This window comes from Sedimentimonas flavescens (assembly GCF_019264375.1).
Classification (GTDB): domain Bacteria; phylum Pseudomonadota; class Alphaproteobacteria; order Rhodobacterales; family Rhodobacteraceae; genus Rhodobacter; species Rhodobacter flavescens.
The window spans coordinates 53,372-108,479 of record NZ_JAHVAI010000010.1 but is presented as its reverse complement, the minus strand read 5'-3'; the positions used below and the strand labels follow the sequence as shown (position 1 = coordinate 108,479).

53 protein-coding genes and 1 riboswitch (2 of these 54 cut by a window edge) are annotated in these 55,108 nt (G+C 66.3%); of the genes, 31 read left to right on the top strand and 22 right to left on the bottom strand.

What is annotated here, in order from left to right; translation table 11 throughout:
* The 3 genes in view from KTQ37_RS16955 to KTQ37_RS11210 are tightly spaced (each overlapping or abutting the next) and all read right to left on the bottom strand, a layout consistent with a single transcriptional unit that may run on beyond the window.
* On the bottom strand, positions 1–1,086 hold the 5' portion of the coding sequence (locus tag KTQ37_RS16955; RefSeq protein WP_218630605.1) for an ABC transporter ATP-binding protein. Its footprint begins 519 nt before the window's first position; the window shows 1,086 of its 1,605 coding nt (coding positions 1–1,086); it begins with the start codon at positions 1,084–1,086; the stop codon falls past the left edge of the window.
* A complete protein-coding gene (locus tag KTQ37_RS11215) occupies positions 1,083–1,898 on the bottom strand; it encodes an ABC transporter permease (protein ID WP_218630604.1) in 816 nt (271 codons plus the stop codon). The genes KTQ37_RS16955 and KTQ37_RS11215 overlap by 4 nt, the downstream gene beginning before the upstream one ends.
* Complete coding sequence (locus tag KTQ37_RS11210; RefSeq protein WP_218630603.1) at positions 1,895–2,839, bottom strand: ABC transporter permease; 945 nt, start codon at positions 2,837–2,839, stop codon at positions 1,895–1,897. Before KTQ37_RS11210 ends, KTQ37_RS11215 begins: the two co-directional genes overlap by 4 nt.
* Before the next feature lie 220 nt (positions 2,840–3,059).
* Here KTQ37_RS11210 and KTQ37_RS11205 point away from each other — a divergent pair, with 220 nt between their 5' ends.
* Positions 3,060–4,265 (top strand): aminopeptidase P family protein, encoded by a 1,206-nt coding sequence (locus tag KTQ37_RS11205; protein WP_218630602.1) that lies wholly within the window; start codon positions 3,060–3,062, stop codon positions 4,263–4,265.
* Between the two features lie 38 nt (positions 4,266–4,303).
* Here the strand turns inward: KTQ37_RS11205 and KTQ37_RS11200 are convergent, their stop codons facing one another.
* The gene (locus tag KTQ37_RS11200; protein ID WP_218630601.1) at positions 4,304–4,639 is read right to left on the bottom strand and encodes a GYD domain-containing protein; all 336 of its coding nucleotides are present in this window, start codon (positions 4,637–4,639) and stop codon (positions 4,304–4,306) included.
* Positions 4,640–4,839: 200 nt separating this feature from the next.
* Between KTQ37_RS11200 and KTQ37_RS11195 the strand changes: the two genes are divergently transcribed.
* Both KTQ37_RS11195 and KTQ37_RS11190 read left to right on the top strand, forming a co-directional pair.
* Positions 4,840–7,011 carry an esterase-like activity of phytase family protein gene (locus KTQ37_RS11195; RefSeq protein ID WP_218630600.1) on the top strand — a complete coding sequence of 724 codons (2,172 nt, stop codon included), beginning with the start codon at positions 4,840–4,842 and terminating at the stop codon, positions 7,009–7,011.
* Positions 7,012–7,186: 175 nt separating this feature from the next.
* The gene (locus KTQ37_RS11190; protein ID WP_328799721.1) at positions 7,187–8,104 is read left to right on the top strand and encodes a L,D-transpeptidase; all 918 of its coding nucleotides are present in this window, start codon (positions 7,187–7,189) and stop codon (positions 8,102–8,104) included.
* Here KTQ37_RS11190 and KTQ37_RS11185 read toward each other — a convergent pair whose 3' ends face one another.
* Together KTQ37_RS11185 and KTQ37_RS11180 are read right to left on the bottom strand one after the other, a co-directional pair.
* Entirely contained in the window at positions 8,105–8,446 is a 342-nt protein-coding gene (locus KTQ37_RS11185) for a cupin domain-containing protein (RefSeq protein WP_218630599.1), read from the bottom strand.
* A 120-nt stretch (positions 8,447–8,566) separates the two neighbouring features.
* Positions 8,567–10,039: an ABC transporter substrate-binding protein gene (locus KTQ37_RS11180; RefSeq protein ID WP_218630598.1), complete on the bottom strand. Its 1,473-nt coding sequence runs from the start codon at positions 10,037–10,039 to the stop codon at positions 8,567–8,569.
* A gap of 202 nt (positions 10,040–10,241) precedes the next feature.
* Here KTQ37_RS11180 and panB point away from each other — a divergent pair, with 202 nt between their 5' ends.
* Both panB and panC read left to right on the top strand, forming a co-directional pair.
* A complete protein-coding gene (panB, locus tag KTQ37_RS11175; protein WP_218630597.1) occupies positions 10,242–11,066 on the top strand; it encodes a 3-methyl-2-oxobutanoate hydroxymethyltransferase in 825 nt (274 codons plus the stop codon).
* A complete protein-coding gene (gene panC / locus KTQ37_RS11170; RefSeq protein WP_218630596.1) occupies positions 11,063–11,902 on the top strand; it encodes a pantoate--beta-alanine ligase in 840 nt (279 codons plus the stop codon). The genes panB and panC overlap by 4 nt, the downstream gene beginning before the upstream one ends.
* Before the next feature lie 291 nt (positions 11,903–12,193).
* Here the strand turns inward: panC and KTQ37_RS11165 are convergent, their stop codons facing one another.
* Positions 12,194–13,012: a sulfotransferase family protein gene (locus tag KTQ37_RS11165; RefSeq protein ID WP_218630595.1), complete on the bottom strand. Its 819-nt coding sequence runs from the start codon at positions 13,010–13,012 to the stop codon at positions 12,194–12,196.
* A gap of 147 nt (positions 13,013–13,159) precedes the next feature.
* Between KTQ37_RS11165 and KTQ37_RS11160 the strand changes: the two genes are divergently transcribed.
* From KTQ37_RS11160 to KTQ37_RS11140, 5 genes are all read left to right on the top strand, one after another.
* On the top strand, positions 13,160–14,734 hold the full coding sequence (locus KTQ37_RS11160) for a DUF5928 domain-containing protein (protein WP_218630594.1): 1,575 nt from the start codon (positions 13,160–13,162) through the stop codon (positions 14,732–14,734).
* Between the two features lie 12 nt (positions 14,735–14,746).
* A complete protein-coding gene (locus KTQ37_RS11155) occupies positions 14,747–15,127 on the top strand; it encodes an HIT domain-containing protein (RefSeq protein WP_218630593.1) in 381 nt (126 codons plus the stop codon).
* 75 nt (positions 15,128–15,202) lie between these two features.
* Entirely contained in the window at positions 15,203–15,388 is a 186-nt protein-coding gene (locus tag KTQ37_RS11150) for a zinc-finger domain-containing protein (protein ID WP_218630592.1), read from the top strand.
* A gap of 107 nt (positions 15,389–15,495) precedes the next feature.
* Entirely contained in the window at positions 15,496–18,354 is a 2,859-nt protein-coding gene (gene polA / locus KTQ37_RS11145; protein WP_218630591.1) for a DNA polymerase I, read from the top strand.
* 220 nt (positions 18,355–18,574) lie between these two features.
* Positions 18,575–19,513 (top strand): cation diffusion facilitator family transporter, encoded by a 939-nt coding sequence (locus tag KTQ37_RS11140; RefSeq protein ID WP_218630590.1) that lies wholly within the window; start codon positions 18,575–18,577, stop codon positions 19,511–19,513.
* Here KTQ37_RS11140 and KTQ37_RS11135 read toward each other — a convergent pair.
* Together KTQ37_RS11135 and KTQ37_RS11130 are read right to left on the bottom strand one after the other, a co-directional pair.
* Positions 19,494–20,255: a hydroxypyruvate isomerase family protein gene (locus KTQ37_RS11135; RefSeq protein WP_218630589.1), complete on the bottom strand. Its 762-nt coding sequence runs from the start codon at positions 20,253–20,255 to the stop codon at positions 19,494–19,496. The genes KTQ37_RS11140 and KTQ37_RS11135 overlap by 20 nt on opposite strands.
* Position 20,256: 1 nt before the next feature.
* A complete protein-coding gene (locus KTQ37_RS11130; protein ID WP_218630588.1) occupies positions 20,257–20,853 on the bottom strand; it encodes a DUF1285 domain-containing protein in 597 nt (198 codons plus the stop codon).
* 71 nt (positions 20,854–20,924) lie between these two features.
* Here KTQ37_RS11130 and KTQ37_RS11125 point away from each other — a divergent pair, with 71 nt between their 5' ends.
* The 9 genes from KTQ37_RS11125 to KTQ37_RS11085 all read left to right on the top strand — a co-directional run bounded on the left by KTQ37_RS11125 (position 20,925) and on the right by KTQ37_RS11085 (position 33,291).
* Positions 20,925–21,935 carry an AAA family ATPase gene (locus tag KTQ37_RS11125; protein WP_218630587.1) on the top strand — a complete coding sequence of 337 codons (1,011 nt, stop codon included), beginning with the start codon at positions 20,925–20,927 and terminating at the stop codon, positions 21,933–21,935.
* Positions 21,932–22,837, top strand: a complete 906-nt coding sequence (locus tag KTQ37_RS11120; RefSeq protein ID WP_413243722.1) for a DUF58 domain-containing protein — start codon at positions 21,932–21,934, stop codon at positions 22,835–22,837. Before KTQ37_RS11125 ends, KTQ37_RS11120 begins: the two co-directional genes overlap by 4 nt.
* On the top strand, positions 22,834–25,590 hold the full coding sequence (locus KTQ37_RS11115) for a DUF4159 domain-containing protein (protein WP_218630586.1): 2,757 nt from the start codon (positions 22,834–22,836) through the stop codon (positions 25,588–25,590). The genes KTQ37_RS11120 and KTQ37_RS11115 overlap by 4 nt, the downstream gene beginning before the upstream one ends.
* Positions 25,587–27,677, top strand: a complete 2,091-nt coding sequence (locus KTQ37_RS11110) for a hypothetical protein (protein ID WP_218630585.1) — start codon at positions 25,587–25,589, stop codon at positions 27,675–27,677. Before KTQ37_RS11115 ends, KTQ37_RS11110 begins: the two co-directional genes overlap by 4 nt.
* A gap of 352 nt (positions 27,678–28,029) precedes the next feature.
* Entirely contained in the window at positions 28,030–29,463 is a 1,434-nt protein-coding gene (locus KTQ37_RS11105) for an FAD-linked oxidase C-terminal domain-containing protein (protein WP_218630584.1), read from the top strand.
* Between the two features lie 66 nt (positions 29,464–29,529).
* The gene (locus tag KTQ37_RS11100; protein ID WP_218630583.1) at positions 29,530–30,603 is read left to right on the top strand and encodes an FAD-binding protein; all 1,074 of its coding nucleotides are present in this window, start codon (positions 29,530–29,532) and stop codon (positions 30,601–30,603) included.
* The gene (glcF, locus tag KTQ37_RS11095) at positions 30,603–31,886 is read left to right on the top strand and encodes a glycolate oxidase subunit GlcF (RefSeq protein WP_218630582.1); all 1,284 of its coding nucleotides are present in this window, start codon (positions 30,603–30,605) and stop codon (positions 31,884–31,886) included. Before KTQ37_RS11100 ends, glcF begins: the two co-directional genes overlap by 1 nt.
* A gap of 46 nt (positions 31,887–31,932) precedes the next feature.
* Positions 31,933–32,703 carry a trypsin-like serine peptidase gene (locus KTQ37_RS11090; protein ID WP_218630581.1) on the top strand — a complete coding sequence of 257 codons (771 nt, stop codon included), beginning with the start codon at positions 31,933–31,935 and terminating at the stop codon, positions 32,701–32,703.
* A 123-nt stretch (positions 32,704–32,826) separates the two neighbouring features.
* Positions 32,827–33,291 carry an Hsp20 family protein gene (locus KTQ37_RS11085; RefSeq protein ID WP_218630580.1) on the top strand — a complete coding sequence of 155 codons (465 nt, stop codon included), beginning with the start codon at positions 32,827–32,829 and terminating at the stop codon, positions 33,289–33,291.
* Between the two features lie 49 nt (positions 33,292–33,340).
* Here the strand turns inward: KTQ37_RS11085 and modC are convergent, their stop codons facing one another.
* The 4 genes from modC to KTQ37_RS11065 form a co-directional block, all read right to left on the bottom strand.
* On the bottom strand, positions 33,341–34,429 hold the full coding sequence (gene modC / locus KTQ37_RS11080; RefSeq protein WP_218630579.1) for a molybdenum ABC transporter ATP-binding protein: 1,089 nt from the start codon (positions 34,427–34,429) through the stop codon (positions 33,341–33,343).
* Positions 34,426–35,121, bottom strand: a complete 696-nt coding sequence (modB, locus tag KTQ37_RS11075) for a molybdate ABC transporter permease subunit (protein ID WP_218630578.1) — start codon at positions 35,119–35,121, stop codon at positions 34,426–34,428. Before modB ends, modC begins: the two co-directional genes overlap by 4 nt.
* Entirely contained in the window at positions 35,118–35,861 is a 744-nt protein-coding gene (gene modA / locus KTQ37_RS11070; RefSeq protein WP_218630577.1) for a molybdate ABC transporter substrate-binding protein, read from the bottom strand. Before modA ends, modB begins: the two co-directional genes overlap by 4 nt.
* Before the next feature lie 61 nt (positions 35,862–35,922).
* Complete coding sequence (locus tag KTQ37_RS11065; protein WP_218630576.1) at positions 35,923–36,282, bottom strand: winged helix-turn-helix domain-containing protein; 360 nt, start codon at positions 36,280–36,282, stop codon at positions 35,923–35,925.
* A gap of 116 nt (positions 36,283–36,398) precedes the next feature.
* On the opposite strand from KTQ37_RS11065, the gene KTQ37_RS11060 reads away from it, so the two are divergent.
* From KTQ37_RS11060 to KTQ37_RS11040, 5 genes are all read left to right on the top strand, one after another.
* Entirely contained in the window at positions 36,399–37,589 is a 1,191-nt protein-coding gene (locus tag KTQ37_RS11060; RefSeq protein ID WP_218630575.1) for an MFS transporter, read from the top strand.
* Between the two features lie 9 nt (positions 37,590–37,598).
* Positions 37,599–38,639, top strand: a complete 1,041-nt coding sequence (locus tag KTQ37_RS11055; RefSeq protein ID WP_218630574.1) for a glycosyltransferase family 4 protein — start codon at positions 37,599–37,601, stop codon at positions 38,637–38,639.
* Positions 38,636–39,256 (top strand): glycosyltransferase family 29 protein, encoded by a 621-nt coding sequence (locus KTQ37_RS11050; protein ID WP_218630573.1) that lies wholly within the window; start codon positions 38,636–38,638, stop codon positions 39,254–39,256. The genes KTQ37_RS11055 and KTQ37_RS11050 overlap by 4 nt, the downstream gene beginning before the upstream one ends.
* A 66-nt stretch (positions 39,257–39,322) precedes the next feature.
* The gene (locus tag KTQ37_RS11045; protein ID WP_218630572.1) at positions 39,323–40,345 is read left to right on the top strand and encodes an aspartate-semialdehyde dehydrogenase; all 1,023 of its coding nucleotides are present in this window, start codon (positions 39,323–39,325) and stop codon (positions 40,343–40,345) included.
* Between the two features lie 108 nt (positions 40,346–40,453).
* The gene (locus KTQ37_RS11040; protein ID WP_218630571.1) at positions 40,454–42,049 is read left to right on the top strand and encodes a DUF4139 domain-containing protein; all 1,596 of its coding nucleotides are present in this window, start codon (positions 40,454–40,456) and stop codon (positions 42,047–42,049) included.
* A 36-nt stretch (positions 42,050–42,085) separates the two neighbouring features.
* On the opposite strand, the gene KTQ37_RS11035 is transcribed toward KTQ37_RS11040, so the two are convergent.
* Positions 42,086–42,736: a carbonic anhydrase gene (locus tag KTQ37_RS11035; protein WP_218630570.1), complete on the bottom strand. Its 651-nt coding sequence runs from the start codon at positions 42,734–42,736 to the stop codon at positions 42,086–42,088.
* 284 nt (positions 42,737–43,020) lie between these two features.
* On the opposite strand from KTQ37_RS11035, the gene KTQ37_RS11030 reads away from it, so the two are divergent.
* Both KTQ37_RS11030 and KTQ37_RS11025 read left to right on the top strand, forming a co-directional pair.
* Complete coding sequence (locus tag KTQ37_RS11030) at positions 43,021–44,427, top strand: leucyl aminopeptidase family protein (RefSeq protein WP_236021187.1); 1,407 nt, start codon at positions 43,021–43,023, stop codon at positions 44,425–44,427.
* Complete coding sequence (locus KTQ37_RS11025; RefSeq protein ID WP_218630569.1) at positions 44,424–45,251, top strand: C40 family peptidase; 828 nt, start codon at positions 44,424–44,426, stop codon at positions 45,249–45,251. The genes KTQ37_RS11030 and KTQ37_RS11025 overlap by 4 nt, the downstream gene beginning before the upstream one ends.
* Here KTQ37_RS11025 and KTQ37_RS11020 read toward each other — a convergent pair.
* Positions 45,248–45,595 carry a DUF2794 domain-containing protein gene (locus KTQ37_RS11020; RefSeq protein WP_218630568.1) on the bottom strand — a complete coding sequence of 116 codons (348 nt, stop codon included), beginning with the start codon at positions 45,593–45,595 and terminating at the stop codon, positions 45,248–45,250. The two genes, KTQ37_RS11025 and KTQ37_RS11020, sit on opposite strands and share 4 nt — an antisense overlap.
* 291 nt (positions 45,596–45,886) lie before the next feature.
* Between KTQ37_RS11020 and KTQ37_RS11015 the strand changes: the two genes are divergently transcribed.
* Complete coding sequence (locus KTQ37_RS11015) at positions 45,887–46,321, top strand: c-type cytochrome (RefSeq protein ID WP_218630567.1); 435 nt, start codon at positions 45,887–45,889, stop codon at positions 46,319–46,321.
* Positions 46,322–46,327: 6 nt separating this feature from the next.
* Here the strand turns inward: KTQ37_RS11015 and KTQ37_RS11010 are convergent, their stop codons facing one another.
* Both KTQ37_RS11010 and KTQ37_RS11005 read right to left on the bottom strand, forming a co-directional pair.
* Positions 46,328–46,588: an I78 family peptidase inhibitor gene (locus KTQ37_RS11010; protein ID WP_218630566.1), complete on the bottom strand. Its 261-nt coding sequence runs from the start codon at positions 46,586–46,588 to the stop codon at positions 46,328–46,330.
* Between the two features lie 3 nt (positions 46,589–46,591).
* Positions 46,592–46,927, bottom strand: a complete 336-nt coding sequence (locus KTQ37_RS11005) for a hypothetical protein (protein ID WP_236021186.1) — start codon at positions 46,925–46,927, stop codon at positions 46,592–46,594.
* Positions 46,928–47,003: 76 nt separating this feature from the next.
* Between KTQ37_RS11005 and KTQ37_RS11000 the strand changes: the two genes are divergently transcribed.
* Positions 47,004–48,134 (top strand): S-(hydroxymethyl)glutathione dehydrogenase/class III alcohol dehydrogenase, encoded by a 1,131-nt coding sequence (locus KTQ37_RS11000; protein WP_218630564.1) that lies wholly within the window; start codon positions 47,004–47,006, stop codon positions 48,132–48,134.
* A gap of 60 nt (positions 48,135–48,194) precedes the next feature.
* On the opposite strand, the gene KTQ37_RS10995 is transcribed toward KTQ37_RS11000, so the two are convergent.
* The 3 genes from KTQ37_RS10995 to thiB are packed head-to-tail and all read right to left on the bottom strand — an operon-like array spanning position 48,195 to position 51,380.
* On the bottom strand, positions 48,195–48,890 hold the full coding sequence (locus KTQ37_RS10995; protein ID WP_218630563.1) for a thiamine ABC transporter ATP-binding protein: 696 nt from the start codon (positions 48,888–48,890) through the stop codon (positions 48,195–48,197).
* A complete protein-coding gene (locus KTQ37_RS10990; protein WP_218630562.1) occupies positions 48,874–50,418 on the bottom strand; it encodes a thiamine/thiamine pyrophosphate ABC transporter permease ThiP in 1,545 nt (514 codons plus the stop codon). Before KTQ37_RS10990 ends, KTQ37_RS10995 begins: the two co-directional genes overlap by 17 nt.
* Positions 50,394–51,380: a thiamine ABC transporter substrate binding subunit gene (gene thiB / locus KTQ37_RS10985; protein ID WP_218630561.1), complete on the bottom strand. Its 987-nt coding sequence runs from the start codon at positions 51,378–51,380 to the stop codon at positions 50,394–50,396. The genes KTQ37_RS10990 and thiB overlap by 25 nt, the downstream gene beginning before the upstream one ends.
* 36 nt (positions 51,381–51,416) lie before the next feature.
* A riboswitch (TPP riboswitch) is annotated at positions 51,417–51,527 on the bottom strand.
* An 88-nt stretch (positions 51,528–51,615) separates the two neighbouring features.
* Between thiB and aroC the strand changes: the two genes are divergently transcribed.
* The 3 genes from aroC to KTQ37_RS10970 all read left to right on the top strand — a co-directional run bounded on the left by aroC (position 51,616) and on the right by KTQ37_RS10970 (position 54,086).
* Positions 51,616–52,716: a chorismate synthase gene (gene aroC, locus KTQ37_RS10980; protein ID WP_218630560.1), complete on the top strand. Its 1,101-nt coding sequence runs from the start codon at positions 51,616–51,618 to the stop codon at positions 52,714–52,716.
* Positions 52,717–52,776: 60 nt separating this feature from the next.
* Positions 52,777–53,382, top strand: coding sequence for a glutathione S-transferase family protein (locus tag KTQ37_RS10975; protein ID WP_236021185.1), 606 nt, complete (start codon positions 52,777–52,779; stop codon positions 53,380–53,382).
* A gap of 74 nt (positions 53,383–53,456) precedes the next feature.
* Positions 53,457–54,086: a TetR/AcrR family transcriptional regulator gene (locus tag KTQ37_RS10970; protein ID WP_218630559.1), complete on the top strand. Its 630-nt coding sequence runs from the start codon at positions 53,457–53,459 to the stop codon at positions 54,084–54,086.
* Positions 54,087–54,092: 6 nt separating this feature from the next.
* Here KTQ37_RS10970 and KTQ37_RS10965 read toward each other — a convergent pair whose 3' ends face one another.
* Both KTQ37_RS10965 and KTQ37_RS10960 read right to left on the bottom strand, forming a co-directional pair.
* Entirely contained in the window at positions 54,093–54,842 is a 750-nt protein-coding gene (locus tag KTQ37_RS10965; RefSeq protein WP_218630558.1) for an NYN domain-containing protein, read from the bottom strand.
* Positions 54,843–54,974: 132 nt separating this feature from the next.
* Positions 54,975–55,108, bottom strand: the final stretch of a protein-coding gene (locus KTQ37_RS10960) for a cytochrome c1 (protein ID WP_218630640.1). 658 nt of this gene lie beyond the right edge of the window; the window shows 134 of its 792 coding nt (coding positions 659–792); the start codon falls outside the window, past its right edge; it ends in the stop codon at positions 54,975–54,977.

Here is a 55,108-nt window from a genome sequence, read left to right as displayed (position 1 = left end):
GGGGTCCTGAAACACCACCTGCACATCGGCGCGGGCGTGGCTGGGCATTTCGGGGCTGACCGGATGGCCCGATAGCGTGATCGCGCCAGAGGCCAGCGGATCAAGGCCCAAGATCGCGCGGGTCAGGGTGGATTTGCCGCAACCGGACTCGCCCACGAGCCCAAGCGATTCCCCCGCGCTAAGGGTGAAGCTGACGTTATCGACGGCGCGCAGCTCGGGGTGGGGGGCGAAGGGCTTGGGGCGCGGCAGGCGATAGCTGCGGGTCGCGGCGCTGACCGTCAGCAGCGGCGCGCCCTTTTGGGGCGCGCGGGCAGCCGCCGGATGATGCGTCGAGGCCGCCAGCAGATCGGCGGTATAGCGTGCCTTGGGGCGGCGAAAGAGCCGCTCGGTCGCGCCGGTTTCGACCACTTGGCCCGCCTGCATCACCGCCACCCGGTCGGCCATGCCTGCGACCACGGCAAGGTCATGGGTGATAAGCAAGAGCGCCATGCCCTCAGACCGCGCAAGGTCGTGCAGCAGGCTTAGCACCTCGGCCTGGGTGGTGACATCGAGCGCGGTCGTGGGCTCGTCCGCGATCAGCAGGCGCGGGCGCAGCGCGATGGCAAGCGCGATGGCCACGCGCTGACGCTGGCCGCCCGACAGCTCATGCGGATAAAGATCGAGCGGAAAGCGCGGCGCCGTCAGGCCAACACGATCCAGCCGGTCGCGGGCCACCGCCAGCGCCTCGGCGCGCGGCATTTTTTGGTGGACCATCAGCGTCTCGGCCACCTGATCACCGATGGTCATCAGCGGGTTGAGGGCGGTCATCGGCTCTTGAAAGATCATGCCGACCTCGTTGCCGCGCAGACGGCAAAGCGCGCGTTCGGGCAGGGCAGTGATCTCGCGACCCTCCAGCCGGACCGTGCCCGAGACCTGCGCGCCCGGCGGCAAAAGCCCCATGATCGCAAGTGCGGTCATCGACTTGCCCGAACCAGACTCGCCCACCAGCCCGACGATTTCGCCCGGAGCAAGCGACAGCGAGACCTCGCGCAGGATCGCCGTGGGGCCGATCTGGACCGAGAGGGTTTCGAGCGTCAAAAGGCTCATGCCACGCGCCCCCGCAGCCTTGGGTCAAGCGCGTCGCGCAACCCGTCGCCCAGAAGGTTCAGCCCGAGCACGGTGGCGACGATCGCAAGGCCCGGAAACAGCGCCACATGCGGCGCCATCACCACCATGGTCTGCGCCTCGGCCAGCATCCGGCCCCAGCTAGGCGTCGGCGGCTGCGCGCCAAGGCCCACGTAGCTCAGCCCCGCCTCGGCCAGAATCCCAAGGCTGAACTGGATCGTCCCCTGCACGATCAAGAGGTTCGCGATATTGGGCAGGATATGCTCGACCGAGATGCGGGTGCGATGCTTGCCCGCCACCCGCGCCGCGCGGATGTAATCAAGCGTCCAGAGGCTGAGCGCACCCGCGCGCGCCACACGGGCGAAGACGGGGATGTTGAAGATGCCGATGGCGATGATCGCGTTCAGCGCCGAGGGGCCGAAAACGGCGGTGATCAGGATGGCGATCACGAGCGACGGGAAGGCAAAGATCAGGTCGTTCCCGCGCATGATCGCCTCATCAAGCCAGCGCCCCCGATGCGCGGCGGCGGCAAGGCCTAAGGGCACGCCAAGCCCCATGCCGATCCCCACCGCGACCAGCGCCACCGCAAGCGAGGTGCGCGCCCCCGCCATGATCATCGACAGGATGTCACGCCCGAAATGATCGGTGCCCAACCAATGCGCTTCTGAGGGCGGCTGCAGTCGCGCCCCGATCTGTAACGCGGTCACGTCATAGGGCGTCCAGATCAGCGAGATCAGCGCCGCGACCAGCGCGAGCGCGGACAGCGCCGCTCCAAGCACAAGCGCGGGCCTCATGCTGGTCTCCTCAGCCGCGGGTCCACGGCGGCATAGGCGAGGTCGGTCAGGAAGGTCACGGCGATCACGGCAAAGACCAGCAGCATGACGACGGATTCAACCACGATCAGATCGCGCTGCGTGATGGCTTGGAAGATCAGCCGCCCGAGGCCCGGCAGGTAAAAGACATTCTCGATGATGATCGCGCCTGCCAGTAGAAATGAAAACTGCATCCCGAGGATCGTCAGCACCGGGATCAGCGCATTGCGCAGCGCGTGGCGGGTCAGTGCGGCCTGACGGCTCAGGCCCTTGGCGCGGGCGGTGCGGATATAGTCCTGCCCCAATGTCTCGATCAAGGCCGAGCGCAGGACGCGCGCGAGGATCGCGGCCTGCGGCAGCGCCAGCGCAACGGCGGGCAGGGTCAGGGCGCGCAGCGCGGCGAGCGGGTCGGACCAGCCCGGAAAGCCCCCCGCCGGGAACAGCCGCCAGCGCACCGCCAGCAGCAAGACCAGCAGCATCGCGAACCAGAAGTTCGGCACGGCGATGCCAAGCTGCGTCGCGCCCATCACTGCCGCATCCGCCGCCTTGCCCCGTCGCGCAGCGGCGATCAACCCGGCGGGTAGCGCCAGCGCCGTAGACAGCGCGAGCGCGATCAGCGCCAAGGGCAGCGAGATCTTGAGCCTGTCGCCCACCAGTTCGGCCACCGGCACCTTGTAGGTATAGCTCAGCCCGAAATCGCCGCTCAGCATGCCGCCCACCCAATGCAGGTAGCGCAGTGGCAGCGGCTCGTTCAGGCCAAGCTGGTCGCGCAGCGCCGCCACCGTTTCGGGTGCGGCGTTCAGCCCGAGCATGAAGGCCGCAGGATCGCCCGGCGTCACCTCGATCAGCGCGAAAATCGCAAGGCTCGCCACAATCAGCGAGGCAATCAACGAGGCAATGCGTTTCAGGATATAGCGGCCCATCGCGGGCAGGTTCCGCCGAGCGGACCGGATGGTCAAGGCCCCTCGCGCGCCGCCGGCCATTTCGCAGGGGATTGCGCGGCGGCGCAGCTTGCGGCAGCATCTGCGCGAGTCGCGGCGATGGCGTCGCCAGAGGGCCAAGGGCCCGGTGACTTGCGGGTAACCGCCGGACGTCCTGTACGCCGGGATCTTTCGGGGTCCCCTGGCCCCTACGGAGACGACAATGCAAAGACCCGAATTCTATACCTGCGAGAACGGCCAGAAGGCACCGCTGCCCTTCGCCCCCGAGGAATACGAGGCCCGTCTGGAAGGTCTGCGCGACCTGATGGAGATGCACAGCCTCGACGCCTGCCTCATGACCTCGATGCATAACATCGCCTATTACTCGGGCTTTCTCTATTGCAGCTTTGGCCGACCCTACGGGCTGGTGGTAACGCGTGACCGCTCGGTCGTGATCTCGGCGGGGATCGACGCGGGCCAGCCCTGGCGGCGCTGCCATGGCGAGGCGCTGACCTATACCGACTGGGCGCGCGACAACTACTGGCGCGCGGTGGCCCATATCATCGGCACCGGCAAGGCTGTTGGGGTCGAGGCCGATCACCTGACCATGGTGAACGCAGAGAAGTTCAACCACTTCCTCAAGCCCAAGCGCGGCATGGACATCGCCCCCGCGACAATGGCGCAGCGCATGGTCAAATCCGCCGCCGAGATCGAGTTGATCAAGCATGGCGCGGCGGTGGCCGATGTCGGCGGCTTTGCCATCCACGACACGATCAAGGAGGGCCTGCGCGAGATCGACGTGGCCATGGCGGGCCGCGACGCGATGGAGGCCGAGATCGCCAAACGCTTCCCCGACGCCGAGTATCGCGACACCTGGGTGTGGTTTCAGTCCGGCCTCAATACCGATGGCGCGCATAACCCGGTCACCGGGCGCAAACTGCGGCGCGGCGATATCCTCAGCCTCAACTGCTTCCCGATGATTTCGGGCTATTACACCGCACTTGAGCGCACCATGTTCGTGGGCGAGGTAGACCCGGCCAGCCTGAAGATCTGGGAGGCCAACGTCGCGGCGCATGAATATGGCATGAGCCTGCTTGTGCCGGGCGCGCGCTGCGACGAGGTTACCGCCAAGATCAACGACTTCTTCGCCGAGCGCGACCTGCTGCAATACCGCACCTTCGGCTACGGCCACAGCTTCGGCGTGCTCAGCCATTACTACGGCCGCGAGGCGGGGCTGGAGCTGCGCGAGGATATCGACACGGTGCTGGAACCCGGCATGGTGATCTCGATGGAGCCGATGCTGACCCTGCCCGAAGGCATGCCCGGCGCGGGCGGCTACCGCGAGCATGACATTCTGGTCGTGGGCGAGGACGGTTCCGAGGATATCACCAAATACCCCTACGGACCTGCCTTCAACGTGGTCGGGTAAGAACTTCGGGTCCGCGGGTGTTCCGCGGACCCGGCCGTTCAGCTTTGCGCGGGTGCCGAGTAGCGCATCATGATATCACCAGCGGCGTTCTGCGCCGCGGTAAACTCGGCCGAGGTGAAGGCTTGCACGGTCTTCAGCCCGTTGACCGAACCCGAGGCCCCCGCGACCATCAGGGCGGGCAGCATCTTCCGAACGTCATCGGTCTCGACGATCATCATAAAGTCATGATCGCCGGTCGTCAGCAGGTAGGTCACAAGCTTGCCGCCGGCAGCCTCGACCAGCGCGCGGGTGGCAGTTTCACGATCGCTTGGATGGGCGATCATGCCTTTCATAGCGGCAGCGGAGTAGCTGCCGGTCACGATGAATTTGGACATGGTTCCTCCCTCTCTGTCCACGACCGAGCGGGTCAGGATGCCCGCAGCCGGGCCGGGGACGCGAGATCATAGCATGAATTGGGCCGATTCTACCTTGGCCCTTCGCTGATCGCGGCTGTCACAAAAGCTTTGCGGCACTGTCAGGCATCTGTCGCATCGCTGTCCCATCGTCCGCGCAATTTCCGTCAGGAGGACGATTAATGTTCGCACCACGCCTTTTCGCCGTCAGCTCGACCCTCGCGCTTTGCGCCGCCATGCCTGCGGCGGCCGAGATGAACTTCAACCGCATCGCCGCTTTCGCGACCCCGGCCAATATGGCCGAGGGCGAGGATCGCGCCCGTGAAACCTCGCCCGAGATCATCGCGGCCACCGAAGACGGGATGATGCTCGTTTACACCGACAGCCCGCTGGGTGCGATCGGTCTGGTCGATATCGCCGACCCCAAGGCACCGAAGGCGCTTGGCAATATCGACGTGAAGGGCGAGCCGACCTCGGTCGCGGTGATCGGCAATACCGCCTTTGTCGGCGTCAACACCTCGGAAAGCTACGTGGCGCCCTCGGGCCGTCTGGCGATGGTCGATCTGGGAACCAGGGCCGAGGTTGCCTCTTGCGATCTGGGCGGTCAGCCGGATTCGATTGCGCGCGCGAAGGACGGATCGTTCCTGGCCGTTGCGATCGAGAACGAGCGCGACGAGGACCTGAACGACGGCGAACTGCCGCAGATGCCGGCAGGCTATGTGGTCAAGCTGCCGCTCAAGGACGGGCTGGCCGATTGCGACGCGATGCAGAAGATCGACGTGACCGGTCTGGCCGCCGTCGCCGGTGATGACCCCGAACCCGAGTTCGTGGACGTCAATGCCGCAGGCGAGATCGTTGTGACCATGCAGGAAAACAACGCCATCATCGTGATCGGCGCCGATGGCAAGGTCGCCAGCCATTTCAGCGCGGGCAGCGTCAGCCTTGAGGGCGTGGACACCAAGAAGGACGGCAAGATCGACTTCACCGGCAGCCTCACCGACATCCCGCGTGAACCCGACGCGGTGAAATGGATCGACGAGGATCACTTCGCCACCGCCAACGAGGGCGACTGGAAAGGCGGCTCGCGCGGCTGGACGATCTTCAAGAAGGACGGCACCGTCGTTTACGACAGCGGCAACACCTTTGAACATGCCGTGGCCGAGATCGGCCATTTCCCCGACAAGCGCGCTGGCAAGAAGGGCGTCGAGCCCGAGTCGGTCGAATTCGGCATCTTCGACGGCAAGCCGCTGGTCTTCATCGGGTCCGAGCGCGGCTCGGTCGTCGGTGTCTATGACGTGAGCGATCTGGCGGCGCCGAAGCTGCTGCAACTGCTGCCCTCGGGCATCGGTCCCGAAGGTTATGCCGCGATCCCCGCGCGCAACCTGCTGGTCTCGGCCAATGAGACCGACCTTGGCGCCGATGGCGGCGCGCGCGCCCATGTCATGCTGTTTGAACGCACCGAGGCCCCTGCGGCCTATCCCACGATCACCTCGGCCGGCGCCGAGCAGATGATCGGCTGGGGCGCGCTGTCGGGTCTCGTCGCCGATGCCGAGAAGCCCGGTATCCTTTATGGTGTGTCGGACAGCTTCTATTCGGCCGCGCCCTCGATCTTCACCATCGACGCGACCACCAAGCCCGCGCGCATCACCAAGGCCACCGTGGTCACCCGCGATGGCGCTCCGGCGCAGCTGATGGACCTTGAAGGCATCACGCTTGACGGTGAAGGCGGCTTCTGGCTGGCCTCCGAAGGGCGGAGCGACAAGATGATCCCGCATGGCATCGTGCATGTCGATCAGGACGGCAAGATCAAGGAGCAGATCGGCCTGCCCGCCGAACTGTCGGCCAACGAGGTCCGCTTCGGCTTCGAAGGCATCGCCAAGCGCGGCGATACGCTGTGGATGGCCGTTCAGCGTGAGTGGAAGGACGATCCGGCAGGTATGGTCAAACTGGTGGCCTATAACACCGACAGCGGTGAGTGGGGCGCGCTGCGCTATCCGCTCGAAGCCAAGGGCGCGGGCTGGATGGGCCTGTCCGAAATCACCCTGCATGGCGATCACGCCTATATCGTCGAGCGCGACAACCAGCTGGGCGATCTGGCGGCCGTGAAGAAGATCTTCCGCGTGAAGCTGGCCGAGATGCAGCCTGCGGCGCTTGGCGGCGAACTGCCCGTGGTGACCAAGGAAGAAGTGCGCGACCTGATCCCGGTAATGAAATCCTTCGGCGGCTATGTCGTGGACAAGGTCGAGGGCTTTGCCATCGACGCGGCGGGCGAGGGCTTTATCGTCTCCGACAACGACGGGGTCGATGACAGCTCGGGCGAGACGCTGTTCTTCTCGATCGGCAAGCTCGACTGATCCCGGCACGCTTTGAAGTCGGCCCGCGCGAGGCATTCCTCGCGCGGGCTTTTTTGCCACGGGCGGGGTTCGCGGGCTTGTGCGGGGGTTGACGCAGAGACGCGGGCTTGACCATCTGCGCAGATTGGTCGGATCCTGTTCGGGATTCGTAATCAGTTTCGAGGGATATGCCGCCGTGATCCGCAGTTTCGCCCGTAGTTTGCGCCCGCTTGCACTGCTCATGGCCGTGGTGGGCCTTGCCGCCTGCGGCGCGCCGAACACCTCTGGCACAACGCTTTCGAGCGCGGGCGTACCGCCTGAATACCGTGCGCGTCAGGACGGAGAGCGCGTGATCCCCGCGGTCAATCCCGCCTATCTGAACGAACGCAACCGCCGTCGTTGGGTCGCCTATAACGGCCCCGAAGAGCCCGGCACCTTCGTCGTTGATCCCTTCGCGCGGCTGCTTTACCACGTTGTCGAGCCGGGCAAGGCCATGCGTTTCGGCATCGCCGTGGGCAAGGAGGGGCGTGGCTTCCGGGGCGATGCGGTGATCCGGCGCAAGGAGGAATACCCTTCCTGGACGCCGACTAAGAACATGATCCGGCAAGACCCGGAGATCTACGGCCCGCTGGCGGGTGGTCTGCCGGGGGGGCTGGACAATCCGCTCGGTGCACGGGCGCTGTATCTTTACCGCGGCGGGCGCGACACGATGTATCGCATCCATGGCACGATGGACCCGAGTTCGATCGGCAAGGCCACTTCGGCGGGCTGTATCCGGCTGTTCAACCAGGACATCATCGACATGTATGACGAGATGGAGCTGGGCACCAAGGTGCGCGTGCGCTCCTACGAGGAAAGCCTCGAGATGGAAGGTCCGATGGTCGAGCTGCACTCGGGCTACCTTGTGTCGGCCTCGGATACCGCGGCGATTGCAGCCGATCAGGCCGCCTGGGAAGCCGGGCTGATCGTCGATCCGGCCCTGACCGAGGCACAGGCCCATGCCGCCGCGGCTGCTGCCGCAGAAGCACAGGCCTCCGGAGTCGAAGCCGAGCCCTATCTGCTGACGCTCTCGAGCATCGACGCGCGCGAGCGCCAGTTGCAGGGCCTCGACTGATCAGCGCACCAGGATGACGTAATCCTTCCGGGTGGTCTCCAGCACCTCCCAGGTGCCGGTGAAGCCCGGACGGATCACGAAGGCGTCGCCCGGCCCGACCTCGAGCCGCGAGCCGTCGTCGCCCGCGATGATCGAGCGGCCCTCGTGGATGCGGCAATATTCCCATTCGTCGTAGCTGATGCGCCACTTGCCGGGGGTCGATTGCCAGATGCCGCAGTAAAGGCCGCGGTCATCCTCGACACTCCAGGTGGTATGCACGGGATCGCCTGCAAGGACTTTCTCGGCATCGGGGCGCGAGGTTTCGGGTTCGGCAAGGCTCGGGGTCAGGGCTTCGATCAGCATGTTTCTTCTTTCAGATGTCAGGGGAGTAGCCGGCGGGGCCCCCATCGAGGGTGGCCCAACGGCGCGCGGACTTCCCCCTCGATGGGGGAAATCCGTGCAGGTTGGCGTGTTTGGCGGGCGTCAGTCTACCCAGTGAACGGCGGTCAGATCGTTGGCCTGGGTGGGCGAGTTCTCCCACAGCCCTTCGATCTTGGCATTGGCCACGCCGGTCTTGGCAAGCTGGAAGAGATAGCCATTGACGAAATCGGCGGCGATCATTTCCTGCGCGGCACGGTTGATCCGGCTGCGCTCGGCCGTGTCGGTGGTGCGGTCGAGTTCAGCCATGAGCTCTTGAAACGCCGGCGTGGCATAGCCGAAGTAGTAATCGTCGCGGGCGTAGATGTTGATGTCGGCGGGCTCGGTATGGCTGACGATGGTCAGGTCGAAATCCTTGCCCTTGAAGACCTGCTCAAGCCATTGCGCCCATTCGAGATTGCTGATCTCGGTCTTGATGCCCACGGCGCCAAGCTGGGCCGCGATGATCTCGCCGCCACGGCGGGCATAGGTCGGCGGCGGCAGGGCGAGGCGCAGGGTCAGATCGCCCGCTCCGGCCTCAGCCAGCAGGGCCTTGGACTTTTCCGGATCATAGGCCGAGAGGCCCGTCAGATCCTGATAGTCGGGATTGTGCGGGGCGAAATGCGAGCCGATCGGCGTGCCGTAGCCGAACATCGCGCCGTCGATCACGTCCTGGCGATTGATCGCATGGGCGATCGCCTCGCGCACGCGGATATCGTCAAGCGGCGCCTTGCGGTTGTTCATCGCCAGGATCGTCTCGCCCTCGGTCGAGCCGACGATGACCTTGAAGCGCGGATCGGACTGGAACTGGATCAGCGTCTCGGGTGCGGGGAAGTTCGGGAAGGCGTCGACGTCGCCCGCCATCATCGCGGCGAAGGCCGCCGTCGGGTCCGAGATGAAGCGGAAGGTCGCGCTATTCAGCGCAGGCTTGTCGCCCCAATAGCCGGGATAGGCGGTGAGGGTGACATGATCGCCCTGCGCCCATTCGCCGAATTGGAAGGGGCCGGTGCCGACCGGATGGGTCGCGGCCTCGGCGGCGCTTTCGGGCGCGAGGATCACCGCATCGCCCCAGGCCATCTTGAAGGGAAACGCGCCGTCCGGCGCGGAAAGCGTGATCTTCACCGTCGCGGGGTCGATGACCTCGACCGAAGCAATCCCCTTGAAGAGCGCCTTCTGCGCATTGGCGCTATCCTCGGCCCGTGCGCGGTCGAGCGAGAATTTCACGTCCTCCGCGTCGAAGGCGCTGCCATCATGGAAGGTCACCCCCTGCGCAAGGTGGAAGGTATAGCTGCTGCCATCCTCCGACACATCCCAACTGCGTGCCAGCGCGGGCAGGACCGATCCATCGGGTGCAAAGCGCGTCAGCCCTTCGAAGAGATTGGCATAGACCACCTCGTCGATTGCCGCTGCGGCCCCTGCGGTCGGGTCAAGGTTCGGCGGCTCGAGCACCATGCCAAGCGTGATCGCATCGGGCGCGGCAAGCGCGCCGCTGGCCGAAAGCGCGAGCGCGGCGGCGGCGGTAAGCAGACGGTTGGTCATGCGAAACTCCCAAGGTTGTGGCATGATGATGCTTGCGATGATCGGTCCGAACCCGTTTCAGATCAAGGCGTTTGCCGCCCCACGGCCAAGGGGGAAACAGGGCGGCATTCTCCCGGTTGGTGCTGCGCTGCGGCATTTCTATCTTTGCAATATGGGGGCAGGGGCGCTATGCCTGCCTGTCAAGGGAGAGAGGGAGACTGCCATGAGTGCCACGGGAACCACGCGGCAGAAGATGCCGTCCGATATTGCTGCGATGAAGGGCGGGGCGCCGATTGTCTGCCTGACCGCCTACACGACGCCGATGGCGCGCATGATGGATGCTCATGTCGATCTGGTGCTGGTGGGGGACTCGGTCGGCATGGTGCTGCACGGGCTGCCCTCTACGCTTGGCGTGACGATGGAGATGATGATCCTGCACGGCAAGGCGGTGGCGCGGGGGCTGCAAAACGCCTGTCTCGTGATCGACATGCCCTTCGGCAGCTATGAGGAAAGCCCCGCGCAGGCCTTCCGCAACGCGGCCCGGCTGATGTCCGAAACTGGCGCGGGGGCGGTCAAGCTGGAAGGCGGGCAGCATATGGCCGAGACGATCGCGTTTCTCGTTCAGCGCGGCATTCCGGTCATGGCGCATATCGGCCTCACGCCGCAGTCGGTGAACGTTTTTGGCGGCTACAAGGTGCAGGGCCGGGGCGAAGATGGCGCGCGCCTGATGAAGGATGCCATCGCAGTGGAGAAGGCTGGCGCTTTCGCTGTCGTGCTGGAAAAGGTGCCTGCGAGCTTGGCCGACGCGATCACTGCCGAAATTTCGATCTCGACCGTCGGCATCGGCGCCAGCGCGGGCTGCGACGGTCAGGTGCTGGTGGTGGATGACATGCTGGGCCTCTTCACCGCCTTCAAACCCAAATTTGTCAAACGCTACGGAACGCTCGGCGAGCAGGGCGAGGCCGCCATTGCCGCCTATGCCGCCGAAGTGCGCTCCCGCGCCTTCCCTGCCCCCGAACATGTCTTTGCAGACGAGGTGAAGAAATGACTCAGATTATCCGCACCTCGGCAGAACTGCGCGACCGCGTGGCGGCGTGGAAACGCTCTGGGATGCTGGTCGGCGTGGTGCCGACCATGGGGGCGCTGCATGACGGCCACATGAGCCTGGTGCGCGAGGCGCGCAAGCAATCGGACCGCGTGATCGTGACGATCTTCGTCAACCCGATGCAGTTCAACAACGCCTCGGATCTCGACAAATATCCGCGTGACGAGGCACACGATCTGGCCATGCTGGAGGCTGAGGGCGTGGATGTCCTGTTCGCTCCCGGCGTGGATGAGGTTTATCCCGACGGCTTCGCCACCAAGGTCTCGGTGTCGGGGATTTCTGAGCCGCTGGAAGGCGCCTTCCGCCCCGGGCATTTCGATGGCGTCGCGACGGTGGTCAGCAAGCTCTTTGGCATGACTCAGGCGGGCCGCGCCTTCTTCGGAGAGAAAGACTGGCAGCAGCTTCAGGTCGTGCGGCGGCTGGTCGAGGATCTGAACATCCCGATCCGCATCATAGGCTGCCCGACCATCCGCGAAACCGACGGGCTTGCCATGTCGTCGCGCAATGTTCGCCTGTCGGAAGCCGAGCGCGCGCAAGCCCCGGCGCTGCACCGGATCATGACTGCGGCGGCCGAGCAGATCCGCGCGGGCGCTCCGATCGGATCGGCGCTTGAACAGGCCAAGTCCGAGATTCTCGCCGCGGGTTTCCACGATATCGAATATCTCGAGGTTCGCTCGGTCGAAGGCCTGCGCCCGATGGAGACGTTCTCTGAGCCGGGCCGGATGCTGGTCGCTGCCTATCTTGGCGATGTGCGCCTGATCGACAATATCGCGGTTTGATGGCGTTCCAGGGGGCGCTGCCCCCTCGCGCGAAACGCGCTCACCCCCGGGATATTTCGACAAAGCCAAAAGAGATGAGGGCTCACCTGACCTGCGGCTATGCACTGCCGAAGGTCAGGTGCTTTCGTCTTTGACGGTCATCGGCGTCCCCGCCTGTACCGCACCCCAAGACTGGCGCGAGATGGTTAAGGAAGCGTTTCGCCTTTTCGGCTTTGTGCAAATATCCTCGGGGGGTGAATGCGCGCAGCGCAGAGGGGGGCAAACAGCCCCCCTTCCTCGGCCAGCCCAAGCTTACTGACCCAGTTTGGCGTGCACCTCGGCGAGGTCGACCTCTGCGGTCGGCATCTTATTGTCCGGATCGTCGAAATCGTAGCGGAACAGCTGGAAGTCTTTCTTGTAGATTTCCCAGATCAGATGGCGCGAGAGATCGTCGAAATAGTCGCTGACCTTATGCACCCGCTTGGGGCCGTGTCCCTCGGACTCGTTGAAGCGCGGTATGTGCGTCAGATCGACGGTGACCGGCGTCTCGATCCGGTCGAGCACCTGTTGCATCCCCTCGTTGAACTTCTCGGTGAAGATGATCTGATCGTAGCGGCCGCCATTCGCGATGAAGGTCGCGATATGGCCCGACATCGCCGACCAGTGGATGTCGGGCTCCATCGGTTTGCGCCAGCGGATGGTGTCGCGGGCGAACAGCAGGAAACGGCGGAAGGATTTGATCTGGTCGAACTCGAACCCATCCTCGGGCGCGCCGACGTCGATCCCGTATTTCTGCGCGAGTTGCGGCACGAGGTTGCCGCGGTAGCGTTTGCCATTGCGCTGGATGCCCGCAATCTTGTCGAAGAACGAGCTCAGGATGCGTGCATAGGGATTGCGTACACAGGTGAAGGCAAAGGACTTGTGCGCGCGCACATTCGCCTCGATCAGGGGCTGGCTGTGCTCCTGCGCCCATTTGTGCAGGCCGGTCGTCGAGTCGTGGATGTCCCCGTCGAAAAAGCGCCCGTGATCCGAGTAATACATGATCTGACCGATGGTCGAGCAGGCGCATTTCGGGACAACCCGGTAAACCACACTTTCACTTTCGGTCATCCATGTGCCGGGAAAACCCATCAATACACTCCTCAAGCGTTCCGAGTCCGGACAATGGTGGAACGTCGTAAATACTTCCCTAAAGAGCAGAGAACCCCTGTCATTTCAACGGTGACTGGCATTATCTAGACGCCGCAACTTCTTCAACCGGCGCAGACCACGTTCGATATGGCAAAGATCGCCTTCATCCTGCTGACCCACAAGGACCCCGAGGGGGTCATTTCCCAGGCGCGCAGGCTGTCCTCCGAGGGCGATTTCGTCTCGATCCACTTCGATGCCCGCGCGAGTCAGGCCGATTTCGCGCGTATTCAGACGGCGTTGGCGGACGATCCGTCGATCGCCTTCGCGCGCCGCAGGGTCAAATGCGGTTGGGGGGAGTGGAGCCTTGTCGCGGCGACGCTTGAGGCGGTGAAGGCGGCGGTCGATGCCTTCCCGCAGGCGACGCATTTCTACTTGATCTCGGGCGATTGCCTGCCGATCAAGACGGCGGAATATGTGCATGATTTCCTCGATGCCGAGGATGTCGATTACATCGAAAGCGTCGATTTCTTCACCTCGGGCTGGATCAAGACCGGGATGCGCGAGGACCGGCTGATCTACCGCCACGTCTTCAACGAGCGCCAGAGCAAGTGGCTGTTCTACAAGAGCTACGAGATCCAGCGCGCGCTTGGGATGACCCGCAAGGTTCCCGAGGATCTGCAGATGATGATCGGCTCGCAATGGTGGTGCCTGCGCCGCCAGACCGTCGAGGCGGTGCTGGAGTTCTGCCGCGTCCGCCCTGCGGTGATGCGGTTCTTCAAGACGACCTGGATCCCGGACGAGACCTTCTTTCAGACCCTCGTGCGCCATCTCGTGCCCGACCGGGAGATCCGCAGCCGCACGCCGACCTTCCTTATGTTCACCGACTACGGGATGCCGGTGACCTTCTATAACGATCACTACGATCTGCTGCTGGGGCAGGATTTTCTGTTTGCCCGCAAGATCAGCCCGGATGCGGCTGATCTCAAGACGCGGCTGGGGGAGCTGTGGCACGAGACCGCCCGCGCCTTTTCGATCTCGGGCGAAGGGCGGGCGCTGTTTTCCTTCCTGACCGGACGCGGGCGCATCGGGCGTCGGTTCGCGCCGCGCTTCTGGGAGGTCGAATCCTCGCTTGGCCGCGAGCGGACGCTCTATGTCGTTGTGTGCAAGAAATGGCATGTCGCCAAGCGGCTGGTCGAACAGGCGGGCGCCAGGGCGGGCATCCCGCGCGTCGAATACCTGTTCAACGAACTGTGCCCCTTGCCGGCACTCGGCGGGATCGAGACCACGCTTTCCAAGCGCAACCGTCATCGCAGGGCGCTGTTGCGGATGCTGTTCGACTATCACCGCACCGACCGCCTGTTGATCTGCGTGGACCCGGCCGAGTTCGAACTGCTGCGCGATCTTTCCGCCGACCGGGTGGATGCGCGTATCCTCGAGATCGAATGCGATTTCACCGACGATTACCTGATCGGCCATGCCCGCCGCGTGGGGCTTGCCGGAGAGCAATCGCCCGCCGGGGTGATCGAACGGCTCTTGCCGACCATCCGCTTCGATCTGAAATTCGAAAGCGACCGGATGCGCGATGCCGGGTTCCCCGCATTCGAGCACATTCGCCAGGGCGCCACGCCGCGCGAAAACGCCCTGCCGATCGCGCGCTTTCTGGGTGTCGATCGCGATCTTGCGCATGAGATCGCCGCAACCGAATATCTGTTTCTGGACTGAGGAGATTCCCCCGTGGCCTATGCCTATGACCCGACGAATATCTTCGCGCGCATCCTGCGCGGCGAGATCCCGAACAACACCGTTCTGGAGACCGAGCACACGCTGGCGTTCCGCGATATCGCTCCGCAGGCCCCCGATCATGTGCTGGTGATCCCCAAGGGGCCTTACGCGACCTTCGATCATTTCTCGAACGAAGCAAGCGATGCGGAGGTCCTCGACTTCTACCGCACCGCCGGGCAGGTCTGCAAAATGCTGGGGATTGAACCCGGCGAGGGCGGCATGGGCTTCCGCGCGATCACCAACTCGGGCGAGCATGGCGTGCAGGACGTGCCGCATTTCCACATGCATATTCTCGCCGGTCGCGTTCTGGGGCGGATGCTTTCGCGCGGCTGAACCGGCCGCACCCTCTTGCCCCGAAGGGCACAATCGCTAATATGCGCGGTCGAACCAGACTGCCGGAGCCAGCTCATGACCATCGCCGCCCCCGAGACCCAAGTTGTCACCACCTGGAAGGTCGCCTGTGACGGCGGCGAGGGGGCCCTGGGCCATCCGCGCGTCTACCTGACCATCCCGCATGACAGCGGCGAGGTCGAGTGCCCCTACTGCGACAAGAAATTCGTGATCGACCGCGATCACGCGCATGACGATCACTGATCGCCTTTGATCGGTTCGCAGGCGGCCCTTCGGGGCCGCTTTTCGTTTGCGGGTTTCGGCCCGGCGCGGGCTATGGCAGAACGGGTCAACGCGACACGGAGGACCCCATGGCATTCGGCAAAGGCTGCCATCTGCATCTGATCGACGGCTCGGCTTTCATCTTCCGCGCCTATCATGCGCTGCCGCCGCTGACGCGCAAGTCGGACGGGCTGCCGGTGGGGGCCGTCGCGGGCTTTGCCAACATGATCTTTCGCTATATCGAAGAGGCCAAGGGCCCCGATGCGCCGACCCATGCGGCGGTGATCTTCGACTATAGCTCCAAGACCTTCCGCAACGAGATCTTCCCCGAATACAAGGCCAACCGCCCGCCGCCGCCCGAGGATCTGCGCCCGCAGTTCCCCCTGACCCGCGACGCGACGCGCGCCTTCAACCTGCCCTGTATCGAGACCGAGGGTTTCGAGGCCGACGACATCATCGCCACCCTTGCGCGCGAGGCCCGCGAGGCCGGCGGGCGCGTCACCATCATCTCGTCGGACAAGGATCTGATGCAGCTGATCGGCGGTGGGGTCGAGATGCTCGATGCGATGAAGAACCTGCGCATCGGCCCCAATGAGGTCGAGGCCAAGTTCGGCGTGCGCCCGGATCGGGTGATCGACGTGCAGGCGCTGGCGGGCGACTCGGTCGATAACGTGCCCGGCGCGCCGGGGATCGGGATCAAGACGGCGGCGCTTCTGATCAACGAATACGGCGATCTGGAAACGCTGCTGGCCCGCGCCGAAGAGATCAAGCAGCCCAAACGGCGCCAGACACTGATCGACTTCGCCGACCAGATCCGGGTCTCGAAGCGCCTTGTGACGCTGGACGATCACGCGCCGCTCGATTTCACGCTGGAGAGCCTTGAGGTCAAGGATCCGAACCCCGAAGAGCTGATGGCATTCCTCAACCTCATGGAGTTCCGCACGCTGACCAAGCGCGTCGCGGATCGCTTCGGGGTCGAGGCACCGACCCTGCCGCCGATGGAACCCGCCGGGGTCGATGCCGCCGCGCGTTGGGCCGCAGGTGCCGCCCCGCAGCCGCGCCTGGAACCCACGGCCGTGCCTGAGGCGCCCTTCGATACCTCGGCCTATGTCTGCATCCGCGATGGTGAAACCCTGCAAGCCTGGCTGAGCGAGGCCCGCGCCCTGGGCTGGCTTGCCGTCGATACCGAAACCACCAGCCTTGACGAGATGCGTGCCGATCTGGTCGGCGTGTCGATCTGCTCGGTCGCAGGCAAGGCCGCCTATATCCCGCTTGGCCATACCACAGGGGGCGACGATCTTTTCGGCGGCACCGCCCGCGCGCCGGGGCAGATGGATCTGGATGCGGCGCTGGCGCTGCTCAAACCTGTGCTTGAGGACGAAGCGATCCTCAAGATCGGGCAGAACATGAAGTATGACCTCAAGATATTCGCTCGCCACGGCATCCGCGTTGCGCCTTTCGACGACACAATGCTGATGAGTTACGCGATGTTCTCGGGGCTGCATAACCACGGCATGGATGAGCTGTCGGAGCGTTATCTCGATCATCGCCCGATCCCGATCAAGGAATTGCTGGGGACGGGCAAGGCGCAGATCACCTTCGACAAGGTCGAGATCGACAAGGCCGTGGCCTATGCGGCCGAGGATGCCGACATCACGCTGCGCCTGTGGGCCCGCTTCAAGCCGATGCTGCACCGCGCCCGCGCCACCACGATCTACGAAACCGAAGAGCGCCCGCTGGTGCCCGTTCTGGCTGATATGGAGATGGCGGGCGTGCGCGTCGATGCGCAGGTTCTGGCGCGGATGTCGAACGCTTTTGCCCAGAAAATGGCGGCGCTGGAGGCTGAAATTCAGGACCTTGCGGGCCAGCCCTTCAACGTGGGCTCGCCCAAGCAGTTGGGCGAGATCCTCTTTGACCAGATCGGTGTTCCGGGCGGGACCAAGGGCAAGACCGGCGCCTATTCCACCGGCGCCGATTTGCTTGAGGACATCACCACGATGGAGGATCAGCCCAAGGCGGCCGCGCTTTCCTCGAAAGTGCTCGACTGGCGGCAGATCTCGAAGCTGAAATCGACCTATACGGACGCGCTTCAGGGCCATGTGAACCCGGAAACCGGGCGCGTGCATACGTCCTACAGCATCGCAGGCGCGAACACCGGGCGTCTGGCCTCGACCGATCCGAACCTGCAAAACATCCCCGTGCGCAGCGACGAGGGCCGCCGCATCCGCGAGGCTTTCGTGGCCGGGCCGGGGATGACGATCGTCAGCCTCGACTACAGCCAGATCGAGCTGCGCATCCTCGCCCATGTCGCTGACCTGCCCGCGATGAAAGAGGCCTTCCGCGAGGGCCTGGATATTCACGCGATGACGGCGTCAGAGATGTTCAACGTGCCGATCGAGGGCATGGACCCGATGATCCGCCGTCAGGCCAAGGCGATCAACTTTGGAGTCATCTACGGCATCTCGGGCTTTGGCCTAGCGCGCAACCTGCGCATTCCGCGCGCCGAGGCGCAGCGCTTCATCGATCGCTATTTCGAGCGTTTCCCCGGCATACGCAAATACATGGACGACACCGTGGCTTTCGCGAAGGAAAACGGCTTTGTCGAAACGCTGTTCGGTCGCCGCATCCACACGCCCGAGATCAACGCCAAGGGGCCGGGTGCGGGTTTCGCCAAGCGCGCAGCGATCAACGCGCCGATTCAGGGCGCCGCCGCCGATGTGATCCGCCGCGCCATGGTGCGTATGCCTGACGCGATCCGCGGACTGCCCGCGACCATGCTCTTGCAGGTGCACGACGAATTGATCTTCGAGGTCGAGGAAGGCGCGACCGAGGCGCTGATCGCGGCCGCGCGCGCAACGATGGAGGGGGCGGCCGATCCGGCAGTTCATCTGTCGGTGCCGCTTGTCGTCGATGCCGGCACCGGCGCCAGCTGGGCCGAGGCGCACTGAGGGCCGGTCAGGCGCGGGTCGTCCGCACTGCCAGCATCAGGCTGAAGGGGAAGCGTAACTGACAGGATCGTCGCGGGGCGCCCGAGCTTGCGGAAGGCCGGGTGATCGCGCATTCGTGTTGGCCCGTCCGAAACAGGCACGGCATCGGCCCCTGTTCACCGGTGCACAGATGCGGCAAAGCTGCGAGTGACTTCGCCCCCGATCCCGGTAGAGTGACCCTATGCCCCACGATCATGACCACCACGGTCATCACCACCACCATCACATCAGCCCCGATGCGGGCGACCGGCAGGTTGCCTGGGCGGTGGCGATCAACGTTGGGCTGACCTTCGCGCAGATCGCGGGCGGGCTGATTGCCGGATCGGTGGCGCTGATTGCCGACGGGGTGCATAACTTCTCGGACGCGGCGGCGCTGGTGCTGGCTTTCGGCGCGCGGCGGCTGGCACGGCGCGGGGCCGATGCCGCCATGAGCTTTGGCTGGGCGCGCGCCGAGGTGGTCGCCGCACTGGTGAATTACGTCGCGCTGGTCATCGTTGCGATCTGGCTGATGGCCGAGGCCGCCGGGCGTCTGATCGATCCGCCCGGCGTCGATGGCTGGATCGTGGTCTGGCTGGCGGGTCTTGCGCTGGTGATCGACCTGGGCACGGCGGCTTTGACCTGGCGGCTCTCGAAGGACAGCCTGAATATCCGCGCGGCTTTCATGCATAACCTGGCCGATGCCGGCGCCTCGGTCGCGGTGATCGTGGGGGGCGTGCTGATCCTTCTCTACGATTGGCGCCTTGTGGACCCGCTCCTGACGATCGGGATTTCGCTGTTCATCCTGTGGCATGTGGCGGGCGATCTGCGCCCTGTGCTGCGCATCCTGATGTTGGGCGCGCCCGAGCGGCGCGACGCGACTGACGTCACCCGCCGCCTGACTGCGCTGGAGGGTATCGAGAGCGTGCATCACGTCCACCTGTGGCAGATCGACGAGAAGCGCAGCTCGCTCGAGGCGCATCTGGTGCTGACCGAGGGCGCGGATTTCGCCGAGGTGATCGCGCGGGCCAAGCAGATGCTGGCCGAGGAGATGGGCCTGACCCATGTCACGCTGGAACCCGAAACGCCCGCGCGCGGCTGCGCGGATCACGAGGGCGCCTGTCCTAGCCCTTCGCCTTACTGAACCAGCCAAGCCCCTCGGCAGTATCGCCCGCAGGGAAATACTCGGCGCTGACATGGCCGACGTAACCTTCGGCATCAAGCTGCGAGAAGAAGGCGGGATAGTCGATCAGACCGCCCGTCGGTTCCTGCCGTCCCGGATAACCTGCGATCTGGATATGCGCGGCGCGCTGGCCGTATCGCCGCCAGGCGGCGTTCACGTCACCGATGATCCGATGAGCGTGGTAGGCGTCGAATTGCAGATGCAGGTTCGGCGCGGCGAGTTCATTCAGTATCGCCCCGGCCTGCGTGAAATCGTTCAGGAAATAGCCCGGCATGTCGATCGGGTTGATCGGCTCGATCGTGAGGCGCCGGGCCGGCACCTGTGCCGCGGCCCATTCGAGATTGCGCAGATAGCATTCCCGCGCCTCGGGGCCCGAGGCCAACCCCGACATGATATGTACAAGCCCCGCGCCAAGCGCCTCGGCATAGTCCTGGGCCTGCGCGAACTCGCGCCGGAAGCGGTCTTCTTGTCCCGGAATGGCCGCGCAGCCGCGCCCGCCATCGGCCCAGTCTGCGGCAGGCGTGTTGATCAGCACAAGGTGCAGGCTGGCCGCGTCAAGGCGGTCGCGCACGCTCTGCGCCGGGTGATCGTAGGGAAACAGTGCCTCGACCGCGTCGAACCCTGCCGCGCGGGCGGCGGCGAAGCGATCAAGGAATGGCCTCTCGGTGAACAGGAATGTCAGGTTGGCGGCAAATCGCGGCACGTCACAGCTCGGCCATCGGGATCACCGGAAAGAACTGCCCGCTCGACCACAGGCCAAGCCAGTCCTGCCCCTCATGCGGGCCGGGCACGGCGATGTCGATCAGCCGGTAGAAGGTCTTGCGGTCGATCAGCGCCTCAAGCCCGCGCCGGATATGGACATAGGGCGAAGGCTCGCCATCGGGTGCGCGCACCACGCGGATCGGGTTCTCGGCGCCCGCGGTGACGCTATCGCCGACATTGGTGGTGAAGGTCAGATCCTGCGCCTCACCCGCCCCGGAAACGGTGCAATCGACCGCAACGAAAGGCGCATCGACAACACGGATGCCCACCTTCTCGACGGGGGTCACAAGGAAATACTCGCCGTCCTCAAGCTTGAGGATCGAGGCGAACAGCTTCACCAGCGGCTGCCGCCCAATGGGCGTGCCAAGGTAGAACCATGTGCCGTCGCGGCGGATCTCCATATCCAGATCGCCGCAAAAGGGCGGGTTCCAAAGGTGCACCGGCGGCGGCCCCTTTTTCGAGGCCTTGCCCGCCGCCTGGGCGAGCCCTTCGGCCGATGGGGCTTTCACGGCATTTTGTGGGGGCTGATCGTCGGTCATGGTCGCTTTGCGTTTGGGTCCGGAACAAATATCTGTTTTCCTGACGATATAACCTCTGGGGAGCCTTTGTCATGTCCGAGCCTGCCGATCTTGTCGCTGAAATCGAGCGTCTGGGGGAAAGGCTCGGTCTGGCGCGGGCCTCGATCAACCGCCGCTTCATCGGGCAGGAGCGCGTGGTGGAACTGGTGCTCTCTGCGCTTTTGTCGGGCGGGCACGCGCTTTTGGTGGGCCTGCCGGGTCTGGGAAAGACGCTGCTGGTCGATACGCTGTCGACCGTGATGGGGCTCAGCTCCAGCCGGATCCAGTTCACGCCCGACCTGATGCCTGCCGATATTCTCGGCTCGGAAGTGCTGGAAACCGCCGCCGATGGCAGTCGGGCGTTTCGCTTTATTCCCGGCCCGGTCTTCTGCCAACTTTTGATGGCCGATGAGATCAACCGCGCCAGCCCGCGCACCCAATCGGCGCTGTTGCAGGCGATGCAGGAAAAAGAGGTGACCATCGCCGGGGTGCATCACCCGCTTGGCCGCCCGTTCCATGTGCTTGCCACGCAAAACCCGATCGAGCAGGAAGGGACATATCCGCTGCCCGAGGCGCAGCTAGACCGCTTCCTTGTGCAGATCGACGTGGATTACCCCGACCGCGCGACCGAGCGCGACATTCTTCTGGCGACCACCGGCGCCTCGATGGCCGAGGCCCATGCCGTCTTTACGCCAGATGAGCTGATCACCGCGCAAGAGATCGTGCGTCGCATGCCGGTGGGCGAAAGCGTGCTGGAGTTGATCCTCGATCTGGTGCGCGCCTGCCGCCCCGGTGAGGCCGACAGCGCCGCCATCGTCAATGAGGCGCTGGCCTGGGGGCCGGGGCCGCGCGCCGCGCAGGCGCTGATGCTGACGGCGCGCGCGCGGGCGCTGATCAATGGCCGCCTTGCGCCTTCGGTCGAGGATGTGCTGGCCATGGCGCGCCCGGTGCTGACGCATCGTATGGCGCTGAATTTCGCGGCCCGTGCGCGCGGCGAAAACCTTGCCTCGGTCATTGCCAGCGTCGCCGCGCAGGTCTCGGGTCAGGCTGAGGCCGCCGAGTGAACGCCAAACCCCAGACCGCGGCGCTTGAGTTGCGCCGCGCGGCCGAGGGTGCCGCCTCGGCCCTGCCGCCGCTACTGGTGGCCGCCGAACAGCTTGCCGCAACGGTTCAGATGGGCGGGCATGGCCGCCGCCGCGTCGGCCCGGGCGAGGAATTCTGGCAATACCGCCCCGCCCATTCGGGCGATGAAGCGCGACGGGTGGACTGGCGCCGTTCGGCCCGCTCGGACCAGCAATTCGTGCGCGAGCGGGAATGGCAACTGGCGCAATCGGTGCATCTTTGGGTCGATGATGCGGCCTCGATGCGGTTCAGCGGCGCGCCCGAGGGCGCGCGGTCGCGCCCCACGAAAGGCGCGCGGGCGCGACTGCTGGCGCTGGCGCTGGCGGTGCTGATGGTGCGCGCGGGCGAACGCGTGGGCCTGACCGGCCCGCTCGCGCCGCCGCGTCCCGGCCGCGCGCAACTGCTGACGCTGGCCGGGCTGCTGTTCGGAGACGTGTCCGAAGACGATTATGGCATGCCGCAGATCGCGGGCGTTGCGCATTACGCCCGCGTGGCGATGCTGTCGGATTTCCTGGGCGATTTGGCCCCACTTGAGGCCGCACTTGCCGCGCTGGCCGAGCGTGGCGTGTCGGGCGTGATGCTTCAGGTGCTCGACCCCGCCGAAGAGGAATTCCCGTTCCACGGCCGCACCATTTTCGAAAGCATGGGCGGCAGCCTGAGCCACGAGACCCGCAAGGCCGACGATCTGCGCGCGCGCTATCTGGCGCGGCTGGCAGAGCGGCGCGACCGGCTGGAAGGGCTCGCCCGCGCGGCGGGCTGGCAGTTCGCGACGCATCACACCGGCCATCCCGCGCAGGTGCCGCTGCTGTGGCTTTGGGCCGCGCTTGAGCGGAGGCGGGGATGACCATTCTCGGCCCCATCGGCTTTACCGCGCCCTGGCTCTTGCTGGGGCTGGCGGCCTTGCCGGTGCTGTGGTTCTTGCTGCGCGCGGTGCCCCCCGCGCCGATCCGCCGCCGCTTTCCCGGCGTCGCGCTGCTTCTGGGGCTGGCCGATGACGAGGTGCAGGCCGAGCGCACGCCCTGGTGGCTTCTGGCGCTGCGGATGCTGGCGCTGGCTGCCGCGATAGTGGGTTTCGCCGGCCCGGTTCTGAACCCGGTCGTGAGCGTGCCGGGGCAGGGACCGCTCTTGATCGTCGAGGATGGCTCTTGGGCTTCGGCGCGCGACTGGTCGCGTCGGGTGGCCCGGATGAACGAGGCGCTGAGCGAGGCCGAGGGCGCCGGCCGCCCGGCCGCGATCCTGATGCTCAGCGATCCGCCGCCGGGCCCGCTGCCCTTCGCGGCGCCGGGCGACTTGGTGCCGGGGCTTGCCGGGCTGAAACCCGCCCCGTGGGAGCCGGGCGCCGATGTGCCGCCGCTGCCCGAGGGGCGTTTCGAGACGCTCTGGCTGTCCGACGGGCTTGCGCGGCCCGGCCGCGAGGCGCTGGTCGACGCCTTGCGCGACCGCGGTGCCCTGCGTGTGTGGCAGCCTGCCGTGCCGGTTCTGGCACTCGGTGTGGCCCGCATTGTCGAGGCCGCGGTACATGTGCCTGCTCTCGCCTCGGCGCCGGTGCCCTTCCCGGTTGAGGTAACGGCGGTCGGCCTCGACCCCGCCGGGATCGAACGCGAACTGGCCCGGCAGGAGATCTCGCTGAGCGCCGCGACGCGGGCCGAGGCGGTCTTCGATCTGCCGCCCGAGCTGCGCAATCGGGTGACGCGCTTCGAGGTCGCGGCCCTGCGCAGCGCCGGGGCGGTCAGCCTGACCGACGATGCCGTCAAGCGCCGCAAGGTTGCGCTGATCGGCGGCGCGCCCACGCGCGAGGGGCTCGCCCTGCTCTCGCCGCTGCACTACCTGCAACAGGCGCTGGCGCCGAGCGCGGATCTGATCGAAGGCACGCTTGACGATATACTGATCGCCAAGCCCGATGTGATCGTACTGGCCGATGTCGCGACGCTGGCCGAGCCCGACCGTCTTGCCGAATGGGTTGAGGAGGGCGGTCTGCTCTTGCGCTTCGCGGGCCCCCGGATGGCGGCGGCCGAAAGCGGTGATGACCCGCTTCTGCCGGTGCGGCTGCGGGCGGGCGGGCGCTCGGTCGGCGGCACGATGAGCTGGGGCGAGCCGCGCCAGCTTGCGCCTTTCCCCGAGGCCTCGCCCTTTTTCGGTCTGACCCCGCCCGACGATGTGACGGTGCGCGCGCAGGTGATGGCTGAACCCGGCCCCGAACTGGCCGAACGCACTATCGCCGCGCTGGCGGATGGCACGCCGCTTGTGACCCGCGCGCGTTTCGGGCAGGGCGAGATCGTGCTGTTCCACGTCTCGGCCAATGCGGAATGGTCCAGCCTGCCGCTCTCGGGTCTGTTTCCGCAGATGCTGGAACGGCTGGCGATCTCGGCCCGTCCGGCGCAGCCAGGGCAGGCCGAACTGGCCGGAACGACATGGCGTGCAGTCAAGCTGATCGACGCTTTCGGGCGGCTTGAGGGCGCCGAGGCCCGGGCAGGTATCCCCGGCGAGGATCTGGGCGAGGCGCTGGCGGGCGCCGGTGCCGGGCTAGCCCTGCCGCCGGGGCTTTACGCGGCCGAGGATCGCTCGGTCGCGCTGAATGCGCTGGCGCCGGGGCGGGAGCTTGCCCCCGCGCTCTGGCCCCTTGACGTGCCGGTTGAGGGGGGCGAGGCGCCGCGCGCCATGCCGCTCAAGGGCTGGTTGCTGCTGGCGGCGCTTGGGCTGCTGGCGCTGGATATCCTTGCCGCGCTTGCCGTCTCGGGGCGGTTGCGCGGGCAGCGTATGGCGCGGGCGATGGTGGTTCTGCTGGCGCTTGGGTTGGGCATGATGCCCGGCACGGGCCTGCGCGCCGAGGAAACCACGATGGACCCCGAGCGCGCGATTGCGGCGGCGTCGAACGTCGTGCTCGCACACATGCCGACGGGTGACCCCGAGGTGGACCGGATCGCGCTTGCCGGTCTGCAGGGCCTTTCGGACACGCTTTTTGCGCGCACCGCCGTCGAGCCGTCCGAACCAATGACGCTGGATATCGAGCACGACGATCTGGCGCTGTTCACGCTGATCTATTGGCCCGTTACCGCCGATCAGCCCGCGCCCTCGCCGCAGGCCTATGCCCGGCTGAACCGCTATCTGCGCGGCGGGGGTATGATCCTGTTCGACACCCGCGACGCCGATCTGTCGGGGGTGGGCTCTGCCTCGCCCGCCGCGCGGCGCTTGCAGGCGCTGGCCGCGCCGCTCGATATTCCGCCGCTTGAACCGGTTCCGGGCGATCATGTCCTGACGCGGACGTTCTATCTGCTGCAAACCTTTCCCGGCCGTTATGACGGCCCGATCTGGGTCGAGGCCGCGCCCCCCGATGCCGAGCGCGCCGAGGGGATGCCCTTTCGTAATCTCAACGACGGGGTGACGCCGGTAGTGATCGGTGGCAACGACTGGGCCGCCGCCTGGGCCGAGGACGCGCGCGGCCTGCCGATGTTCCCGATCGGGCGCGGCTCGGGCGGGGATCGCCAGCGCGAAATCGCGATGCGTTTCGGTGTCAATCTGGTGATGCATGTGCTGACCGGGAACTACAAATCCGACCAGGTCCACGTGCCTGCGCTGCTGGAAAGGCTTGGGCAATGAGCGGGCTTTCGGTCATCTTCGCGCCGCTTCTGCCCTGGGCGGTGCTTGGCGCGGGTGCGGGGCTGGCCGTTGCGCTGCTGGCGCTTGCGCTCTGGCGCGGGCTGCCCGGCTGGCCGCTGCGCGGGATGGCGGCGCTTGTGCTGCTCGCGGCGCTCTCGGGGCCGTCGCTGCAACGCGAAGAGACCGAGGCGCTGTCCGATATCGTGCTGCTTGTGGATGACCGCTCGGCCTCGCAGGGGCTTGGCGGGCGTGCCGCGCAGACCGATGCGGCGGTGGCGGCGCTGGAGGCGCGCATCGGCGCCTTGCCGGGAACCGAGTTGCGGCGCGTCACCGTGCCGGACGGCGAAGAGAACAGCGGCACCCGTCTTGGCGCGGCGTTGGCCGAGGCACTGGCCGCCGAACCCCGCGCGCGCGTTGCCGGGGCGGTCGTGATCAGTGACGGGCAGGTGCATGACGTGCCCCTGATCCCCGACCTTCCCGCGCCCCTGCACCTGCTGCTGACCGGTGCGCCGCAAGACTGGGACCGTCGGCTGGTGATCCAGACCGCCCCCGCCTTCGGTATCATCGGCGAGCCGGTCTCGATCCGGCTGCGGGTCGAGGATGTCGGGGCCGTGCCCGCCGAGGTGGGCGGTCGCGCGACCGTGTCGATCTCGATCGAGGGCGAGGAGCCGAAAGAATACGAGGTTAGCGTCGGGCGCGATCTGGAACTGCCGCTGACCCTGCGCCATGGTGGGCAGAACGTCGTGCAATTCTCGGTCCTGCCGGTCGAGGGCGAGTTGACGACGCGCAACAATGACGCGGTGGTGCAGATCAACGGCGTGCGCGACCGGCTGCGGGTGCTGCTGGTCTCGGGTGAACCGCACGCGGGCGAGCGCACCTGGCGCAACCTGCTCAAGTCCGACCCCGGCGTGGATCTCGTGCATTTCACCATCCTGCGTCCGCCCGAAAAGCAGGATGGTGTGCCGGTGGCCGAGCTGTCGCTGATCGCCTTCCCCACGCAAGAGCTGTTCATCGACAAGATCGATGAGTTCGACCTGATCATCTTCGACCGCTACGGCGAGCGGGGCATCCTGCCCTCGGCCTATTTCGAGAACATCCGCGACTATGTTCTGAACGGCGGTGCCGTTCTGGTCGCCGCCGGTCCCGAATATGCGACGGTCGAGAGTCTCTGGCAGACCGATCTCGCCGATATCCTGCCCGCGCGTCCCACCGGCCGCGTGCTGTCCGAGCCGTTCCTGCCGCGCCCGACCGACCTTGGCCTGCGCCATCCGGTGACGGCGGGGCTGGAGGGCGCGCCGGGGGTGGAAGGCGATGATGGCCCGCATTGGGGGCGCTGGCTGCGCCAGATCGAGTTGACCGACCCGACCGGCGAGGTGGTCATGCAGGGCGCGCGCGGTGCGCCGCTGCTGGTGTTGTCGCGGGCGGGCGAGGGGCGGCTGGCGCTCTTGGCGTCGGACCACGCATGGCTCTGGGATCGTGGCTATGAGGGAGGCGGGCCGCAGCTTGAACTGCTGCGCCGCATCGCGCACTGGGAAATGAAAGAACCCGAGCTTGAGGAAGAGGCGCTATTTGCCGAGGTCGAGCCGGGCAGCATGGCACTGACCGTGGTGCGGCGCACGATGGAGGGGCAGGCCGATCCGGTGCAGATGACGCTGCCCGATGGTTCGACCCGCGAGATCGTCTTGCAGGAAACTGCACCGGGGCGCTTCACCGCGCGATTTGTGGCCCCCGAGGCGGGGCTTTACCGGCTGGCACAGGGCGATCTGGAACGTGTGGCAGCCCTCGGCCCGGCAAGCCCGCGCGAATATGATGAGCCGATCGCCTCACCCGAGCCGCTGGCGGCGGCGCTTGCGGCCTCGGGGGGCGCGGTGACGCGGCTGTCGGACGGCATCCCGACGGTGCGGGCCGTGCGCGCAGGCCGCCCCGCCGCCGGGCGCGGTTGGATCGGCATCACCCCGCGCGAGGCTGCGGCAACCACCGATATCCGCGTCGTGCCTCTACTGCCCGCCTGGGCCTGGCTTGTAATGGCGGCTCTGCTCAGCGTCGCGGCATGGCTGCGCGAGGGGCGCGGACGCGCGCGTTCCTGAGGCTCAGACCGGCGGGGTCTTGATCATCGCCGATGTCGATGATCGCGGTCGAGGCGAAGAAGGTCGTGGACTTCTGCGGCCCGCCCACCATGGCGCTGTCGAAGATGCGCGGCTGGAGCATCCGCTCGCGCCGGTAGCCCCCGTGAGCGTGCCGACCGAGGCGCGGAGCGGCGCGGAATGCTCGATCGCCCGGCCAATCCAGAGCCATGACGCGACGAGCAGCCCGAAGGCGGCAAGCTCGCGTGGCCCGATTTACAGCAGATTTTCCATGCGCAGGGCGTCACGGGCGGACTCAATGCTTGCTATATAGTAAAATTGGTTATAATTTCTTACCGGACGGAGGAGGTTGCCCATGGATATGCCCATTCCCAGCCAGCGCGTTCTGGACCGCAAGGCGGCAATCGTTGCGCGGCTGCGCGCGGTGCTTCCCGCAGATGCGGTGATCGACGATCCTGCCGAGACCCGCGCCTATGAATGCGATGCGCTGTCGGCCTATCGCTGCCAGCCGATGGCGGTGGTTTTGCCGCGCACGACCGAAGAGGTTGCCGCCACGCTGAAGATCTGCGCGGCCGATGGCGTGCCGGTCGTGCCGCGCGGGGCGGGGACCAGTCTGGCGGGCGGCTCGATGCCGTCGGAGGATTCGGTGGTGCTGGGTCTGGCGCGAATGAACCGGGTGCTTGAAGTCGATTACGACAACCGCTTCGTGCGGGTCGAGGCGGGGCGCACCAACCTGTCGGTAACCGGCGCGATCGAGGCCGATGGCTGGTTCTATGCCCCTGACCCCTCAAGCCAGCTGGCCTGCGCGATTGCAGGCAATATCGGGATGAACTCGGGCGGGGCGCATTGCCTGAAATACGGGGTGACGACGAACAACCTGCTGGGCGTCACGCTGGTGACGATGGCCGGGGATGTGGTCGAGATCGGCGGCCCCTATTGCGATGCCGGGGGGCTTGATCTGCTCGGGCTGATCTGCGGCTCGGAAGGGCAACTTGGCGTCGTGACCGAGGCCACTTTGCGCATTCTGCCCAAGCCCGAGGGCGCGCGCCCGGTCCTGATCGGGTTTTCCTCGAACGAGATCGCGGGGGCCTGTGTGGCCGACATCATACGCGCGGGGATCCTGCCGGTGGCCATCGAGTTCATGGATCGCCCCTGCATCGTCGCGACCGAAGCGTTTTGCCATGCGGGCTATCCCGATTGCGAGGCGCTCTTGATTGTCGAATGCGAGGGGTCCGAGGCCGAGATTGCCGAGCAACTGGGTCTGATCCGGCAGATCGCGATGCGGCATGATCCGGTCGAGTTCCGCGAGGCGCAGAGCGAGGATGAGGCCAAGCGCATCTGGCTGGGCCGCAAGTCGGCCTTTGGGGCGATGGGGCAGATTGGCGATTACATGTGCCTTGACGGGACGATCCCGGTTTCGGCCCTGCCGCAGGTGTTGCGGCGGATCGGTGAGTTGTCGGTCGAATACGGGCTGGAGGTCGCCAATGTCTTCCACGCCGGGGATGGGAATATGCATCCGTTGATCCTCTATAATGCCAACGAGCCCGGCCAGCAGGAGCAGTGCGAGCGTCTCGGTGCCGAGATCCTGAAGGCTTGCGTCGAGGCGGGCGGTTGTCTGACCGGCGAGCATGGCGTGGGCATCGAGAAGCGCGACCTGATGGAGGTGCAGTTCGACGCACCCGATCTGGAGGCGCAGATGTGCGTCAAGGATGTGTTCGATCCGGCGTGGCTTTTGAACGCCGCCAAGGTGTTTCCGTTGCATGTCAGTGCTGCGCGCCGCGCGGGTTGAGAGCGCCGGGGGCTGTCTGCCCCCGGACCCCCGAGGATATTTGAACCACATTGAAGGCAGGGCAGGATGAAGGTTGAGAGCGAGGGGCAACTGGCCGAGGCGATCCGTGCGGCCTCGGGCCCGCTGGATATCGTGGGTGGTGGGACGCGGCCGGTCGGTTGCGGTGTGGGCGAGGTACTGGAGGTCGGGATTTCGGGCATTTCGCTTTATGAGCCGGGTGCCTTGACGCTGGTGGTCGGGGCGGGGACGCCCTTGGCCGAGATCGAGGCCGCGATTGCCGCCGAGGGGCAGCGGTTGCCGTTTGAGCCCGCGCGGTGGGGCGCGCTGCTGGGCGTTTCCGGCGAAAGCACCATCGGCGGTGTGGTCGCGGCGAATGTGTCGGGGCCGCGGCGGGTGCAGGCCGGGGCTTGTCGCGACAGTCTGATCGGAGTGCGTTACGTCGATGGTGCGGGGACCGTGGTGAAGAACGGCGGGCGGGTGATGAAGAATGTCACCGGCTATGATCTGGTAAAACTGATGGCCGGAAGCTGGGGCACCTTGGGGGTGTTGAGCGAGGTGGCCTTCAAGCTGTTGCCCGCGGCGCCAGCGCAGGCGAGCGTGGTGATGGACATTCCCGCGGGCGAGGCGGTGGCGGCGCTGTCGCGCGCGCTTGGCTCGCCCTATGACGTTTCGGGTGCGGGGTGGTTGCCTGGGATCGGCGCTGTCGTCCGGGTCGAGGGGCTGGCGGAATCGGTCGCCTATCGCGCGGAGCGGCTGGCTGCGTTGCTGGCGCCCTATGGTGCGCGGATCGAGCGTGACGGAAGCGCTGCGATCTGGGCCGATCTGGCCGAGGTGCGGCCTTTCCATGGGCGTTCTGGCGATCTGTGGCGGTTCTCGATCAAGCCCTCGGACGCGCCGGGTGTGATCGCACGGCTTGGCGGTGAGGTGGTGCTGGACTGGGGCGGCGGGTTGATCTGGGCGTTGGTTCCAGAGGGTACCGATGTTCGTGCGAAAGCGGCACCCTATAGCGGCCATGCGATTTGCCTGCGCGGGCAGGCTGCGGCCTTCGAGCCGGAGGCCGCGCCCGTTGCCGCGCTGTCGCGAGGGTTGCGCGCTCGCTTTGATCCGCGCGGTATTCTCAACTCCGGAAGGATGGGCTGATGCAGACGAATTTCACCGCTGAGCAGCTTGCCGATCCGGGCGTAGCGCGCGCCAATGAGATCCTGCGATCCTGCGTGCATTGCGGGTTTTGCACGGCCACTTGCCCGTCTTACCAAGTCTTGGGGGATGAACTCGACAGCCCGCGCGGGCGGATCTACCTGATCAAGGATATGCTTGAGGCCGGGCGTCCCGCCGATGCCAAGACCGTCAAGCATATCGACCGTTGCCTGAGCTGTCTGGCCTGCATGAGCACCTGCCCCTCGGGGGTGCATTACATGCATCTGATCGACCATGCGCGCGCCCATGTCGAGAAGACCTACAAGCGTCCGCTGTTCGACCGGCTGCTGCGCTGGACGCTGGCGAAGATCGTGCCTTATCCGGGGCGGTTCCGGCTGGCGATGCTGGGCGCCAAGATCGCCAAGCCCTTCGCGGGGCTGCTGCCCGATGCGCGGCTGCGCGCGATGATTTCCATGGCGCCGAAAGAGATCCCCCCGGTCAGCCGCAACGACGATCCGCAGACCTTCCCGGCGATGGGAGAGCGGCGCTACCGTGTGGCCTTGCAGATCGGCTGCGCACAGCGGGCGCTGAACACCGATATCAACGATGCGACGATCCGCCTGCTGTGCCGTCTGGGTTGTGATGTGGTGATTCCGAAGAACCTCGGCTGCTGCGGGGCGCTGACGCATCACATGGGCCGCGAGGGCGAAAGCCACGATCAGGCTGCGCGCAATATCCGCGCCTATCTGGGCGAGGGCGAGTTGGACGCGATCGTCATCAATACCTCGGGCTGCGGCACGACCGTCAAGGATTACGGCCATATGTTCCGCAACGACCCGATGGCGGCTGACGCCGCCAAGGTCTCGGGGCTGACCTGCGACATCAGCGAGTTTCTCCAGCGCATCGGCCTGCCCGAAGGCGCGCCCAAGGATCTGCGCGTGGCCTATCACGCGGCCTGTTCGCTGCAACACGGCCAACAGGTCAAGACCGCGCCGAAGGATCTGCTCAAGCGCGTGGGCTTCACCGTGGTCGAACCCGCCGACAGTCATCTGTGCTGCGGCTCGGCTGGCACCTACAACCTGCTCCAGCCCGAGATCTCGGCCGAACTCAAGCGCCGCAAGATTGCCACGCTGGAGGCCAAGGTGCCGCAAGTCATCGCGGCGGGTAATATCGGCTGCATGATCCAGATCGGGTCGGGCACCGGGGTGCCGGTGGTGCATACGGTCGAACTGCTGGATTGGGCCACCGGCGGGCCAAAGCCGCGCGCGCTGGCCGATTTGCCTTAATCTCGCCCAAGGGCCGGTCTAGAAAGGGTCAACCCACGAGGCACCCATGCTCCGACTGATCCTGGCCATCTTGCTGCTTGCCGCGCCCGCCGGGGCCGAGCCGAGCGCGCTGCAAAGCCTGACCACGGGCTCGGACAGCCGTGGCTGGGAGGCGGTCGGGCGGCTCGATCTTGGCGGGACGGGGTTTTGCACCGGAACGCTGATCGCGCCCGATCTGGTGCTGACGGCAGCGCATTGCCTGTTCGATAGCCACACCGGGCAGATGATCTCGGCTGATAAGATCGAGTTCAGCGCGGGTCTGCGCAACGGGCGTGCGGTGGCCTATCGCGGCGCGCGGCGCGCGGTTGCGCATCCCTCATACCTCTATCAGGGGCCGGACCGTTTCGACCGCGTCGCCTGGGATCTGGCGCTGGTCGAGCTGGACCAGCCGATCCGTCTGCCCCAGCTGCAACCCTTCGCGATCGACACCCCTCCACGCCGGGGCGAGGATGTGGGCGTCGTGTCCTATGCTCATGACCGGGCTGAGGCGCCCGCGCTGCAAAAGCTGTGCAAGGTGCTCGACCGGCCCGACGATGTCGTGCTGATGGACTGCTCGATCGACTTCGGGTCTTCGGGTGCGCCGGTCTTCGCGCTGCGCGACGGGGTGATGCGGATTGTCTCGGTCATCTCGGCCAAGGCGCGGCTGAATGACCAGCCGGTTTCTCTGGGCACGCTGGTCAGCCGCGTGGCCGATATCGAGGCGGTGATGGCCAATCGCGCGCCGGCCACGCGCTCGCTTGCGACGCGTAGCGACGGGGCTAAGTTCCTGCGGCCCTGAGGGTCTTGAAACCGCGTTTCACCTTCCCCAGATCAGTCTCACCGAGGCGCCGCAAGGGCCTTGGATGAACCGCCCGTCCCGATGCGGAGGGCTAGACGACATCGCTCAGTTGAGGATGAGACCATGCGTAGTTTTGACTTTTCGCCGCTTTACCGTGCCACCGTCGGCTTCGACCGTGTGGCTGACATGATGGATCGCGTGCTTTCGGCCGAAGTGGCCCAGCCGACCTATCCCCCCTACAACATCGAGAAAACCGACGAGAACGCCTATCGCATCTCGATCGCCGTCGCGGGCTTCGGCTCGGATGAGCTGAACGTGGAACTGCGGGAAGGCGCGCTGATCGTTTCCGGCAAGAAGGCCGAGGAAGAGGCCGCCCGCACCTATCTGCACCGCGGTATCGCCACCCGCGCATTCGAGCGCCGCTTTGCGCTGGCCGATCACATGAAGGTCACGGGCGCGAGCCATGCCGACGGGATGCTGCATATCGAACTGGTGCGCGAGGTGCCCGAGGCGCTGAAACCCCGCCGGATCGAGATTGCCGGGGCGAACACCGTCGAGGCCAAGGCCGTCGAGACGCTGGAGGCCTAAGCCCCTCTCACATCCATTCAGGCGCGCGGGCAGGGGCCTGCGCGCCTTTTCATTTGTGTGTTTGCGCCAGGTCGTCGCGCGCCACCGCGACCGATTTCAGGATCGCATGGCAGGCGACACCGGGCGCAAGCCCAAGCGCCGAGACCGAGCGTTGGGTGAGGCGCGCAAGGATCGCCTCCTCGCCCATACGCAGTTGAACCCAGGCGCGCTGGCCGCTGTCGGTTTCGATCTTCTCCACCGTTCCGGGCAGGATATTGAGCGCCGAGAGGCCCTGTGGCGCCTCGCGCGCAAGGATCACGTCGCTGGCGTGGATGCGGATGCGCAGCTCGGCCCCCGCAGGCGCGGATTGCGAGACCCAGACCGTTCCGGTCGCCGTTTGCAGCCGGGTCAGCCCGTCGGCATCTGTCCCCAGAACACGGGCGCGCAGCAGGGCGCCGGCCTCTTGCGCGCCGAACTGCGCGGCAAGCGCGGGGTCCGCCAGAACATCCTCGGCCCGGCCAGAGGCCAGGATGCGGCCTTCCCCCAACACCACCAGCGTATCGGCAAGACGGGCGACCTCGGCCACCGAATGGCTGACGTAAAGAATGGGCAGACCCGCATCGCGCAACCGCTCGACGAAGGGAAGGATCTCGGCCCGGCGTGGGGCGTCGAGGGCGGCCAGCGGCTCGTCCATCAGCAGCAGGCGCGGCTTGGACAGCAGGGCGCGGCCAATGGCGACGCGCGCCTTTTCGCCACCCGAAAGCGCGCCGGGGCGGCGCTCAAGCAGCGCGCCAATGCCGAGCATCTCGACCACGCGACCAAAATCGGGACCGGAGGCGCCGCGCGGGGCAAAGCGCGCGCCGAACACAAGGTTCGCGCGCACGTCCAGATGCGGAAAGAGCCGTGCATCCTGAAAGACATAGCCGATGCGGCGGCGGTTCGGCGGCAGGCTGATCCCGGCGGTGGTATCGAGCAAGACCTCGCCCTGCGCCACCACCCGGCCCGCATCGGGGCGCATCAGCCCGGCGACCGTATTGACCACCGTCGTCTTGCCGCTGCCCGAGGCGCCAAACAGCGCCGTAACCCCGGCCGGGGCGGTGAAGGCTGCATCCAGCGCGAAGCCGCCGAAATCGTGACGCAGCGAGACCTCCAGCATCACGCCCCCCTGATCCGCGCGGCGACGCGGCGCGCAATGAATTCGGACAGCAGCACCGCAGAGACCGCGACGATGACCGAGATCAACGCCAGCCGTCCGGCCGTTGTATCCCCGCCCGGCACCTGAAGCGCGGTGTAGATGGCCGAGGGCAGGGTCTGCGTCTGGCCCGGAATATTCGACACGAAAGTGATCGTGGCGCCGAACTCGCCCATCGCCTTGGCGAAGGCCAGCACCGCGCCCGCGATCACGCCGGGCAGGATCAGCGGCAGGGTCACGCTGCGAAAGACCGCAAGGCGCGAGGCGCCAAGCGTGCTGGCGGCCTCTTCAAGCTTGGGGTCCACGGCCTCGATCGCCAGCCGCATGGCGCGCACCATCAGCGGAAAGCCCATGACCGCCGCCGCGAGCGCAGCCCCCGTCCAGCGAAAGGCGAAAACCAGCCCGAAGGCCTGTTCGAGGAAGGCGCCCACCGGCCCCTTGCGCCCGAAGGCCAGTAGCAGGAAGTAGCCAGTGACGACGGGCGGCAGGATCAGCGGCAGGTGCACCAGCGCATTCAGCAGCCACAACCCCGGCCAGCGCCCGCGCGCGAGCACCATCGCCACGGCCAGCCCCACGGGCAGCGAGACGAGCACCGCCACCCCCGCCACGCGCAGCGAGAGCGTCAGGGCCGTAGCTTCTTCGGGCGTCAATCCGGTCATGGGGCCGCGATCACCGTAAAGCCCTGCGCGGTGAAGATACCGGAGGCCTGTGCCGAGCCAAGGAAGGCCAGAAACGCATCGGCGGCATCTGCATTCGGGGCATCGCGCATCCGTGCAACGGGGTAGACGATGGGCGGGTGGCAGTCAGAGGGGAACTCGGCGGCGACATGCACGCGCAGCTCTGCCGCTGCGTCGGTGGCATAGACGATCCCGAAGGGCGCCTCGCCCGTGGCCACCAGCGCCAAGGCCGCGCGCACGTTGTCGGTCTGCGCGACCCGCGGGGCGAGGGTCTGCCAAAGCCCCAGATGCTCCAGCGCGGCCTTGCCGTATTGCCCGGCCGGAACAGCTTCGACCAGGCCCATCGCGAGATGCTCGGTTCCAAGGCGATCAGGCAGGGCCTCCGGCGTGATCGGCCCCGGCGTTGAGGCGATCAGCACCAGACGGTTGCCCAGCAGATCGCGGCGCGAGCCCTCAGCCAGTGCGCCTGCGGCCTCAAGGCTGTCCATCCATTGGGTCGAGGCCGAGATATACAGATCCGCAGGCGCCCCGGCCGCGATCTGCTGCGCCAGCTTGGCGCTGCCGCCATAGGCGAGCGTCGCGGAATGGCCGGTCTCGGCGTGCCACTCCTGCGCAATCTCATCGAGCGCGGTCTGCATCGAGGCCGCCGCGAAGACCAGAACCTCATCGGCCTGGGCGGCAAGCGGGGCCATGGTCAGGGCAAGAATGGGCAGAAGGCGCATGGGGTCTTGGACTCGATATGTTTTTTCGGACATAACAGTGTGGCGCGCGAGGGCGCAAGCCTTATTTCCCGTTGGACATATCGCTGCGCACCAGCGCGCCGATCGCCGCCAGCTCATCCGCGCCCGCCTCGCGCAGTTTTGCCTCCAGCGCGCGATAGGCGGCCAGCACCTGCTGCCCCGCCTCGGTGAGCGCCGCGCCGCCACCCTTTGCCCCCCCGCGCGCGCTTTCGACGAGCGGCTCGGCAAAGCCTGCGTTCATCGCCTCGACCAGCATCCAGGCGCGTTTGTAGCTCATGCCCATGCGGCGCCCGGCAGCCGAGATCGAGCCCTCTTCGGCGATCCCCGCAAGCAGGTCGGCCTTGCCGGGGCCAAGCATCAGCTCTCCGAAATAAAGCCGCAGCATCAGTCGGGTCGGGGTCATCGGGGTCTCCTTCGATTGGCGCCATCCTGTCGGCTGGGCGCTTGCTTGGCAAGGTCGCGGCCCCTTGCGCATCCCGCGCCCATACGGCAGCTTGTGCGCGATCTTCGAGGGAACCTATGCGCCTATCCATTGCCTTTCTTGTGGCGGGCTATGTGCTCAGCCAATTCTACCGTGCGTGTCTTGCGGTTCTGACGCCGGTTCTCAAGACCGAACTGGGGGCGAGCGCAGGTGATCTCGCGGTTTCGCTGGGGCTTTGGTATGTGGCCTTCGGGCTGATGCAGATCCCGGTGGGCGAGGCGCTGGATCGCATCGGGCCGCGCCGGACGGTGGGCATCTTGCTCGCGCTTGGCGGCGGTGGCGGCGCTGCAGCCTTTGCCGTGGCGGGCGGGCCATGGGGTATCCATCTCGCAATGATCCTGATCGGGATCGGCTGCTCGCCCGTGCTGATGGGGTCTTACTACATTTTTGCGCGCAGCTTCCCTCCGGCGGCCTTCGGGTTTCTGGCGGGCGCCGTCATCGGCGTGGGCAGCCTTGGCAATCTGGCCGGCGCGGCGCCGCTGGCGGCCACGGTTGAGGCCATCGGCTGGCGCGCCAGCCTATGGGCGCTGACCGGCATCACGCTGGCCGTGGCGGCGGCGGTCTTTGTCTTCACCCGTGATCCCGAGCGGTTGCCGCAGCCCACGGGCAAGCGCGGCTCGGTTCTGGATATCCTGCGGCTGCCGGGGCTATGGCTGCTCTTGCCGCTGACGGCAGCGAACTATGCGGCCGCGGCGGGTATCCGCGGGCTCTGGGCCGGGCCGTATCTGACCTCGGTGCATGGCGCGGATGCGGTGCTGATCGGCAATGTGACGCTGGTGATGGGGCTGGCGATGATCGCGGGCAATTTCGCCTATGGCCCGGCCGACCGCCTGCTGGGCAGCCACAAGCGGGTCGTGCTGGCAGGCAACGCCGTGCTGGCCGTCGCGCTGGCGGCGCTGTGGCTGGCGCCGGGCGTGGGGCTGTGGACGGCGACGGCGATGTTGGCGGTGGTGGGGTTCTTCGGCGCCTCGTTTCCGGCGATCATGGCGCATGGGCGGGCCTTCTTCCCGCCGCATCTGGTCGGGCGGGGGGTGACGCTGCTCAACATGTTCTCGATCACGGGCGTCGCGCTGGCGCAGTTCGGCTCGCGTCCTGTCTTTGAATACGCGGCGGCTGAGGGCTCACCCCAGGCCGCCTATGCGACGCTGTTCCTGTTCTTCCTTGTGCCGGTGGTGATCGGCCTGTGCTTCTACCTCTTCACCCGAGACAAGTCGGATCAGACAAGCTAGAACGCCGCCATGCAGACACCCAAGCCCGATCAGATCGACGTCATCGCCCCGAACCTCAAGCGCCGCCTGTCGGGGGTTACGACGACGGTGCTGCGCCTTGTGCCCGTGCAGGCGCGCGATATCGGGATCGTGGCGACTGGGCCGGGCTTGCCGCCCGAGGTGCCGCATATCCCGCTCTGGCGGGTGCCTTTCCTGCCGCGGCGCCTGCGCGTCTGGCACGCACGGCGCAATACCGAGATGGTTCTGGGCCTGATGCTGCGCGCGATCGGCCTGCGCTACAAGCTGCTCTTCACCTCCGCCGCGCAACGCGACCACTCGGGCTTCACCAAGGGCCTGATCCGCCGCATGGACCGACTGGTGGCGACCTCGCCGCAAGCGGCCTCGTATCTGGAACGCGAAGCCGAGGTGATCATGCACGGCATCGACACCGAGGTGTTTCGGCCGGCCCCTGACCGAGACGCCCTGCGCACGGCGCTTGGGCTGCCACAGGGGCTGGTGATCGGCTGCTTCGGGCGTATCCGGCATCAGAAGGGTCAGGATCTGCTTGTCGAGGCGGCGCTGGAACTGCTGCCCTCCCGCCCCGATGTGCATATCGTCTTCACCGGTCGCGCGACCTCCGAGCACGAGGCCTATCAGCGCGACCTTGAAGAGCGCCTTGCGGCGGCGGGCCTGTCCGACCGCGTGCGCTTCCTGGGCGAGCGGCCCTGGGAAGAGGTTGTGAAGCTTTACCAGGCCATCGATCTGTTCGTTGCCCCCGCGCGGTGGGAGGGTTTTGGTCTGACCCCGATCGAGGCGATGGCCTGCGGCACGCCTGCGCTGGCCTGCCATGGCGTTGGCGCGTTCGATGCGCAGATCCTGCCGGGTGAGACCGGGATGCTCTGTGCCCCCGACGATTCCAAGGCACTGACCGGGGCCCTGCGCATCCTGATCGACGACCGCGATGCATTGGCGGCCATGCGCGAAACCTGCCGCGCCCATGTACTGCGCGACTTCTCGATCGCGCGCGAAGCCGCCGCCCTCATCGCCATCTACCGCGAGATGCTGGCGTGAGCCGGCTGGCGTTCCTGCTGGCGCGCACCCTGCGCCGGGAGGCCCCTCTGGCAACGCTTTCCGTCGCGCAGTCGGACCTTCTGGCCACGCTGGCGGGCAAGCGTGTCGCGCTGATCGGCAATGCCCGCGCCTTGGCCGAGACCGACTGCGGCGCCGAGATCGACGGTGCCGATCTGGTCATCCGCATCAACCGCGCGCCGATGCCATCCCCGCGCAGCCATGGCACGCGGACTGACTGGCTGGCGCTGGCCACGCGCCTCAGTGCCGCTGACCGGGCCCGGATCGGCCCTGCCCGCTATCTGTGGATGAGCCCCAAGCGTAAGCGGCTGGACTGGTCAACTGCCACAAGCCCCGGTTTCTACCTGCATCCGCTGGCCGATTACGCGCGGCTGCACGCAGCCCTTGGCGCCCCGCCCACGACCGGCGCGATGATGATCGACCTGATCGCGCGCAGCTCCATGTCCTCGCTCACGCTTTTCGGCTTCGACTTCTTCGCCTCGCTCTCGCTTTCGGGGCGGCGCACGGCCGAGCAGGTGCCGCATGACTTCACCTCCGAGGCCGATTGGGCGGCCGATTTGGTGGCGCGGGATTCCCGCATCACATTGCGTAAATCGTAACGAATCCCTTTCCAAATCGCGCAATGTTCGCTAAGCGGCCTCGTTCTTTTGAGCAAGGAGGTCCTGATGGGCTATAAAGTCGTCGTCGCCGGCGCCACGGGGAACGTGGGCCGCGAAATGCTGAACATCCTGGCCGAGCGCCAGTTTCCTGCCGATGAGGTTGTTGCTCTGGCTTCGCGCCGGAGCCTTGGCACTGAGGTCAGCTTTGGCGATAAAACCCTGAAGACTAAGGATATCGAGGGCTTCGACTTCTCGGGCTACGATATCGCTCTCTTTGCTATCGGCTCGGAGGCGACGAAGAAATACGCCCCCATCGCCGCGTCGCAGGGCTGCATCGTCATCGATAACTCGTCGCTCTACCGCTACGACCCGGAGATTCCGCTGGTCGTGCCGGAGGTGAACCCCGAGGCTGTCGAGCAATACGGCAAGAAAAACATCATCGCGAACCCGAACTGCTCGACCGCGCAGCTGGTGGTGGCTCTCAAGCCGCTGCATGACCGCGCGCGCATCAAGCGCGTCGTCGTCTCGACCTACCAGTCGGTGTCGGGCGCGGGCAAGGATGGCATGGACGAGCTGTGGGAGCAGACCAAGGCTGTCTACAACCCGACCGCCGAGGTGCCGCCGAAGAAGTTCACCAAAGAGATCGCCTTCAACGTGATCCCGCATATCGACGTCTTCCTCGACGACGGTTCCACCAAGGAAGAGTGGAAGATGACCGCCGAGACCAAGAAGATCCTCGATCCGAAGATCAAGCTGACCGCGACCTGCGTGCGCGTGCCGGTTTTCGTGGGCCACTCGGAAGCGGTGAACATCGAGTTCGAAGAGTTCCTCGACGAAGACGAGGCCCGTGACATCCTGCGCGAAGCGCCGGGCATCATGGTCGTCGATAAGCGCGAAGCGGGCGGCTACATCTCGCCCAAGGAATGCGTGGGCGACTACGCGACCTTCATCTCGCGCATCCGTCAGGACTCGACCATCGAGAACGGCATCAACCTGTGGTGCGTGTCGGACAACCTGCGCAAGGGCGCCGCACTGAACGCCGTGCAGATCGCCGAGACGCTTGGCAACCGCTGCCTCAAGAAGGGCTGATCGCGCCGCGATCTGCTGACCCAAACGTGAGGGCGCCGTGATCGGCGCCCTCTTGCTTTTGTGCTGCCCCCCGGTGACCCTGCGCGCAGGTATTCCGGGAGGCCCCGCATGAAATTTTCGCTCACCACCGTTTTGTTGCTGGCCGCCGCGCCCTCGGCGCTTCTGGCGGCCCCGGTCGAACACCCCGCCCAGATCAACGCCGTGACCCTCTTCCCCTGGGGCGCGCAGGTCAGCCGCAGCGTGACCGTGGCCGAGGGTGAAACCGAGGTGCTTGTGCCGAACCTGCCCGATGGCACCGATATCGCCTCGCTGCGCGTCAGTGGCGAGGGGGTGCGGATCGGCGCTGTCACCCTGATCGACGAGCGCCAGCCTGCAAGCGACGCGGTCACCTCGCCCGAGATCGAGGCCGCGCGCGCCGAGGTCGAGCGGCTGGAGGCTGCGCTGCTGACGGGCGAGGATGGCGTCGCCGCGATCCGGGCGCAGGCTCTGGCGGCGCAGGCGCGCGTCGCGTTCCTCAACAGGCTCGACACCGCCAATACCCCGCCCGAGCAGGTCGCCGCCCTTGCCGCGACAGTGGCCGAGGGGGTGCTGGAGGCCTCGCGTCAGGCGCTGACCGCTGAGGCCGAAGCGCGCGCGGCCGATCTGGCCCTGCGCCCCGATCGCGAGGCGCTTGAGCAAGCCCGCAAGGCGCTGGCCGCACTGGAACACCCCGCGCGCGACAGCGATGCCGTGCTGATGCAGGTCAGCGGCGCCGGGACGGTGACGATCACCACCTTCGTTTCCGATGCCGGCTGGCAGCCCGCCTATGATGTGCGTCTGGATCGTGCGCAGGGCGTGCTTTCGCTCGACCGTCTCGTGTCGGTGCGCCAGGCCAGCGGCGAGGATTGGAACGGTGTCTCCCTGACCCTTTCGACGGTGCGCCCGTCCGAACGCAGCGCGCCCTCGGAGCTGTGGCCCGAGTTCCTACGTTTTGGCCCGCCCGAGGAGCCGCGACAGCTTGCCAAGGTCGAGCGCGGCTATGCGATGGAGGCCGCACCCATGGCCGCAGCCGATGAGAGCCTGGTTGGCGCAGGCGCGCTTGAGATGGTCGGCGAGACGGTCACCTATCGCTATGACGGTGCGGTCGATATCCGCGATGGCGTCGAGGATCTGCGCCTGCAACTGGACCGGCTGGAATTGCCCGCCGAGGTGTTGGCCGAGGCGGTGCCGATGCTCGACCCCACCGCGTATCGCATCGCCGAGGCGCGCAATGAAAGCGGGCAGGTTCTGCTGCCCGGTCCGGCAACGCTTTGGCTCGATGGTGCGGTCATCGGCGCCACTCACCTGCCGCTGGTGGCGGCGGGGGCCGAGCTGCGCCTTGGCTTCGGGGCCATCGACGGGATGCAGCTACGCCGCATCGTCGAGCAAGCGCAGGAGGGCGACCGCGGGATGATCTCGAAATCCAACGAGCGCAACGAGACCGTGCGCATCGAGGTCGAAAATCTGACCGGCGAGATCTGGCCGGTGCGCCTGATCGACCGCGTGCCCTATGGCGAGCAGGAAGACCTTGAGATCAGCTACAGCGCTACGCCGAAAGCCACCGAGGAGAATTACGACGACAAGCGCGGCCTGCTGGCCTGGCGCTTCGATCTGGAGGCCGAAGCCAAGCAGACGGTCGATCTGGAGACCACGATCAGCTGGCCCGCGGGTCAGGTGCTGCGCTGAAATGAAACGGCCCCGCGTTGGCGGGGCCGTCAATCTTCAGAGCGCCTCGAAGATACCTTCTTCGGGCAGGAACTGGCTCAGCCCGCCTTCGCCGATGTCGTGCCACAGCCCGTGCAGGGTCATGTCGCCAGCCTCAAGCGCGGCCTGCACGAAGGGGAAGGTCATCAGGTTTTCGAGGCTGATGACGACCGCCTGTTTCTCAAGCGCATTGACCTGCTCGGCCTCGGGCAGTTCCTTGACGCGCTCAAACCCCGGGCGCAGCAGGTTCAGCCAAGCGCCCACGAACGAGGTCTTCTCCTCAAGCTCGGGGGCCTTGCCAGTGCACATCGCATGACAACCCGCAACGCCGCCGCATTGCGAATGGCCCAGAACGATCAGATGCGAAACCTTGAGCGCGCGCACGGCATATTCGACCGCCGCCGAGGTGCCGTGGTGATCACCGTCCGGGTTATAGGGCGGCACGAGGTTGGCGATGTTGCGATGCAGGAAGAACTCGCCCGAGTCCGCGCCGAAAATCGAGGTCACATGGACACGCGAGTCGCAGCAGGAGATCAGCATTGCGCGGGGATGTTGCCCGCCTTCGGCAAGACGGCGATACCAGGAGCGATTTTCATTGTAGGTGGTGGCCTTCCACCCTTGAAAACGCTGAACGAGGTAGTTGGGCAGTGGCCGCACGTGTTCCTTCATTTTCGTCCCTTTCCGATGGCTGCAGATACATAGGGGCGGGGATTTTGATTTTCGAGAGGATTCTTGTGCTGTTCAACAGAATTTTTTGGCGCGGGCGCGGTGTAACTTGAGGCGTCGCCCTGGGTCTGTGGGGTCGAGAAAGCGGCATATGGCGGCTGGATCGGCTGCGCCGCTTGTGCGCCCGGCTGGGGCATCTGCCCGGCGGGGCGGGCACGGGCTAGGGCCTTGCGGATGGCGGCGTCCGCGCTAGGGTGGCCCAAAGGCCGCCTTATCCGGAGACCCCGATGACCGCCCTGCCGTTCTTGCCCGACCGTCCCGAGATGCGCTTTGCCCCGACAAATGCGGCCAGCCTGCCGCTTTGGCTGTGCGAGGGTGACGTCCGCCCCGAGGTTCTGACACCCGCGCAAAGCGCATGGGCGGCCGCGCAGGGCTTTACCGGGGCCTTGGGGCAGCTCTGCCTGTTGCCAGCCGAAGGTGGCGCGGTTGAAGGGGCGCTATTCGGTATCGGTAGCGCCGCAAAGCGCGCGCGCGGGCGGTTTGCTGTGGCCGAGGCGGCAAGCGCCCTGCCCGAGGGCAATTGGCGGATCGAGGGGCTGTCCTCCGACGCAGAGGCCGAGGAAGCGGCGCTTGGCTGGTTGCTGGAAGGCTATCGCTATCGGCGCTATGCGGCAGGTTCGACCCCGAAGGCGCGGCTGGTCTGCCCCGAGGGCGTGGATGCCGCCCGGCTTGAGATCATCGCCGAGGGAGAGGCGCTGACCCGCGATCTGATCAACACCCCCGCCAATGACCTCGGCCCGGTCGAGCTTGAGGGCGCCGCGCGGGCACTGGCCGCGCGTCATGGTGCGCATGTGCATACGGTCGAGGGCGAGGCGCTTCTGGCGCAGGGCTTCCCGCTGATCCATGCGGTCGGGCGCGCCAGCACCCGCGCACCGCGGCTGATCGACCTGCGGTGGGGCGAGAGCGGGCCAGAACTGACGCTGGTGGGCAAGGGCGTGTGCTTTGACACTGGCGGGCTCGACCTCAAGCCCGCCGCCTCAATGGGCCTGATGAAGAAGGATATGGGCGGGGCGGCCACGGTGTTGGGCCTTGCACATATGATCATGGGACTTGGCCTGCCGCTGCGGTTGCGTGTGCTGATCCCGGCGGTGGAGAACGCGGTGGCCGGCGATGCCTTCCGTCCGCAGGACATCTACACCTCGCGCAAGGGATTGACCGTCGAGATCAACAACACCGACGCCGAGGGGCGGCTTGTGCTGGCCGATGCGCTGGCCCATGCCGATGAGGAGGCGCCCGACCTGATCTTGTGCATGGCGACGCTGACCGGGGCCGCGCGGGTCGCGCTTGGCCCCGATGTGCCGCCTTTCTACACCGATGACGACAATCTCGCCGGGGCGCTGGCGCGCGCATCCGTTCAGGTCGCCGATCCGCTCTGGCGGATGCCGTTCTGGGCGCCCTATGAGGCGATGATCGAGCCGGGCATCGCCGATCTGGACAACGCGCCCTCGGGCGGGATGGCCGGGTCGATCACCGCCGCGCTCTTCCTGCGCCGCTTCGTGACCGAGACCGAGCGTTTCGTGCATTTCGACATCTACGGCTGGCAACCTGCCGCAAAGCCCGGGCGGCCCAAGGGCGGCGTGGGGCAGGGCGCGCGCGCGATTCTGGCCGCGCTGCCCGAGGTGCTGGAGCTATGAGCGACCGCCGCCTGACCCCGTTTTCCGGCCGTGTCGCGCTCGAATCCCTGCGCGGGCAGGTCGAGGCTGCCGCCTTCACCAAGGGCGATGCCGCACGGCTGGCTTGTCCGGTGGCCGATCTGCTCGCCAGCCCCGAGGGGCTGCGTGACCGCCAGTTGCTGTTCGGCGCCGATCTGGTGGTGATTGACAGGCAGGGCGCGCATGTCTTCGTGCAATCGGTTGCCGATGGCTATTGCGGCTGGGTGGCGGCTGATTGCCTGGCCGCACCGCAGCTTGCCACGCATCGGGTGATCGCGCCCGCAACCCATGTCTATCGCGAGGCCTCGATCAAGCGCGGCGAGGAGATGCGCCTGTCACTGGGTGCGCGCGTGGCCGTTCTGGCGCAGGAGGGCGGCTTTGCCCGCACGCCCGAGGGGTTCATTCCGCTCCAGCACCTGCGCGCGTTGGACGATCCGCCCGCCGATCCGGTTACGCTTGCCGAGAGCCTGCTTGGAACGCCCTACCTGTGGGGCGGAAATTCGCGCGACGGCATCGATTGCTCGGGCCTAGTGCAGGTGGCGTTCCATGCCTGCAACCGTGCCTGCGCGGCGGATTCCGATCTGCAGCGGGCCGAGTTCGGTGCCTTCCTTTCGCCCGGCACCCCGCTGCTGCGGGGCGATCTGTTCTTCTGGCGCGGCCATGTCGCCATCGCGGTCTCGCCCGAGCGGCTGCTCCATGCCAATGGCCATACGATGAGCGTCGCCTATGAAGAGATCGGCGCGTGTCTTGCACGGATCGAAGCCGCGGGCGAGGGGACGTTCTACGGGAACAAGCGCCCCGCCTAGTCGATCGGGCGGATCAGCTTGCGTTCCAGCACGCGCAGCACCGTCGGCAGATCTTGCCCGCGCTTGAGGATCTGCCCGTCCATGCCCACGACCGCATACATCCCCTGTTTGTTGCGCAGCGCGGGGCGCTTTTCGATACGGTAGATCGGATGCTCGGCCGCGCGGCGAAAGATCGAGAAAACCGCCATCTCGCGCAGGAAGCTCATGGCGTAGTCGCGCCATTCGCCTGCCGCCACCATGCGCCCATAGACTGACAGGATGGCCCCCAGTTCGGCCCGATCGAAGGCGACCTGCTCGGGGGCAGGGCGCGGGCCGGGGAACGGGGTCGGCGGCTGCATGGTCATGTCAGAATGGTGACACCGGGCCTGCGCCAAATCAACCCTCGCGCGCAGGGGGCGGTTGCTGGTCGCGAAATTGCCACGGAATCTTCGCGGTCTCGCCCGGGCGTGCACCCCAAAGCTGCCGTGTTTGCGGGCGAGATTGGGGATAGCGGAAATCGCTAAGTCCCCGGCAGGGCGGTCAACAGCCCCCACCGTTCGCCCTGCCGGGGCGCATCACAGGCATTTTTGCGCCCGGCGATTGCCCTTGGCCGCGTTTCGTCCCATCCTGCGCCCATTGCTGCTACGGAGGCCCGCGTGAAACCGACCCGCCTGACGATTGCCCTGGGGCTGATGCTTGTAGCTGGCGTCGCCCTTGCCAAGGAAGATCCGACCAATCCGGCGGTGCTCAAGCGCGTGCAGGTCATGCGGGCGATGAAGGCGCAGGTGACGATCCTGGGCGACATGGCTGCGGGCAAGGTGCCCTATGACGCCGCGCTGGCCGAGGAAACCGCGGCGGCGTTTTCAACGACCGCCGACCTGATCCCCGTGGTGTTCGATGCCGAGGAGGACGATCCGGCCTCGGATGCGCTGCCCGACATCTGGTATTACCGGGGCGAGTTCAACCAGAAGGCCGACCGGCTTTACAAGGCCGCTATCGGCCTCGACTGGAAAAGCGCGCGCGGCCTTGCGGCCTCGATGAACGCGGTGAATGCGGCCTGCAAGGATTGCCACGGCCGCTTCAAGATGTAACCGCGCTCAGTTGCACTCGATCTTTTCGATCTTGCCGCCCGCGTCGATGTGGAAATTCAGCCGGTTCGGCTGGAAGTCCATGGTGACCATATCGCCGGGATGTATGACGCGCACGGGCACGGCGAAGGTCATGGTTTCCAGAACGGTCTCCGATTGCCCGATGAGCGCCTGATGATCGGCTGCGGTGCAGTCGGTCGGCGCCGGTTCCTCGGGCGAGCACGCCGCAAGGGCGGACACGAGCATCAGGCTTGAAACGATGTTACGCATGGCTCAACCACAATCGATGTTGAAAATGTTGCCCGCCGCATCCAGGCGGAAGACGATACGCTGCGGGTTGTATTCCTGGGGCTCAATGCCGCGCCATTCCACAACGTTGACCGGGCGCGTGATGCCGAGCGTCGGGATGATCGCGCCGGGCTGGCCGAGCGCCGAGATGTAATCGACTGCCTGGCAGGTGTCGGGTTCGCGCTGCTCAAGCCCGCCGGTCTGCGTGACGGCGGGGGTCATATAGGGCGCCGGCATGACCGGCGGGGCCTCTTCGATCGGTTCGGACTGGCAGGCCGCCAGCGTCAGCGCCGCGACCGTCATGACGGTAATTCTGAGCATCATGTCGCACCTATTCTTGCGTTTGCCCGGGCAATACCACAGGCTTTGTCAAAATCTATACTAGGAGGAATTGCCGATGAGAACCCGTGCCGCCGTTGCCGTTGCCCCCGGGAAACCGCTTGAAATCATGGAAGTGAACCTTGAAGGACCGAAGGCTGGCGAGGTTTTGGTGGAAATTAAGGCCACTGGCATTTGCCATACTGACGAATTCACATTGTCGGGAGCCGATCCGGAAGGCCTGTTTCCGGCGATTCTGGGCCATGAGGGCGCGGGAATCGTGCTTGAGGTCGGCGAGGGCGTGACCACGCTCAAGCCCGGCGATCATGTGATTCCCCTCTACACGCCCGAGTGCCGCCAGTGCCCGAGCTGTCTGAGCCAGAAGACGAACCTGTGTACCGCGATCCGCGCAACGCAGGGCCAAGGCCTGATGCCGGACGGCACGACGCGGTTTTCCATGCTCGATGGCACGCCGATCTATCACTACATGGGCTGCTCCACCTTCGCCAATCACACGGTGATGCCCGAGATCGCGCTGGCCAAGATCCGCGACGACGCGCCCTTCGACAAGGTCTGCTACATTGGTTGCGGCGTGACCACCGGTATCGGCGCGGTGATCAACACGGCCAAGGTCGAGATCGGTGCCAAGGCTGTGGTCTTCGGTCTGGGTGGGATCGGGTTGAACGTGATCCAGGGTCTCAAGATGGCCGGGGCCGACATGATCATCGGCGTCGATCTGAATGACGGCAAGCGCGAGATGGCCGAGCATTTCGGCATGACCCATTTCGTGAACCCCTCGAAGATCGAAGGCTCGGTCGTGCAGCATATTGTCGATCTGACCAAGACCCCCTTCGATCAGATCGGCGGGGCGGATTACTCGTTCGACTGCACCGGCAATGTGAAAGTGATGCGCGATGCGCTGGAATGCACGCATCGCGGATGGGGCGTATCGGTCATCATCGGCGTCGCGCCTGCGGGGGCCGAGATCCAGACCCGTCCGTTCCAACTGGTGACGGGCCGGGTATGGAAGGGCACGGCCTTTGGCGGTGCACGCGGGCGCACCGATGTGCCGGGGATCGTCGATTGGTACATGAACGGCAAGATCGAGATCGACCCGATGATCACTCACACCATGCCGCTCGAGCGGATCAACGAGGCCTTCGATCTGATGCACAAGGGTGAATCGATCCGGGCGGTGGTGATTTACTGAGGCCAAGGCCGGGGGCTGTCTGCCCCCGGACCCCCGAAGGTATTTCGGCCAAGAAGAATCTCAGGGGCCGAGATAGGCCCTGAGGACCTCGGGTGGGTTATTCAGCAGGCTTTCGGTCGGTTGGGGCGGGAGGGCTGTGCCATCCGCCACGAGGATCGTGTCGGGGCAGAGCGTGCGGGCGTCGTCGGGGTCGTGAGAGACCATGAGGACGGTTGTGCCCTGTTCGGCGGCGATTTCGGCCACGAGGGCGAGCATCTCGGCCTTGAGTGCCGGGCCGAGGGCGGCGAAAGGCTCATCGAGCAGCAGGAGTGGGCGCGCGCGCAGGAGTGCGCGGGCCAGTGCGACGCGCGATTGCTGACCGCCCGAGAGGGATGCAGGTTTGCGGTTTTCCAACCCTTGCAGGCCGGTACGGGCCAGGGCCTGTGTGATCCGGGCATGGTCGGTGCGGCTGAGGCGCAGCTTTGGGTCGATGCCGAGGCCGAGGTTCTGCGCGACGCTGAGGTGCGGGAACAGGTTCTGGTCCTGGAAGAGGATCGAGAGCGGGCGGCCGCCCGGCGACATCTCGGTCAGCTCGGTACCGTTCCACAGGATGCGCCCGGCGGTAGGCTGGATGAAGCCTGCGATGGTCGAGAAAAGCGTTGATTTGCCTGCCCCCGAGGGGCCCATCACCGCGACGCGCGCGCCGGTGGGCACTCTCAGGTCGGCGGTCAGCGAGAACTCGCCCTGTTCGATGCGCAGCTTATCGAGGGTCAGCATGGTGTCCGATCCGGTCGCAGGCCCAGAAGAGGGCGAAGGTGAGGGCCATGAGCAGGCAGGCGGCGGCGGCGGCCTGATCCATTCGATAGGCGCCCATCAGCTGAAAAAGCGCAAGGGGAAGGGTTTGCGTGCGGCCATCCGAGAAGAGCGTGATGACCCCCAGATCGCCCATCGAGAATGCCGCCGCGATCCCCGCAGAGAACCCCAGTGGGCGGGCAAGGCGCGGTAGCGTCAGGTAGCGCAGGCGGGCAAATCCGCTCAGGTCAAGCGAGGCCGCCAGCCGGTCATAGTCGTTTTGCAGGGTGCGGACCTCGGGCAAAAGGATACGCACCGCGAAGGGCAGGCTGAGCGTTGCGTTGGCGATGAGGGTGACGGGCAGCGTCAGGCTTGTGGGGTTCACGAAGGGTCGCGCGATCAGGAAGAGGCCGGTGCCCACGACCAGAGCCGAGGCGGCCATGGGCAGCATCGCAGCGGTCTCGGCCCAACGGTGGCGGGGGGCGGCCAGCGCGAGCGGCAGGGCAAGCGCCAGCGTCAGTGCGGTAGATGCGCCAGCGAGGGTGAGAGAGATGCGCGTGGCGGCCCAGATCGAGGGCGGCAGATCGGTCAGCGCGGGCAGGCCGCGTGCCATGATCGCGCCGATGGGCAATAGCAGGAACGCCGTTGCCGCCGAGATCGCCAGCCCGTCCTGCATCCGCAGGAGCGCGCCCTGCCCAAGCGGCGCGGCCAGCGGGCGGTCAAGGCCCGCGCCGAAGCTCTCGCCCCGGGTGATCCAAGCGGTGAGGGCAAGCGCAGCGACGCAGATCGCCACCTGCACCAGCGCCAGCGAGGCCGCGCGCCCAAGGTCGAAATCGAAGCGGAAGGCCTGATAGATCGCGACTTCGACCGTGGTGGCGCCGGGGCCGCCGCCCAGGATCAGCGCGACGGCAAATGACGTCAGGCAGACGAGGAAGATCGCAAGGTAAGCGCCGGGCAGCACGCTGCGCAGCATCGGCCATTCGAGATGGCGCTGGATCTCGGGCGGGCCAAAGCCGAGCGAGGCGGCAAGGCGCAACCGCTCGGACGGGATCGCCTGCCAGCCATGCAGCACCATGCGCGTGGCCAAGGGTAGGTTGAAGAAGACATGGGCAAGGATGACCCCATGCGCGCCGTAGATCGAGAACTCGGGCAGGCCGAGCCCGCCAAGTGCGGCGTTGACCATGCCGCGCCGCCCGAAAATTGCGATCAGCCCGATCACCGCGACCACCGTCGGCAGGATGAAGGGCGCGCCGAGCAGCGAGATCAGCAACCCGCGCCCGGTGAAGCGGCGCCGAAACAGCGCGCGGGCCACGGGCAGGGCCAAGAGGCATGAAAGCGCGGCTGAAACCGTCGCCTGCCAGAGCGTGAACCACAGCGCGGAGAGATCCCCCCCGCGCAAGCCGCCAAAACCCCCGGCGCGGATCGTCACCGCGCCGAGGGGAACCAGCACCAGCGCCGCGACCAGCGTGGCGGCCAGTGCGGGCCAGATCAGTGCGCGAGCGCCGCTTCCCATTCCGCCAGTGCCGGGACACGCAGGGCCTCGGCCTCATCCTCGGGATAGAAGAAGGTCTTTTCCGGGCGCGGCAGGGCGGCGAAGCCCTCGGGCAGGAAGCCCTCTTTGATGACGGCCGGATAGGACCAGTTCGCGGTGGCGATCATGCCCTGGAATGCATCTGACAGGATGTAATCCATGAAGGACTGCGCCAACTCCGGCGTGTCGGTCGTCTTTATCTGCGCGGCGACCTCGGTCATGAAGTAATGCCCCTCGGGGAAGATCGCGGCGACCTTGCTGTCATCCTCTTCGGCGATGATGTGATAGGCGGGCGAGGTGGTGAAGCTGAGCACCATATCGGCCTCGCCATCGGTGAAGAGGCCATAGGCCTCGGACCAGCCGGGTGTGACGGTCAGGATCTTGGGGGCAAGCTTGGCCCAAGCCTCACCGGCCTGATCGCCATAGACCGACTTGACCCAGAGCAGAAGCGCCAGACCCGAGATCGAGCTGCGCGGATCCTGAATGGCAATCTTGTAGGCATCGTCCGGGGCATCCAGCAGCTCCTGGAAGGAGGCGGGAGGGTTGGCGAGCTTGGTCTTGTCGTAGATGAAGGCCGTCTCGCTCCAGTTGAAGGGCAGGAAGGTGTCGTCATCCCACGCGATCGGCAGGGTCAGGGCCGAGGTGTCTTCGTTATGCGGCGCAAAGAGGCCGGTCGCACGGGCGCGCGCCAGAACGTCGGTGTTCAGCCCGATCACTACATCGGCCTCGGTCTTGTCGCCTTCGAGCAGAACGCGCGGCAGCACGTCGCCCGCCACGAATTGCAGATCGCAGGCGCAGACCTCTTCAAAGCCCTTCTCGATGGCAGGCCCCGGCCCCCATTCGCTGGTGAAATACTCGGGCGCATAGACAGTGAGCACGGGCTTTTCGTCGGCCAGCGCCGGGCTGGCAGCCAAAAGACCCGCAAGCATCAGAGTTTTCTTCATCTCGTCCTCCAAAGCCGACGGGCGGAGTCGGGGCCGGGACGAGCCGGAAACCTTCCCTCCGCCGGTCTTAACCGGTTCAGGTTCAACGGGTTCGCATAGCGCATCTCAGCTTGGGCAAAACCGCCCACAGCACCCCGAGGTAGCGCGCAACATAGGGCAAAGCGCGCTTCCCGCAAGGGAAATCGCTTGAGTGTGGCCCGCCGCGCCTTTATCCGAGGGCCAAAGGAGAGCCGCCATGAGCTTCAACACCTTCGGTCACCTGTTCCGCGTCACCACCTGGGGCGAAAGCCACGGGCCCGCCCTTGGGGCCACGGTAGATGGCTGCCCTCCCGGCATCGAGATTACGGAAGAGTTCATCCAGGTCTTCCTCGACCGCCGCCGTCCGGGTCAGTCCAAGATGACCACGCAGCGGCAGGAACCCGATCAGGTGCGCATCCTCTCGGGCGTGTTCGAGGGCAAGAGCACCGGCACCCCGATTCAGCTGATGATCGAGAACACCGACCAGCGCAGCAAGGATTACGGCGAGATCGCGCGGCAGTTCCGCCCCGGCCATGCCGACATCACCTATCACCAGAAATACGGCATCCGTGACTATCGCGGTGGCGGGCGTTCCAGCGCGCGGGAAACCGCGGCGCGGGTGGCGGCCGGCGGTGTGGCGCAGGCGGTGCTCAGGGCGCTGGCGCCCGATCTGCGGATCACCGGCTATATGGTGCAGATGGGCGCCAAGCATATCGACCGCGCGCGCTTTGACCGCGACGAGATCCTGCGTAACCCGTTCTTCATCCCCGATGCTGCCGTGGTCGCCGAATGGGCAGACTATCTCGACGCGATCCGCAAGGGGCACAGCTCGGTCGGCGCGATGATCGAAGTGATGGCCGAGGGCTGCCCGCCCGGCCTCGGCGCGCCGATCTATGCCAAGATGGACAGCGACCTTGCTGCCGCCATGATGACGATCAACGCCGTGAAGGGTGTCGAGATCGGCGAGGGCATGGCTGCCGCCGCGCTGAGCGGCATCGAGAATGCCGACGAGATCGTCATGGGTCCGAACGGCCCCGAGTATCTGTCGAACCACGCAGGCGGCATCCTTGGCGGGATCACCACTGGCCAGCCCATCGTCGTGCGCTTCTCGGTTAAGCCGACCTCGTCGATCCTGACGCCGCGCCGTTCTATCAACACGGCGGGCGAAGAGGTTGAGGTGATCACCAAGGGCCGCCACGACCCCTGCGTGGGCATCCGCGCCGTGCCGGTGGCCGAGGCGATGATGGCCTGCGTGATCCTCGATCACCTGCTGCTGGATCGCGCCCAGACCGGTGGCGTGCGCGGCCGCATCGGCTGATCTCTCGCGGGCGGGCCGGTTCTGTGCGATGCTCTGCCGACCAGAGTCGGGAGGCCGATCATGATCCTTTATCACGCGCCGCGTAGTCGTTCGTCCACCATCGTTGCGCTGATCCATGAGCTTGGCGCCACGGACCGGGTCGAGATCCGCCCGGTTTCGATTCCGCGACAGGATGGCTCGGGCGGGCGCGACCCGCTGAACCCGCACCCCGAGGGCAAGGTTCCCTATCTCGTCACGCCCACCGGGCCGGTGCGCGAACGCGGCGCCATCGTGCTGAGCCTGTGCGAGGCCTTCCCTGAGGCCAGCCTTGCCCCGGCCCCCGGCGAAGCGGGGCGGGGGGAGTTCCTCTCGTGGCTGTTCTACTACCAGGGCGTGATTGAACCCGTGCTGGTGGGGCAGGTGATGGAGGTCGATCATCCGGTTTTTCGCGCCACGTTCCGGGGCCCGGCCGAGATGGCCGACACCCTGCGCGCCGCGCTGGAGAAAGGCCCCTACCTGATGGGCGAGCGCTTCACCGCAGCCGATCTGCTGGTCTTCTCGCCCTTCGGCTGGTTCCCGCAGATCATGCCCGACGTGCCGGTCATCCGCGACTGGGTGGCGCGGGTCATGGCGCGCCCCTCGCTGCGCGCCGTCGCGGAATGGGACGAGCAGTTGATCGCAGGCTGATCGCCCGGCCTTGCCCCGGCTGAACTGCACGGTTTATGTTGGGCCGTCCGGCGCGTGGCCGGAACGGAGGACCCATGGCCGAGGCAGAGACCAAACCGAAGATCCGCAAGGGCCGCAAGTTCGCTCAGGTGCTGGACGGTGCACGCACGGTCTTTCTGCGCGACGGGTTCGAGGGGGCCTCGGTCGATGACATCGCGCGCGAAGCAGGCGTTTCGAAAGCCACGCTCTACAGCTATTTCCCCGACAAGCAGCTTCTGTTCATGGAAGTCGCCAAGACCGAATGCGCGCGGCAGGCCGATGAGGCCGTGGAACTGATCCACCGACAGGCCCCGGTGCGCGATGTGCTGCGCTTTGCCGCCGAGAAGATCATCGCCTTCATGTCCTCGGATTTCGGGCGCGGCATCTTCCGCATCTGTGTCGCCGAAAGCGACCGCTTCCCGCAGCTTGGGCATGAATTCTACCACTCCGGCCCGATCATGGTGCGCGAGCGGCTGGTGGACTACCTGCGCGAGGCTGCAAGCCGGGGCGAGCTGGTGATCGAGGATTTTGAGCTGGCCGCAGACCAGTTCGCCGAGCTGTGCAAGGCAGACATCCACGCACGGCTGATCTTCGGCGTCGACAGCTGCTGTGCGCCGCGCGACGTAAAGCGCACGATCGACGGAGCCATCGAGATGTTCATGGCCCGCTACGGGGCTGCGCGCTGAGCGCCCTCAGGCCTTGTCGCGCACGATCAGGTGGTTGCCCGGGCCCTGTTTGACTTCGAAACGGCCGGTCTTCTTGAGCAGATCCGAAAGCTTCGCCGCGCCATAGGTGCGGGTGTCGAAGTCGGGATGCGACAGGGTGATGAACTGCCCCAACTGCCCAAGCGAATACCATTCCTCCTCTAGCCCGATGCGCTTCATCGCGGCGACGACGATGGGGATGGCCTTCGAGGGCGGCAGCTTCGTCGTTTCGCTGCGTGGCGGCTCGGTGGCCGGGGTGCCGGGTTCCGGCGGCGAGGTGTCGGCTGGCGCGTTCTCGGCGCCGAGGTTCTCGACATAGATGAAGCGCTTGCAGGCGTTACGGAAGGCCTCGGGGGTCTTCTGCTCGCCGATGCCATAGACATCCAGCCCCTGCTCGCGGATACGCGAGGCGAGGCGGGTAAAGTCGCTGTCAGACGAGACCAGCACGAAGCCGTCGAACAGCCCCGAGTGCAGGAAATCCATCGCCGCGATCACCAGGCCGATGTCCGAGGCATTCTTACCCCTGGTGTTCGAGAACTGCTGATCGGCGACCATGCCAAGCGCGTTGACCTTTTTCGCCCACCCGGTCAGCCGGGCCGAGGACCAGTCCCCATAAATCCGGCGAACCGAAGCCTCGCCCAGACCCGAGATCTCTTCGAAGATGGATTCGGCATAGCTTGCGGGGACATTGTCGGCGTCGATCAGGACGCACAGACGGGGGGCGCGAGTGGCGGGCATGAGGTCTCCTTGAATTGGGGGCATCGTAGGTCATTGCCGCAGGCGCTGCCATGGGAAAGCAACCGCGCGAGTGCGGAAACGAAAACGCGCCCCCGAGGGGGCGCGTTTCCTTTCAGTCGATCGCCTGAGGGATCAGGCTTTCTTACCCTTGTACGGCGCCCAGAGGCGCTTGTTGCTCAGGTAGAGCAGGACGGTCAGCAGGCCCAGAAGCATGACGGCGGTGAAGCCCATGTTCTTGCGGCCCATCAGCTTGGGTTCGGCGGTCC

What these genes read in the sequence shown, in the direction of transcription:
- KTQ37_RS11010 (WP_218630566.1), bottom strand. Translation starts at nt 46,588, where the DNA reads ATGCGTAACATCGTTTCAAGCCTGATGCTCGTGTCCGCCCTTGCGGCG.
- KTQ37_RS11195 (WP_218630600.1), top strand. Translation starts at nt 4,840, where the DNA reads ATGTTCGCACCACGCCTTTTCGCCGTCAGCTCGACCCTCGCGCTTTGC.
- KTQ37_RS11130 (WP_218630588.1), bottom strand. Translation starts at nt 20,853, where the DNA reads ATGACCGACGATCAGCCCCCACAAAATGCCGTGAAAGCCCCATCGGCC.
- thiB (WP_218630561.1), bottom strand. Translation starts at nt 51,380, where the DNA reads ATGAAGAAAACTCTGATGCTTGCGGGTCTTTTGGCTGCCAGCCCGGCG.
- KTQ37_RS10995 (WP_218630563.1), bottom strand. Translation starts at nt 48,890, where the DNA reads ATGCTGACCCTCGATAAGCTGCGCATCGAACAGGGCGAGTTCTCGCTG.
- KTQ37_RS11105 (WP_218630584.1), top strand. Translation starts at nt 28,030, where the DNA reads ATGGATATGCCCATTCCCAGCCAGCGCGTTCTGGACCGCAAGGCGGCA.
- KTQ37_RS11210 (WP_218630603.1), bottom strand. Translation starts at nt 2,839, where the DNA reads ATGGGCCGCTATATCCTGAAACGCATTGCCTCGTTGATTGCCTCGCTG.
- KTQ37_RS11020 (WP_218630568.1), bottom strand. Translation starts at nt 45,595, where the DNA reads ATGACCATGCAGCCGCCGACCCCGTTCCCCGGCCCGCGCCCTGCCCCC.
- glcF (WP_218630582.1), top strand. Translation starts at nt 30,603, where the DNA reads ATGCAGACGAATTTCACCGCTGAGCAGCTTGCCGATCCGGGCGTAGCG.
- KTQ37_RS11115 (WP_218630586.1), top strand. Translation starts at nt 22,834, where the DNA reads ATGACCATTCTCGGCCCCATCGGCTTTACCGCGCCCTGGCTCTTGCTG.
- KTQ37_RS10965 (WP_218630558.1), bottom strand. Translation starts at nt 54,842, where the DNA reads ATGCCCGCCACTCGCGCCCCCCGTCTGTGCGTCCTGATCGACGCCGAC.
- KTQ37_RS11215 (WP_218630604.1), bottom strand. Translation starts at nt 1,898, where the DNA reads ATGAGGCCCGCGCTTGTGCTTGGAGCGGCGCTGTCCGCGCTCGCGCTG.
- modA (WP_218630577.1), bottom strand. Translation starts at nt 35,861, where the DNA reads ATGCGCCTTCTGCCCATTCTTGCCCTGACCATGGCCCCGCTTGCCGCC.
- KTQ37_RS11025 (WP_218630569.1), top strand. Translation starts at nt 44,424, where the DNA reads ATGAGCGACCGCCGCCTGACCCCGTTTTCCGGCCGTGTCGCGCTCGAA.
- KTQ37_RS11160 (WP_218630594.1), top strand. Translation starts at nt 13,160, where the DNA reads ATGGCAAAGATCGCCTTCATCCTGCTGACCCACAAGGACCCCGAGGGG.
- panB (WP_218630597.1), top strand. Translation starts at nt 10,242, where the DNA reads ATGAGTGCCACGGGAACCACGCGGCAGAAGATGCCGTCCGATATTGCT.
- KTQ37_RS11185 (WP_218630599.1), bottom strand. Translation starts at nt 8,446, where the DNA reads ATGCTGATCGAAGCCCTGACCCCGAGCCTTGCCGAACCCGAAACCTCG.
- KTQ37_RS11205 (WP_218630602.1), top strand. Translation starts at nt 3,060, where the DNA reads ATGCAAAGACCCGAATTCTATACCTGCGAGAACGGCCAGAAGGCACCG.
- modB (WP_218630578.1), bottom strand. Translation starts at nt 35,121, where the DNA reads ATGACCGGATTGACGCCCGAAGAAGCTACGGCCCTGACGCTCTCGCTG.
- KTQ37_RS11125 (WP_218630587.1), top strand. Translation starts at nt 20,925, where the DNA reads ATGTCCGAGCCTGCCGATCTTGTCGCTGAAATCGAGCGTCTGGGGGAA.
- KTQ37_RS11150 (WP_218630592.1), top strand. Translation starts at nt 15,203, where the DNA reads ATGACCATCGCCGCCCCCGAGACCCAAGTTGTCACCACCTGGAAGGTC.
- KTQ37_RS11055 (WP_218630574.1), top strand. Translation starts at nt 37,599, where the DNA reads ATGCAGACACCCAAGCCCGATCAGATCGACGTCATCGCCCCGAACCTC.
- KTQ37_RS11200 (WP_218630601.1), bottom strand. Translation starts at nt 4,639, where the DNA reads ATGTCCAAATTCATCGTGACCGGCAGCTACTCCGCTGCCGCTATGAAA.
- KTQ37_RS11045 (WP_218630572.1), top strand. Translation starts at nt 39,323, where the DNA reads ATGGGCTATAAAGTCGTCGTCGCCGGCGCCACGGGGAACGTGGGCCGC.
- KTQ37_RS11180 (WP_218630598.1), bottom strand. Translation starts at nt 10,039, where the DNA reads ATGACCAACCGTCTGCTTACCGCCGCCGCCGCGCTCGCGCTTTCGGCC.
- aroC (WP_218630560.1), top strand. Translation starts at nt 51,616, where the DNA reads ATGAGCTTCAACACCTTCGGTCACCTGTTCCGCGTCACCACCTGGGGC.
- KTQ37_RS11040 (WP_218630571.1), top strand. Translation starts at nt 40,454, where the DNA reads ATGAAATTTTCGCTCACCACCGTTTTGTTGCTGGCCGCCGCGCCCTCG.
- KTQ37_RS11100 (WP_218630583.1), top strand. Translation starts at nt 29,530, where the DNA reads ATGAAGGTTGAGAGCGAGGGGCAACTGGCCGAGGCGATCCGTGCGGCC.
- KTQ37_RS10975 (WP_236021185.1), top strand. Translation starts at nt 52,777, where the DNA reads ATGATCCTTTATCACGCGCCGCGTAGTCGTTCGTCCACCATCGTTGCG.
- KTQ37_RS11030 (WP_236021187.1), top strand. Translation starts at nt 43,021, where the DNA reads ATGACCGCCCTGCCGTTCTTGCCCGACCGTCCCGAGATGCGCTTTGCC.
- KTQ37_RS11065 (WP_218630576.1), bottom strand. Translation starts at nt 36,282, where the DNA reads ATGACCCCGACCCGACTGATGCTGCGGCTTTATTTCGGAGAGCTGATG.
- KTQ37_RS11005 (WP_236021186.1), bottom strand. Translation starts at nt 46,927, where the DNA reads ATGCTCAGAATTACCGTCATGACGGTCGCGGCGCTGACGCTGGCGGCC.
- KTQ37_RS11110 (WP_218630585.1), top strand. Translation starts at nt 25,587, where the DNA reads ATGAGCGGGCTTTCGGTCATCTTCGCGCCGCTTCTGCCCTGGGCGGTG.
- KTQ37_RS11000 (WP_218630564.1), top strand. Translation starts at nt 47,004, where the DNA reads ATGAGAACCCGTGCCGCCGTTGCCGTTGCCCCCGGGAAACCGCTTGAA.
- KTQ37_RS11085 (WP_218630580.1), top strand. Translation starts at nt 32,827, where the DNA reads ATGCGTAGTTTTGACTTTTCGCCGCTTTACCGTGCCACCGTCGGCTTC.
- KTQ37_RS11140 (WP_218630590.1), top strand. Translation starts at nt 18,575, where the DNA reads ATGCCCCACGATCATGACCACCACGGTCATCACCACCACCATCACATC.
- KTQ37_RS10990 (WP_218630562.1), bottom strand. Translation starts at nt 50,418, where the DNA reads ATGGGAAGCGGCGCTCGCGCACTGATCTGGCCCGCACTGGCCGCCACG.
- KTQ37_RS11035 (WP_218630570.1), bottom strand. Translation starts at nt 42,736, where the DNA reads ATGAAGGAACACGTGCGGCCACTGCCCAACTACCTCGTTCAGCGTTTT.
- KTQ37_RS11060 (WP_218630575.1), top strand. Translation starts at nt 36,399, where the DNA reads ATGCGCCTATCCATTGCCTTTCTTGTGGCGGGCTATGTGCTCAGCCAA.
- polA (WP_218630591.1), top strand. Translation starts at nt 15,496, where the DNA reads ATGGCATTCGGCAAAGGCTGCCATCTGCATCTGATCGACGGCTCGGCT.
- KTQ37_RS11090 (WP_218630581.1), top strand. Translation starts at nt 31,933, where the DNA reads ATGCTCCGACTGATCCTGGCCATCTTGCTGCTTGCCGCGCCCGCCGGG.
- panC (WP_218630596.1), top strand. Translation starts at nt 11,063, where the DNA reads ATGACTCAGATTATCCGCACCTCGGCAGAACTGCGCGACCGCGTGGCG.
- KTQ37_RS11165 (WP_218630595.1), bottom strand. Translation starts at nt 13,012, where the DNA reads ATGGGTTTTCCCGGCACATGGATGACCGAAAGTGAAAGTGTGGTTTAC.
- KTQ37_RS10970 (WP_218630559.1), top strand. Translation starts at nt 53,457, where the DNA reads ATGGCCGAGGCAGAGACCAAACCGAAGATCCGCAAGGGCCGCAAGTTC.